The sequence below is a fragment of the Hydrogenophaga aquatica genome (assembly GCF_054780915.1).
This window is the reverse complement of record NZ_BAAGVK010000011.1, coordinates 733,178-788,086: the sequence shown is the minus strand read 5'-3', so window position 1 is coordinate 788,086 and position 54,909 is coordinate 733,178. Positions and strand designations below refer to the sequence as shown.

The 54,909-nt window shown below is 65.3% G+C and carries 53 protein-coding genes and 1 tRNA gene (2 of these 54 only partly in view); 27 read left to right on the top strand and 27 right to left on the bottom strand.

The window, feature by feature from the left end:
• Positions 1-493, top strand: partial view of an ACR3 family arsenite efflux transporter gene (gene arsB / locus ACYVHH_RS11135; protein ID WP_460565213.1) — the 3' portion only. Its footprint begins 530 nt before the window's first position; the window shows 493 of its 1,023 coding nt (coding positions 531-1,023); the start codon falls outside the window, past its left edge; it ends in the stop codon at positions 491-493.
• Positions 494-497: 4 nt separating this feature from the next.
• A complete protein-coding gene (gene arsC, locus ACYVHH_RS11130; protein WP_460565211.1) occupies positions 498-929 on the top strand; it encodes an arsenate reductase (glutaredoxin) in 432 nt (143 codons plus the stop codon).
• Positions 930-952: 23 nt separating this feature from the next.
• Here the strand turns inward: arsC and ACYVHH_RS11125 are convergent, their stop codons facing one another.
• The 6 genes from ACYVHH_RS11125 to thiO all read right to left on the bottom strand — a co-directional run bounded on the left by ACYVHH_RS11125 (position 953) and on the right by thiO (position 5,445).
• The gene (locus tag ACYVHH_RS11125) at positions 953-1,945 is read right to left on the bottom strand and encodes an MBL fold metallo-hydrolase (RefSeq protein ID WP_460565209.1); all 993 of its coding nucleotides are present in this window, start codon (positions 1,943-1,945) and stop codon (positions 953-955) included.
• A 221-nt stretch (positions 1,946-2,166) separates the two neighbouring features.
• Positions 2,167-2,242 (bottom strand) — tRNA-Asn (locus ACYVHH_RS11120).
• 45 nt (positions 2,243-2,287) lie between these two features.
• Positions 2,288-3,205 carry a thiamine phosphate synthase gene (locus ACYVHH_RS11115; protein ID WP_460565208.1) on the bottom strand — a complete coding sequence of 306 codons (918 nt, stop codon included), beginning with the start codon at positions 3,203-3,205 and terminating at the stop codon, positions 2,288-2,290.
• Between the two features lie 28 nt (positions 3,206-3,233).
• The gene (locus ACYVHH_RS11110; RefSeq protein ID WP_460565207.1) at positions 3,234-4,043 is read right to left on the bottom strand and encodes a thiazole synthase; all 810 of its coding nucleotides are present in this window, start codon (positions 4,041-4,043) and stop codon (positions 3,234-3,236) included.
• Positions 4,044-4,086: 43 nt separating this feature from the next.
• Positions 4,087-4,284: a sulfur carrier protein ThiS gene (gene thiS / locus ACYVHH_RS11105; RefSeq protein ID WP_460565206.1), complete on the bottom strand. Its 198-nt coding sequence runs from the start codon at positions 4,282-4,284 to the stop codon at positions 4,087-4,089.
• A 15-nt stretch (positions 4,285-4,299) separates the two neighbouring features.
• Entirely contained in the window at positions 4,300-5,445 is a 1,146-nt protein-coding gene (gene thiO, locus ACYVHH_RS11100) for a glycine oxidase ThiO (protein WP_460565205.1), read from the bottom strand.
• Between the two features lie 74 nt (positions 5,446-5,519).
• On the opposite strand from thiO, the gene thiD reads away from it, so the two are divergent.
• A complete protein-coding gene (thiD, locus tag ACYVHH_RS11095; protein WP_460565204.1) occupies positions 5,520-6,380 on the top strand; it encodes a bifunctional hydroxymethylpyrimidine kinase/phosphomethylpyrimidine kinase in 861 nt (286 codons plus the stop codon).
• Here the strand turns inward: thiD and ACYVHH_RS11090 are convergent.
• From ACYVHH_RS11090 to ACYVHH_RS11055, 8 genes are all read right to left on the bottom strand, one after another.
• Positions 6,361-7,428: an NAD(P)/FAD-dependent oxidoreductase gene (locus tag ACYVHH_RS11090; RefSeq protein WP_460565203.1), complete on the bottom strand. Its 1,068-nt coding sequence runs from the start codon at positions 7,426-7,428 to the stop codon at positions 6,361-6,363. The two genes, thiD and ACYVHH_RS11090, sit on opposite strands and share 20 nt — an antisense overlap.
• A 14-nt stretch (positions 7,429-7,442) precedes the next feature.
• On the bottom strand, positions 7,443-7,772 hold the full coding sequence (gene fdxA / locus ACYVHH_RS11085; protein WP_460565202.1) for a ferredoxin FdxA: 330 nt from the start codon (positions 7,770-7,772) through the stop codon (positions 7,443-7,445).
• 135 nt (positions 7,773-7,907) lie between these two features.
• Positions 7,908-9,215, bottom strand: a complete 1,308-nt coding sequence (locus tag ACYVHH_RS11080) for a sulfate adenylyltransferase subunit 1 (RefSeq protein WP_460565201.1) — start codon at positions 9,213-9,215, stop codon at positions 7,908-7,910.
• Positions 9,215-10,168 (bottom strand): sulfate adenylyltransferase subunit CysD, encoded by a 954-nt coding sequence (gene cysD / locus ACYVHH_RS11075; protein WP_460565200.1) that lies wholly within the window; start codon positions 10,166-10,168, stop codon positions 9,215-9,217. Before cysD ends, ACYVHH_RS11080 begins: the two co-directional genes overlap by 1 nt.
• Positions 10,165-10,950: a phosphoadenylyl-sulfate reductase gene (locus ACYVHH_RS11070; protein WP_460565199.1), complete on the bottom strand. Its 786-nt coding sequence runs from the start codon at positions 10,948-10,950 to the stop codon at positions 10,165-10,167. Before ACYVHH_RS11070 ends, cysD begins: the two co-directional genes overlap by 4 nt.
• Positions 10,951-10,970: 20 nt before the next feature.
• Entirely contained in the window at positions 10,971-11,345 is a 375-nt protein-coding gene (locus ACYVHH_RS11065; RefSeq protein ID WP_460565198.1) for a DUF934 domain-containing protein, read from the bottom strand.
• A gap of 23 nt (positions 11,346-11,368) precedes the next feature.
• On the bottom strand, positions 11,369-13,201 hold the full coding sequence (locus ACYVHH_RS11060) for a nitrite/sulfite reductase (RefSeq protein ID WP_460565197.1): 1,833 nt from the start codon (positions 13,199-13,201) through the stop codon (positions 11,369-11,371).
• Between the two features lie 26 nt (positions 13,202-13,227).
• The gene (locus ACYVHH_RS11055; RefSeq protein WP_460565196.1) at positions 13,228-14,037 is read right to left on the bottom strand and encodes a sulfite exporter TauE/SafE family protein; all 810 of its coding nucleotides are present in this window, start codon (positions 14,035-14,037) and stop codon (positions 13,228-13,230) included.
• Positions 14,038-14,172: 135 nt separating this feature from the next.
• Between ACYVHH_RS11055 and ACYVHH_RS11050 the strand changes: the two genes are divergently transcribed.
• Entirely contained in the window at positions 14,173-16,029 is a 1,857-nt protein-coding gene (locus tag ACYVHH_RS11050) for a PHA/PHB synthase family protein (protein ID WP_460565195.1), read from the top strand.
• Here ACYVHH_RS11050 and mnmC read toward each other — a convergent pair.
• Complete coding sequence (gene mnmC / locus ACYVHH_RS11045) at positions 16,017-17,927, bottom strand: bifunctional tRNA (5-methylaminomethyl-2-thiouridine)(34)-methyltransferase MnmC2/FAD-dependent 5-carboxymethylaminomethyl-2-thiouridine(34) oxidoreductase MnmC1 (protein ID WP_460565194.1); 1,911 nt, start codon at positions 17,925-17,927, stop codon at positions 16,017-16,019. The genes ACYVHH_RS11050 and mnmC overlap by 13 nt on opposite strands.
• A 23-nt stretch (positions 17,928-17,950) precedes the next feature.
• Complete coding sequence (locus ACYVHH_RS11040; RefSeq protein WP_460565193.1) at positions 17,951-18,229, bottom strand: oxidative damage protection protein; 279 nt, start codon at positions 18,227-18,229, stop codon at positions 17,951-17,953.
• Positions 18,230-18,453: 224 nt separating this feature from the next.
• On the opposite strand from ACYVHH_RS11040, the gene ACYVHH_RS11035 reads away from it, so the two are divergent.
• The 5 genes from ACYVHH_RS11035 (at position 18,454) to ACYVHH_RS11015 (ending at position 23,543) form a co-directional block, all read left to right on the top strand.
• Complete coding sequence (locus ACYVHH_RS11035) at positions 18,454-19,233, top strand: ferredoxin--NADP reductase (protein WP_460565192.1); 780 nt, start codon at positions 18,454-18,456, stop codon at positions 19,231-19,233.
• Between the two features lie 68 nt (positions 19,234-19,301).
• Positions 19,302-19,802 carry a disulfide bond formation protein B gene (locus tag ACYVHH_RS11030; RefSeq protein WP_460565281.1) on the top strand — a complete coding sequence of 167 codons (501 nt, stop codon included), beginning with the start codon at positions 19,302-19,304 and terminating at the stop codon, positions 19,800-19,802.
• A complete protein-coding gene (locus tag ACYVHH_RS11025; RefSeq protein ID WP_460565280.1) occupies positions 19,799-20,929 on the top strand; it encodes an NAD(P)/FAD-dependent oxidoreductase in 1,131 nt (376 codons plus the stop codon). The genes ACYVHH_RS11030 and ACYVHH_RS11025 overlap by 4 nt, the downstream gene beginning before the upstream one ends.
• Positions 20,930-20,970: 41 nt before the next feature.
• A complete protein-coding gene (locus ACYVHH_RS11020; protein WP_460565191.1) occupies positions 20,971-22,653 on the top strand; it encodes a cation:proton antiporter in 1,683 nt (560 codons plus the stop codon).
• On the top strand, positions 22,650-23,543 hold the full coding sequence (locus ACYVHH_RS11015) for a universal stress protein (protein ID WP_460565190.1): 894 nt from the start codon (positions 22,650-22,652) through the stop codon (positions 23,541-23,543). The genes ACYVHH_RS11020 and ACYVHH_RS11015 overlap by 4 nt, the downstream gene beginning before the upstream one ends.
• A gap of 9 nt (positions 23,544-23,552) precedes the next feature.
• Here ACYVHH_RS11015 and ACYVHH_RS11010 read toward each other — a convergent pair whose 3' ends face one another.
• Both ACYVHH_RS11010 and ACYVHH_RS11005 read right to left on the bottom strand, forming a co-directional pair.
• Positions 23,553-24,179: a LysE family translocator gene (locus ACYVHH_RS11010; protein ID WP_460565189.1), complete on the bottom strand. Its 627-nt coding sequence runs from the start codon at positions 24,177-24,179 to the stop codon at positions 23,553-23,555.
• 3 nt (positions 24,180-24,182) lie between these two features.
• On the bottom strand, positions 24,183-25,241 hold the full coding sequence (locus ACYVHH_RS11005) for a quinone-dependent dihydroorotate dehydrogenase (RefSeq protein WP_460565188.1): 1,059 nt from the start codon (positions 25,239-25,241) through the stop codon (positions 24,183-24,185).
• 69 nt (positions 25,242-25,310) lie between these two features.
• Here ACYVHH_RS11005 and rpiA point away from each other — a divergent pair, with 69 nt between their 5' ends.
• Positions 25,311-26,009, top strand: coding sequence for a ribose-5-phosphate isomerase RpiA (gene rpiA / locus ACYVHH_RS11000; RefSeq protein ID WP_460565187.1), 699 nt, complete (start codon positions 25,311-25,313; stop codon positions 26,007-26,009).
• Here the strand turns inward: rpiA and ACYVHH_RS10995 are convergent, their stop codons facing one another.
• Both ACYVHH_RS10995 and ACYVHH_RS10990 read right to left on the bottom strand, forming a co-directional pair.
• On the bottom strand, positions 26,010-28,124 hold the full coding sequence (locus ACYVHH_RS10995; protein ID WP_460565186.1) for a M3 family metallopeptidase: 2,115 nt from the start codon (positions 28,122-28,124) through the stop codon (positions 26,010-26,012).
• Between the two features lie 94 nt (positions 28,125-28,218).
• Entirely contained in the window at positions 28,219-28,695 is a 477-nt protein-coding gene (locus ACYVHH_RS10990) for a YhbY family RNA-binding protein (RefSeq protein WP_460565185.1), read from the bottom strand.
• Between the two features lie 54 nt (positions 28,696-28,749).
• On the opposite strand from ACYVHH_RS10990, the gene ACYVHH_RS10985 reads away from it, so the two are divergent.
• The 6 genes from ACYVHH_RS10985 (at position 28,750) to ACYVHH_RS10960 (ending at position 35,499) form a co-directional block, all read left to right on the top strand.
• Positions 28,750-29,928: an MFS transporter gene (locus ACYVHH_RS10985; protein ID WP_460565184.1), complete on the top strand. Its 1,179-nt coding sequence runs from the start codon at positions 28,750-28,752 to the stop codon at positions 29,926-29,928.
• 40 nt (positions 29,929-29,968) lie between these two features.
• Positions 29,969-30,634 carry an RlmE family RNA methyltransferase gene (locus ACYVHH_RS10980; protein WP_460565183.1) on the top strand — a complete coding sequence of 222 codons (666 nt, stop codon included), beginning with the start codon at positions 29,969-29,971 and terminating at the stop codon, positions 30,632-30,634.
• Between the two features lie 123 nt (positions 30,635-30,757).
• Positions 30,758-32,674 (top strand): ATP-dependent zinc metalloprotease FtsH, encoded by a 1,917-nt coding sequence (ftsH, locus tag ACYVHH_RS10975; protein ID WP_460565182.1) that lies wholly within the window; start codon positions 30,758-30,760, stop codon positions 32,672-32,674.
• A gap of 69 nt (positions 32,675-32,743) precedes the next feature.
• Positions 32,744-33,613 (top strand): dihydropteroate synthase, encoded by an 870-nt coding sequence (folP, locus tag ACYVHH_RS10970; RefSeq protein WP_460565180.1) that lies wholly within the window; start codon positions 32,744-32,746, stop codon positions 33,611-33,613.
• A 37-nt stretch (positions 33,614-33,650) separates the two neighbouring features.
• Positions 33,651-34,988 (top strand): phosphoglucosamine mutase, encoded by a 1,338-nt coding sequence (glmM, locus tag ACYVHH_RS10965; RefSeq protein WP_460565179.1) that lies wholly within the window; start codon positions 33,651-33,653, stop codon positions 34,986-34,988.
• A 13-nt stretch (positions 34,989-35,001) separates the two neighbouring features.
• Positions 35,002-35,499 carry a GNAT family N-acetyltransferase gene (locus tag ACYVHH_RS10960; RefSeq protein ID WP_460565178.1) on the top strand — a complete coding sequence of 166 codons (498 nt, stop codon included), beginning with the start codon at positions 35,002-35,004 and terminating at the stop codon, positions 35,497-35,499.
• Here ACYVHH_RS10960 and ACYVHH_RS10955 read toward each other — a convergent pair.
• The 3 genes from ACYVHH_RS10955 to asd are packed head-to-tail and all read right to left on the bottom strand — an operon-like array spanning position 35,477 to position 37,859.
• The gene (locus ACYVHH_RS10955; protein WP_460565177.1) at positions 35,477-35,998 is read right to left on the bottom strand and encodes an arsenate reductase ArsC; all 522 of its coding nucleotides are present in this window, start codon (positions 35,996-35,998) and stop codon (positions 35,477-35,479) included. The genes ACYVHH_RS10960 and ACYVHH_RS10955 overlap by 23 nt on opposite strands.
• Before the next feature lie 14 nt (positions 35,999-36,012).
• Positions 36,013-36,921, bottom strand: a complete 909-nt coding sequence (ppk2, locus tag ACYVHH_RS10950) for a polyphosphate kinase 2 (RefSeq protein WP_460565176.1) — start codon at positions 36,919-36,921, stop codon at positions 36,013-36,015.
• 44 nt (positions 36,922-36,965) lie between these two features.
• The gene (asd, locus tag ACYVHH_RS10945) at positions 36,966-37,859 is read right to left on the bottom strand and encodes an archaetidylserine decarboxylase (RefSeq protein ID WP_460565175.1); all 894 of its coding nucleotides are present in this window, start codon (positions 37,857-37,859) and stop codon (positions 36,966-36,968) included.
• Between the two features lie 68 nt (positions 37,860-37,927).
• On the opposite strand from asd, the gene ACYVHH_RS10940 reads away from it, so the two are divergent.
• Positions 37,928-39,595 carry an aminotransferase class III-fold pyridoxal phosphate-dependent enzyme gene (locus ACYVHH_RS10940; protein WP_460565174.1) on the top strand — a complete coding sequence of 556 codons (1,668 nt, stop codon included), beginning with the start codon at positions 37,928-37,930 and terminating at the stop codon, positions 39,593-39,595.
• 13 nt (positions 39,596-39,608) lie between these two features.
• On the opposite strand, the gene ACYVHH_RS10935 is transcribed toward ACYVHH_RS10940, so the two are convergent.
• On the bottom strand, positions 39,609-40,211 hold the full coding sequence (locus tag ACYVHH_RS10935; RefSeq protein WP_460565173.1) for a hypothetical protein: 603 nt from the start codon (positions 40,209-40,211) through the stop codon (positions 39,609-39,611).
• Between the two features lie 180 nt (positions 40,212-40,391).
• On the opposite strand from ACYVHH_RS10935, the gene ACYVHH_RS10930 reads away from it, so the two are divergent.
• Positions 40,392-41,582 carry a glycosyltransferase family 4 protein gene (locus ACYVHH_RS10930; RefSeq protein WP_460565172.1) on the top strand — a complete coding sequence of 397 codons (1,191 nt, stop codon included), beginning with the start codon at positions 40,392-40,394 and terminating at the stop codon, positions 41,580-41,582.
• Here ACYVHH_RS10930 and lplT read toward each other — a convergent pair.
• On the bottom strand, positions 41,571-42,782 hold the full coding sequence (gene lplT / locus ACYVHH_RS10925; RefSeq protein WP_460565171.1) for a lysophospholipid transporter LplT: 1,212 nt from the start codon (positions 42,780-42,782) through the stop codon (positions 41,571-41,573). The two genes, ACYVHH_RS10930 and lplT, sit on opposite strands and share 12 nt — an antisense overlap.
• A gap of 8 nt (positions 42,783-42,790) precedes the next feature.
• Positions 42,791-44,257 (bottom strand): UDP-glucose dehydrogenase family protein, encoded by a 1,467-nt coding sequence (locus ACYVHH_RS10920; RefSeq protein WP_460565170.1) that lies wholly within the window; start codon positions 44,255-44,257, stop codon positions 42,791-42,793.
• 165 nt (positions 44,258-44,422) lie between these two features.
• Between ACYVHH_RS10920 and ACYVHH_RS10915 the strand changes: the two genes are divergently transcribed.
• The 4 genes from ACYVHH_RS10915 to ACYVHH_RS10900 are packed head-to-tail and all read left to right on the top strand — an operon-like array spanning position 44,423 to position 48,757.
• Positions 44,423-45,271 (top strand): GNAT family N-acetyltransferase, encoded by an 849-nt coding sequence (locus ACYVHH_RS10915; RefSeq protein ID WP_460565169.1) that lies wholly within the window; start codon positions 44,423-44,425, stop codon positions 45,269-45,271.
• Between the two features lie 5 nt (positions 45,272-45,276).
• On the top strand, positions 45,277-46,158 hold the full coding sequence (locus ACYVHH_RS10910; protein WP_460565168.1) for a UDP-2,3-diacylglucosamine diphosphatase: 882 nt from the start codon (positions 45,277-45,279) through the stop codon (positions 46,156-46,158).
• A gap of 47 nt (positions 46,159-46,205) precedes the next feature.
• Positions 46,206-48,281, top strand: a complete 2,076-nt coding sequence (gene ppk1 / locus ACYVHH_RS10905) for a polyphosphate kinase 1 (RefSeq protein ID WP_460565167.1) — start codon at positions 46,206-46,208, stop codon at positions 48,279-48,281.
• 2 nt (positions 48,282-48,283) lie between these two features.
• Positions 48,284-48,757: a SixA phosphatase family protein gene (locus tag ACYVHH_RS10900; RefSeq protein WP_460565166.1), complete on the top strand. Its 474-nt coding sequence runs from the start codon at positions 48,284-48,286 to the stop codon at positions 48,755-48,757.
• A 43-nt stretch (positions 48,758-48,800) separates the two neighbouring features.
• Here ACYVHH_RS10900 and ACYVHH_RS10895 read toward each other — a convergent pair whose 3' ends face one another.
• Positions 48,801-50,285: a Ppx/GppA phosphatase family protein gene (locus ACYVHH_RS10895; RefSeq protein WP_460565165.1), complete on the bottom strand. Its 1,485-nt coding sequence runs from the start codon at positions 50,283-50,285 to the stop codon at positions 48,801-48,803.
• Between the two features lie 158 nt (positions 50,286-50,443).
• On the opposite strand from ACYVHH_RS10895, the gene pstS reads away from it, so the two are divergent.
• The 5 genes from pstS to phoU form a co-directional block, all read left to right on the top strand.
• On the top strand, positions 50,444-51,481 hold the full coding sequence (gene pstS, locus ACYVHH_RS10890; protein ID WP_460565164.1) for a phosphate ABC transporter substrate-binding protein PstS: 1,038 nt from the start codon (positions 50,444-50,446) through the stop codon (positions 51,479-51,481).
• 86 nt (positions 51,482-51,567) lie between these two features.
• Entirely contained in the window at positions 51,568-52,566 is a 999-nt protein-coding gene (gene pstC / locus ACYVHH_RS10885; RefSeq protein ID WP_460565163.1) for a phosphate ABC transporter permease subunit PstC, read from the top strand.
• A 1-nt stretch (position 52,567) separates the two neighbouring features.
• Complete coding sequence (gene pstA, locus ACYVHH_RS10880; protein ID WP_460565162.1) at positions 52,568-53,422, top strand: phosphate ABC transporter permease PstA; 855 nt, start codon at positions 52,568-52,570, stop codon at positions 53,420-53,422.
• 56 nt (positions 53,423-53,478) lie between these two features.
• A complete protein-coding gene (pstB, locus tag ACYVHH_RS10875; protein ID WP_460565161.1) occupies positions 53,479-54,255 on the top strand; it encodes a phosphate ABC transporter ATP-binding protein PstB in 777 nt (258 codons plus the stop codon).
• Positions 54,256-54,257: 2 nt separating this feature from the next.
• On the top strand, positions 54,258-54,909 hold the 5' portion of the coding sequence (gene phoU, locus ACYVHH_RS10870) for a phosphate signaling complex protein PhoU (RefSeq protein WP_460565160.1). Its footprint extends 50 nt past the window's final position; the window shows 652 of its 702 coding nt (coding positions 1-652); it begins with the start codon at positions 54,258-54,260; its stop codon lies beyond the right edge, outside the window.

The window sequence follows — 54,909 nt, the reverse complement described above, 5'->3', positions numbered from 1 at the left end:
AACGCTGGTGCTGTCCACCGTGTTGTACGTGGTACTGCCGTTGGCTGCGGGCATGCTCACCCGCCATCTGCTGCTCAGGGGTTCGCAGCAGGCCTTGACGGCTTACGTGGCTGCGCTCAAGCCCTGGTCCGTCGTGGGCCTGATTGCCACCGTGGTGCTGCTGTTCGGCTTCCAGGCCACGACCATCGTGGCGCGGCCCGGTGTCATCGGGCTGATCGCCGTGCCGTTGGTTCTACAGACTTATGGCATCTTCTTCATCGGCTGGTGGGGGGCAAGGATGCTGAAGCTGCCGCACAACGTGGCGGGCCCGGCCTGCCTCATCGGCACGTCCAACTTCTTCGAGCTGGCGGTGGCCGTGGCCATCTCTCTGTTCGGCCTGAACTCCGGTGCGGCGTTGGCCACCGTGGTGGGCGTGCTGGTGGAGGTGCCGGTAATGCTGTCACTGGTGGCCATCGTCAACGCCCGGCGCCCGCAGCCACTGACCAATGGGTGAAAACATGAGCATCATCATTTATCACAACCCGAAATGCGGCACGTCGCGAAACGTGCTGGCCATGATCCGCAACAGCGGCGTCGAACCCGAGGTGGTCGAATACCTGAAAACGCCGCCCAGCAAAGAAGAGCTTGTGGCGTTGCTGGCGCGAATGGGCAGTGGTGTGCGCGACGTGCTGCGCCAGAAGGGCACGCCCTACGACGAGCTGGACCTGGGCAATCCGAAGTGGAGTGACGGCGAGTTGCTGGATTTCATCGGCCAGCACCCCGTTTTGCTGAACCGCCCGATCGTTGTCACGCCCTTGGGTGTTCGGCTCTGCCGGCCCTCAGAGGCCGTGCTCGACATCCTGCCCAGCCCCCAGCAAGGCCCCTTCACCAAGGAGGACGGCGAGGTGGTGATCGATGAGTCGGGGCGCCGCGTGCCAGCCCGTGGGTGAACCTCGGGGTGGAGCAGGGTAGTTCATTCCTGTTCCATCTCCAGGTAGGTGCGGTTGGCCAGCTGCGGCAACCACACGTCGACATGCTTGAGGTGTTTGTAAGGGCCGGCGTCGAATGACTTGACGGCCGTGGCCAGGTCCGTGCCAGCTTCTATCGCCTGACCCATGTGGGCCCGCAAGGCCTTGAGCAGGGCGCCCGTGTCACGCTGCGCCTGCGCCAGCGTGGTCACCCTGCCATGGCCAGGCACCACCACTTTCGGGTGCAGCGTTTCCAGCGCCTCGAACGACTGCAGCCAGGTCCGGGTCCTGCTCACCGGGTGCAAGCCCAGGATGCGGTCCACATAGACCACATCGCCGGTAAACACCACGCCGGTCTGCGGCAGCCACACCATGCTGTCACCAGGTGTGTGGCCCCCTTGGCGATGCACCACACGCACGTCCACCCCGCCCAGGTCCAGCTGGGTGTCAGCGTCTGTCAGCCACCGGGTGGGCAACACCACCTCGGTGCCGTCCAGCCGTTCCTTGAGCACCGGAGCGTTGGCGCGCAGTTGTTCCAGCCCCCGGGCTTTCATGTCGGCTTGGCCATTGCCGTGGGCCATGATCTCGGCTCCCTGCGCCTTGAAATAACCGTTGCCCAGCCAGCGGTGGTCCTGCCCGCCCGTGTTGATGACCCAACGGATGGGTTGCGCTGTGACCTTGCGGGCGGCGTTGGCGATCTTCTGGCCGCCCTGGAAACTCGCGCCACTGTCGATCAGCAGCGCACCTGCCGATGTGACGACCAACCCCAGGTTGGCGTTGATGGCCTCGTTCTCGTAGGTGCGGCCTTCGGTGTCGCCCACGTAGGCGTAGACGTTGGGTGCCACCTGTTCAAAGACGATTTCCACCGCGTGCGCCATGTGCGGGCCCGCCAGTCCGGCCAGGGCGACGACCAGATGGGTAGCCAGCCTGGTAACCAGTTGCCAGGGCTTCTGGTGCGACTTGCGGTTCAGGCCGCGCGAGTGGAGGCGAAAGGGCATGCTGGGTCTCCTGATGATTGAATATAAGTTATTACTTATTCATTCTGCAGCATGGCGAAGGCTGTGCCAAGCCCGTCGAAGGGAATGGACCGGTCAACCTGGGTCCGGGTCAGACGCTAGAGGGTGTTTGTGTTTACGCTGGCCGCGTAGCCAGCAGGCACGGGTGGCGTACCCGGAAAAGCAAAAAGCCCACTGAAAGTGGGCTAAGTGCTTGTTTTGTCTGGCTCCCCGACCTGGGCTCGAACCAGGGACCTACGGATTAACAGTCCGGCGCTCTACCGACTGAGCTATCGGGGAATAGCTTTCCATTATAGCTGTATTTTTGTGGTTTTGAATAGCCGGTCAAAGTTTTTGACGGTTCTGCTCTTCAGCCCACTGCGTCTGGAGTGCGCGCGCGGCAGCCTCGGGGTCTGCGGCTGCCGTGATGGCGCGCACCACGGCGAAAGAACCCACGCCAGTGGCAGCCACGGCACCCAGGTGTTCGGCGGCAATGCCCCCAATCGCCACCAGCGGGCGGTGGCGCAGCAGCCGGGCGTAGGCGCCCAGGCGGCCCAGGCCTTGCGGTGGCGTGGGCATGGCCTTGAGCGTGGTGGGAAACACGGCGCCCAGCGCCACGTAGCTGGGGCCCACGGCTTCGGCACGCAGCATTTCGGCGTAGCCATGGGTGCTCAGACCCAGCCGCAGCCCGGCATCGCGAATGCGCGCCAGGTCTTCGGGTTTCAAGGTGTCCAGGTCTTCCTGGCCCAGGTGCACGCCGTAGGCGCCTGCTGCAATGGCTTCCTGCCAGTGGTCGTTGATGTACAGGTGCGCGCCCGTGCCTGCCACGGCATCAATGGCTGCCCGTATTTCCTCGCGAACGGCCTGTGCGTCAGCGGACTTGAACCGCAACTGCAGCGTCGTCAGGCCTGCGCGCGCCATGCGGCCCACCCATTCGGCGCTGGGCAGCACGGCATATACACCCAGTGCCATCGGGGCGGCAGGAAAGCCTTGCGGGTTGGCACTGGTGCGCAGGCCGAAGTCGATGGCTTCGGTGGGCCAGGTGTCCACGTCGAAATGCCCCGTGCGTTCGGTCTGGCGCTGCCAGGCCTGCGCCACGCATTCGGCGTCGGCAGGGATGAAGCCCAGCCTGCGCGCAGCGGCGTAGGCCATGGCGTGGGGCGTGTCGTTGGTAGGCGTGGCCTGGGCGTCGGTGTTGCTGGGCAGGCCCAGCGCCTGATGGCGTTCGACGATGGCCAGGGTGGCTTGCAGAGCGTTGGACATGGCTGGTGGCAGGGTGGCTTGGCGGGCTTCAGGCGTGGTGCCAGAAGGGGGTGCCCAGCACAGGTGTGCTGGGTTGGGCGCTGTCCTGCGGCGTCATGGCGCCCGCCAGGAAGGCGCTGCGGCCTGCCCGCACGGCATCGGCAAACGCGCCTGCCATGGCCACCGGGTCTTGCGAAAGTGCCACAGCGGTGTTCAGCAGCACGGCATCAAAGCCCCACTCCATCACCTGGCAGGCGTGCGACGGCAGGCCCAGCCCCGCGTCCACAATGAGAGGCACGTTCAGTCGCTCGCGCAGCGTGCGCAGGGCATAGGGGTTGATGGGGCCCTTGCCGGTGCCAATCGGTGCCGCCCAGGGCATGACGGCCTGGCAGCCCACGTCCACCAGGCGCTGGCACAGCACCAGGTCGTCGGTGGTGTAGGGCAGCACCTTGAAGCCGCTCTTGACGAGCTGTTCGGCGGCGCTCACCAGGTTCAGCGTATCGGGCTGCAGCGTGTAGTCGTCGCCAATCAATTCCAGCTTGATCCACGGTGTGTTGAAAACCTCGCGCGCCATTTCGGCGGTGGTGATGGCTTCTTGCAGGCTGTGGCACCCGGCGGTGTTGGGCAGCACGGGCACCTGCATTTTCTGCAGCAGGGGCCAGATGCCTTGCGAAGGGTCCAGCCCGCCCGCGCCCTGGCGCCGCAGCGAGGCCGTGAGCATGCAGGGCTGGGCGCGTGTGACGGCGTTTTCCAGCACCTGGGGCGACGGGTAGCGGGCGGTGCCCAGCAGCAGCCGGCTGGCAAAGGTCTCGCCGTAGAGGACGAGGGCGTCGTGGGAAGCGGCGGCGGTGGCGTTCATGGCAAGCTGTGGTGGCGCAAGGCGCGTTTCGGCAAAATGGGGTTCAGCCCCCCGTCACGGGCGCGATGATCTCGATCTGGTCGCCTTCGGCCAGCGCGGTCTGGGTGTACTGGGTGCGGGGCACGAAGCGCAGGTTCACGGCCGCGGCGAAGGGGCCGCTGGCCTGGATGGCCTGCACCGCGTCGGCGAGCGTGGCGCCGTCGGGCAGGTCGTGCGGTTGCTGGTTGATGAGGACTCGCATGGCTGTTTCAGGAGCTCACACCGTCAGCGCGGCGTGGGCTTGTTCTTGGGCGCGCTCGAAGCGCAGCGACAGGCGCTCTGCCAACGAAGTGCTGCCTTGGTGCATGTGTTCCAGCACGGCGTCGGCCACGGCGGGCGAGATCATGAAGCCGTGGCGGTACAGGCCGTTGATCTGCAGCACCTGGGGCGCCACCTCGCGCACGGCGGGCAGGTTGTCGGGCAGGGTGGGGCGGCACTGGGTGCACAGTTCCAGAATGCGCGCCTCGCCAAAACCGGGGTGCACGGCGTAGGCGGCGCTCAGCAGTTCCAGCACCGACCGCACGCTGGCAGGCGACATGTCGTTCGACTCGATCTCGGTCGCGCCGATGACGAAGACGTGCTCTTCCTTGGGCGCGATGTAGATGGGGTAGCGGGGGTGCAGCAGCCGGGTGGGGCGCTGCAGCGTCACGTCGGGCGCGTGCAGACGGGCCACTTCACCACGCACACCGCGCAGCGCCGTCCAGTCGGGTTGCGCGCCCAGACCACGGCAGTCCAGCACCCATCCACCATGCTGGCGCTGGTGCGCCAGGGCTTGTTCGTCGGTCCAGGCACTGTGCCACTCGATGTTCACGCCCAGGCTGGCCAGGGTGGCCGTCAACGCCTGCAGCAGCTGACGGTTGTCCAGCTGACCTTCTTCGGGCAGGTACAGTCCTTGGTGGAAGCGTTGCGCCAGAGCGGGCTCCAGTTCGGCCACTCGTGAGGCGTCCAGCGCCTCGGGCACAGGCAGGCTGGGCAGGGCGCGGCCAGTGGCCGCCAGCAAGGCGCTGAAGCGTTGCGCCTCGTGCGCATCTTGCCTGTGCCACAGGATGAGCGTGCCGTTTTGCTGGAAGTACACGGGCTGGTTCAGGCTGGCCAGCAGCTTGGGCCAGCGCCCCAGGGCGTACTGGCCCATGGCCACCACGCTGGGTTCGGTGATGGCGGACTCGGCCAGTGGCGCCAGCATGGCCGCAGCGACGCGTGCGGCAGAACCTTGGCCGTCCGGGCCGGACGCATCAACCAGGCGCACGGGGTGGCCTGCCTGCGCCAGTTGCACGGCTAGCAGACGGCCCATCAGGCCTGCGCCCAGCACCAGCACCGGCTCGGCGCTGCGAAGGGGAGAGGAAGAAACAGAAGTTGGCGACATGATGGTCAACGTCAAATTACATCACACGCCAAGATTACGCCCGGGCGATGGGGGGATGCGGGATAATTTTTCACATGAATGCGTTCCCCGTCACAAACACCGCGCCGCTCCACTACCCCCGCGTGCTCACGATCGCTGGCAGCGATTCGGGCGGTGGTGCGGGCATCCAGGCCGACCTCAAGACCTTTGCTGCGCTGGGCTGCTACGGCATGTCGGCCATCACGGCGCTGACGGCACAGAACACCCAGGGAGTACGCGGTATCCATGGCGTGCCCGCGGACTTCCTGAAGGAGCAGATCGCCGCCGTGGTGGAGGACATCGGGGTGGACGCCGTGAAGATCGGCATGCTCCACGCCCCCGAGATCGTGCACGCCGTGGCCTGGGCGATCGACACCTACCGGCTGGAGCGGGTGGTGCTGGACCCGGTGATGGTGGCCACGAGCGGCGACGCGTTGATTGAGAACGCCACCGTGGCCGTGCTGGTGGCGGAGCTGTTTCCGCGCGCCACGGTCATCACGCCGAACCTGGACGAGGCAGCGCTGCTGCTGGGCCGCCCGGTGCGCGAAGTGGACGAACTGGACGGCGCCTGCGCCGACCTGCTGGCCAAGGGCGCAAAGGCTGTGCTGCTCAAGGGCGGGCACCTGGGCGGTGACATGCTGACCGACGTGCTGGCCATTGCCGGTGAACCCGCCGCCTACTGGCAGCGCCTGAGCGGCCCGCGCATTCCCAGCCGCAATGTGCACGGCACAGGCTGCACCTTGTCGTCGGCCGTTGCTGCGCATCTGGCATTGGGCCATACGCTGGAAGAGGCGGTGCAGGCCGGTCACGGTTACATCCGGGGAGCCATCGAGGCAGGGGCCGCCGTGGTGACAGGCCAGGGCAACGGCCCGCTCAACCACGGTTACGCGCCGCTGCCTATGCGCGTGTTGGGTTGACGCCCAGCAGTTCGTGCAGGCGCGGGCTGGTGGTGGTGTACTGCAACAGCAAACGCTTCTCCGGGTGCACCAGAGGTGCGGCGGCGAAGGCCGCCAGCGTGGCCTCGTGGAAGCCGCACAGGATGAGCTTGCGCTTGCCGGGGTAGGTGTTGACGTCGCCCACGGCGAAGATGCCGGGTTCGCTGGTGGCGTAGCCTTCGGTGTCCACCACGAGCTGCTTGCGCTCCATGGCCAGCCCCCAGTCGGCGATGGGGCCCAGCTTGGGGCTGAGCCCCAGGCGCGGCAGAAAGCTGTCCAGCGGCAGGGCCACCGTTTCGCCGTCCGCGCATGCTGGCGTGGCAAGGCGCAAGGCGCGCAGGCGCGGCCCTTCGCAGGTGTCGTCGCTTTCCATGGCCACGGGCTGGCCGACCACCAGCCTTAGCGTGCCCTGGGTGACGGCGTCACGCACCGCCTGTTCCAGGCCGGGCTCCGCCTTGAACTTGTCCACGCGGTGCAGAAGGGTGACACTGGCGCAGTGGCCGTCCTGGGTCAACTGCAACGCGGTTTCCAGCGCGGCGTCCTCGCCGCCCATCACCACCACGTCCTGCCCGGCCAACTGCCTGGGGGCCACACCGTGGTATCGCACCTGGGGCTGTTCGCCCTGCTCGAACGCCTCCAAGCCTTCCACGGCCACCTTGCGTGGCACGAAGGCGCCCACGCCAGCGGCGATGAACACCGTGCGCGCGAGCAGCTGCAAGCCGCTCGAGGTTTCCACAAGCAGGCGGCCATCGGCCTGGCGTTGCAGGGCCTGGACCTGCTGGCCGAGGTGCATGGGGGTGCTGAAGGGGGCTATCTGCTGCAGCAGGCGCGCCGTGAGTTCACGGCCGCTGCAAACGGGAATGCCCGGGATGTCGTAGATGGGTTTGTCGGGGTACAGCTCGGCGCACTGGCCGCCGGGGTGGGGCAGCGCATCGATCAGGTGCGCGCGGATTTCCTGCAGCCCGAGCTGGAAGACCTGGAAGAGGCCTACCGGCCCGGCGCCGATGACGACGGCATCGGTCTCGATCATCCGCGCGGCCTTGTTCAGCGCTGCAGCAGCGGCAGCTTGCCGGTCTGGTCCTTGTACTGCTCGTGGTCGGGCAGCGGCGCCTTGCGCTTGGTGATGCTCTTCCAGCCAGGCAGTGCAGCCAGTTCGGCGTTGATCTTGATCATGTGCTGCTGGTCCTTGGGCACGTCTTCCTCGGCGTAGATCGCGCTCACCGGGCATTCGGGGATGCAGACGGCGCAGTCGATGCACTCGTCGGGGTCGATGGTGAGGAAGTTGGGGCCTTCGCGGAAGCAGTCGACGGGGCAAACGTCCACACAGTCGGTGTATTTGCAGGCGATGCAGGCTTCGGTAACAACGTGGGTCATGGCGGGGGCGCTGCGCTGTGCAGCAGGTTTGTCAATGAGAAAGCCGGCCGGCGCGACAGAGGTGTCTGGCGGGGCGGCCGGTCGGGCTCAAAGGTTCGATTTTATGGGCAAGGAGTGGTGTGGCCTTGATTTGTGTCAGTTCACCAGCACCGCGCCCGAGGTCTTGTGGCTGGCGGTGTCCACCAGGATGAGGGCGCCCAGCGCGCGCGAACGCTCGAAGGGCACAGCCGGTACTGGTTCCTGCAACAGCAGTTCCACGTGGCCGATGGCGTTGGGGTCGAGGTGGTCGGAGTCCTGTTCGGCCAGGGTGTTGATGTCGAGCTTGTGCACCACGCGCCGCACCTTGGCCTTGACCCAGCGGTGGCCATGCAGCGCCCAGTAGACGCGGCCAGCCACCAGGGGCTCGTCGTCCATCCAGGCGATGGTGGTGGACAGCTCCTTGGTGCCCGGGTAGGGGCTGACAGCGGCGGGGGTGTCGAAATCGTCGTCGGCCACCACGGCGGCCGCTGGCGCAGCCAGAATCCAGTCGCCACGCGAGACGTCCACCTCGCGGTCCAGCACGATGCCCGCGCTGCGGCCAGCTTCGATGGTCTTGGGGGCGCGGGCATGGTCCAGCACCTGGGCCACCACGGCCTTCTGGCCGCTGGGGAACACCTGCACCTCGGTGCCGGGTTGTACCGTGCCAGCAGACACGCGGCCCCAGAAAATGCGGCGGCCCTGGTGGGTCACGTTGCTGTCGTGCAGCTTTTCCACCCACTGCACCGGGAAGGCCACGGGGGCGGTGGTGTCTTGCGGCGTGGTGGGCAGTTTTTCCAGGATTTCCAGCAGCGTGGGGCCCTGGTAGTTGCACCAGCCCGGGTTCTCGTGGCCAAAGTCCACCACGTTCCAGCCCTTGAGGGCCGAAATGGGCACGATGGCCTGTACCGGGATGCCCGCTTCGGTGGCGTAGGTGCGCAGCGCGTCGCCAATGTGCTTGAAGGCCACGGCAGCGTCGGCCACCGCGTCGAGCTTGTTGACGGCGAAGACGATGCTGGGCACGCGCAGCAGGCGGCACAGCAAGGAGTGGCGGCGCGTCTGCGGCAGCAGCTGCAGGGCAGGGTTGGCCCAGTCCAGCTTGGTGGCATCCACCAGCACCACGGCGGCGTCGGCGCTGGAGGCGGCCGTCACCATGTTGCGGGTGTACTGCTCGTGGCCGGGCGCATCACCAATGATGAACTTGCGGTCTTCGGTGCTGAAGTAGCGGTAGGCCACGTCGATGGTGATGCCTTGCTCGCGCTCGGCGCTCAGGCCATCGGTCAGCAGGGCCAGGTCGGTCTCGCCGCCGCGCGTCACGCCGGCCAGGTGGTCTTGCAACACGGCCTTGCTGTCCACCAGCAGGCGGCCGATCAGCGTGCTCTTGCCGTCGTCGACCGAGCCGCAGGTGATGAATTTCAGGGCGTCCATCAGAAATATCCTTCGCGCTTGCGTTTTTCCATCGAGGCGTCGCTGGTCTTGTCGTCCATGCGGGTGGCGCCGCGCTCACTCAGGTCGGCGGCCAGGGTCTCGATCACGATGTCACCAGGGGTGGCGGCGGTGCTGGGCACGGGGCAGGTGCAGGTGATGTCACCCACGGTGCGGAAGCGCACGTCGCGCACCACCACTTCTTCGCCGTCCTTCGGGGGTGTCAGTTCGGTCACGGGCACGAGCAGGCCCTTGCGCTCCACCACCTCACGCTTGTGGGTGTAGTACAGGCTGGGCAGGGCGATGTTCTCGCGCTCGATGTACTGCCACACGTCCATCTCGGTCCAGTTGGAGATGGGGAACACGCGGAAGTGCTCGCCCGGTTGCAGTCGGGTGTTGAAGAGCGTCCACAGCTCGGGGCGCTGGGCCTTGGGCTGCCACTGGCCGAAGTTGTCGCGGTGGGAGAAGATGCGCTCCTTGGCACGGGCCTTTTCCTCGTCGCGGCGGGCGCCGCCCATCAGGGCGTCGAAGCGGAATTCCTCGATGGCTTCCAGCAGCGTGACGGACTGGTGCGCGTTGCGGCTCTCGCCCGGGTGGCTCAGGCGCACGGTGCCGCGCGCCATGGAGTCTTCCACGCTGCGCACGATCAACTCGGCTCCCAGCTCCTTGGCGCGGAAGTCGCGGAAATCGGTCACTTCAGGGAAGTTGTGACCGGTGTCGATCATAAGCAGCGGGTAGGGAATGCGGCCAACGCCGAAGGCCTTTTCGGCGCACTTGAGCATGACCAGCGAGTCCTTTCCGCCAGAAAACAGCAGGGCGGGGCGCTCGAAGGCGGCGGCCACCTCGCGCAGGATGAAGATGGTTTCTTCCTCCAGAGCGTCGAGGTGCGAGTTGGCGAGTTGGTGGCTCATGTTCTTGTCTTGGGTGAGCAGTTCGTTGTCGATGCGGGCGTTCATGCGGCCTCCGGCTTCTTGACGTGCAGGCCGCATTCCTTGGCGGATTCATCCTCCCACCACCAGCGGCCGGCGCGGAAGTCCTCGCCCAGGCTGATGGCACGGGTGCATGGTGCGCAGCCGATGCTGGGGTAGAACTGGTCGTGCAGCGGGTTGTAGTCCACGCCGCGCGTGGCGATGTAGTGCCACACGTCGCCCCAGGTCCAGTTGGCCAGCGGGTTGAACTTGGTCAGGTTCTTGGCGGCCACTTCGGACGTGTCGATCAGCGGCACGTCGGCGCGGGCGTTGGACTGTTCGCGGCGCAGGCCGGTGATCCAGGCCTTCTTGCCCTGCAGGGCACGGCCCAGCGGCTCCATCTTGCGGATGCCGCAGCAGGCCTTGCGCAGTTCAATGCTGCGGTACATGGCGTCAGCACCCTCGCGGGCCACGAAGCGCACCACCGCCTCCTGCACCGGGCGATAGACGTTGACGGGCGCACTGGACGTTTGCGCGGTGCGCTCCAGCAGGGCCAGCGTCTCAGGGTGCAGGGCGCCGGTTTCCAGCACGAACACGGGAATGTCCAGCGCCAGCGCGTTGATCAGGTGGGTGATGACGACATCTTCCGCCCCCAGACTGGAGGCCTGGGTCACGGGCTGGAAGTCGTCGGCGGCCCGGCGAAGCAGGGCTTCGGTCTCGGCCAGTTTGGCGTCGAAGGTGGCAGACGGCTTGGCGTGCAGCTGGGTGGCTGGCAGCGGCTTGGGCGTGAAGGCCGAAACGCCGGAGATGTCGGATACGTTGTCGCTCATGGCGGCTTCCTCGGCTCGGCTCACGCAGCGCGGGCGAACAGCGGGCGGGGCTGCTGCAGGTCGCCCTGGTAGAAGCCGCTGAAGTGGCGCAGCAACGCTTCGCCATGGGCCAGGTCCTGGTCCTCGCGCAGCACGGCTTCGCTGAAGCCGCAGCGCTGCATCTGCACCAGCTGGTCGATCAGCACGTCGCCCGTGGCGCGGATGGTGCCCTTGAAGCCCAGGCGGCGGCGCAGCAGCACGGCCTGGCTGAACGCGCGGCCATCGGCAAACTTTGGGAAATGCAGGTCGATGCGCTGCACGCCTTCCAGGGACAGTGCCAGCACGTCGGCGGCGTTGTCCACGGCCAGCACGCCTTCGGTGCTGGTGTTGGCTTGGCTTTGGGTGAGCAGTTTCATGGTCGGTTCAATGCGTTCGGTGTTCAGGCGTTCACGGCTTCTTCGCGGGGGGCGGTGCGGGCTGTGGTCACGCGCACCGCGTTGGCGGCCGCCTTGAACGGGTCATGGCCCACGCGCTTGAGCGTGTCGATGAAGCGCTCGCCTTCCAGCCGCTGTGCGCGGTAGGTGTCGATCACGGCCTCCACCGCTTCGGTGATTTCGTTGGCCGAGAAGGACGGGCCCACCACCTTGCCCGCCACGGGCGTGCCGCTGAGGGCGGAGCCGTCCGAGCCTGCCAGGGTGAGCTGGTACCACTCCTGGCCGTCTTTGTCCACGCCCAGGATGCCGATGTGCCCGCTGTGGTGGTGGCCGCAGCTGTTGATGCAGCCGCTGATGTGCAGGTCGATCTCGCCCAGGTCGTGCAGTTCGTCCAGGTCCTGGTAACGCTCGGTGATGGCCTCGGCCACGGTGATGGAACGGGCATTGGCCAGGTCGCAGAAATCGCCGCCGGGGCAGGCGATCATGTCGGTCAGCAGGCGGATGTTGGGGCGCGCCAGGCCCAGGCGGCGCGCCTCGCGCCACAGTTCGGGCAGGGCGTCGCAGCGCACCCAGGGCAGCACCAGGTTCTGATCGTGCGTCACGCGCACTTCGCCCGCGCTGTACTGGTCAGCCAGTTCGGCCACGGCGTCCAGCTGGTCGGCGGTGGCATCACCCGGGGCTTGGCCCAGGCGCTTGAACGACAGCGTTACGGCACGCAGGTCCGGGTTCTTGTGCGGTTGCACGTTCTGCTGGATCCAGCGGCTGAATTCCACGTCGTCGTCAGCGGCGGCACGCAGGATGCGGGCGACTTTCTCGTCGGTGCAGTGAGCCGATGCGCTGGCCGGTGGAGCGGCAAAGAAGCTGCTCACACGCTCCAGTTCGGCGGCGGTGATGGTGTGCGGTGCGCCGTCCTGCTCCACGATGCGGCGGTACTCGGCCTCCACCTCGTCGATGTAGCGCTGGCCTTCGGCCTTCACCAGGATCTTGATGCGGGCCTTGTAGATGTTGTCGCGGCGGCCCCAGGCGTTGTAAACGCGCACCAGGGCTTCCAGGTAGTTGAGGATCTGGTCGCAGGGCAGGAACTCGCGCATCACCGTGGCGATGGTGGGGGTGCGGCCCATGCCGCCACCAGCCAGCACCTTGAAGCCGAGCTGCCCCGCTTCGTTGCGCACCATCTGCAGGCCCACGTCGTGCCAGTAGGTGGCGGCGCGGTCTTCGCGTGCGCCGGTGATGGCGATCTTGAACTTGCGCGGCAGGAAGGCGAACTCGGGGTGCAGCGTGCTCCACTGGCGCATGATTTCGGCGAAGGGGCGCGGGTCGGCCACTTCGTCCACGGCAATGCCTGCCAGTTCGTCGGTGGTGATGTTGCGGATGCAGTTGCCGCTGGTCTGGATGCCGTGCATGTCCACGCTGGCCAGCAGGTCCATCACGTCGGCGGCCTGGTGCAGCGGAATCCAGTTGTACTGCACGTTCTGGCGCGTGGTGAAGTGGGCGTAGCCCGTGGGCAGGCGGCTGGCAATGGCCTTGCCGTCGCGCAGCTGGATGCTGCCGAGCTTGTTCTGCGCGGCCACGGCGCCCTGGAATACTTCGTGGCTGGGCTGGTCGTATTCGCGGGCAATGCGGGCCAGCACGCGCACCTGGCGGCTGGAGAGTTCGCCGTACGGCACAGCCACGCGCAGCATGGGGGCATGGCGCTGGATGTACCAGCCGTTCTGCAGGCGCAGCGGCTTGAACTCGTCGCCGCCCAGGGTTCCGGCCTGGAAGCGTTCCAACTGGTCGCGGAACTGGGCGGCACGCTGGCGGACGAACTGGCGGTCGAAATCGGTGTACTGGTACATGGCAGAGCGTTGGAAACGAAAGGGGGTCAGATCGCGATCAGCTTGAAGCCTGCGTAGGCCAGCAGCGCGGAGAGCATGGAGCGCACGACGCGCTCCGGTGTCTTGTGGATGAGGCGCGAGCCCAGCCAGATGCCGGGCAGGGAACCGGCCAGCAGCTTGGCCAGCAGCGGCCAATCCACCGAGCCCAGCGAGGCATGGCCCAGGCCAGCCACGAGAGTCAGCGGCACCGCGTAGGCGATGTCGGCTGCGACGATGCGGGTCAGCGGCAGCAACGGGAACAGGATCAGCAGCACGGTCACGCCAATGGCACCGGCGCCCACCGAGGTGAGCGTGACCAGCGTGCCGATGAGTGCGCCGAACAGCACGGGCAGGCTCCAGTGGCGGGCGCGGGTGGCTTGCTCGACACTCGCGTGGCGGCCCTGGGCGGCCAGCGATAGCGCCAAGCCGGGCTGGCGGCTGCGCAGGGCCTTGTAGAGGGTGGCGGCTGCAGTCAGCAGCAACGCCACGCCCAGCGTGCTGGTCATCACACTTTGCACGGCGGGTGTGGCGGGGCCTACGGTGTGGAGCACGTACAGCGTGGCCAGCGCCGCCGGGATGCTGCCCGAGCAAAGCTGGCCCACCACGCGCCAGGGCACCAGTCTCTGGCGCATCAGGCTCAGGGTACCGCCAGCCTTGGTGAAGGCCGCGAACAGCAGATCTGTACCCACGGCCAGGTACGGTTTCACACCGAAGAAGAAGATCAGGATGGGCGTCATGAGCGAGCCCCCGCCCACGCCGGTCAAGCCGACCACGAGGCCCACAAAGAAACCGGCAAAGACAAAGGCAAGATCATGCATGGGCGGGACTTTAGGCGCGCTCTACATGAATGCAAACTACATTTTTCTTCTTTCTTAATATTTCGAAGGAATATGTAATATCCAGGCTGACTTGGGCGCACGACAAAAACATCAGCTCCTGCTAATGTGTGAACTATGCGACCACTGATTGCCTACTCCGCACGTCTTTCGCCGTCAGCCACGGCGGCTTCTCCGCATCACCGCGCCGAAGACAGCGCCCACGCTCTGGACAGCCAGGCCAACGCCGCCATGGCGAGCTTGTGGAACGGCATTTCCCCGATTTCGCTGGCGCTGGCCTACACCGATTGGATGCTGCACCTGTGGAGTTCACCCGGTTCGCAGTCCCGTCTGGCCCGGCAGGCCGCGGAACATGGCGTGGAATGGCTCGCGGACACCGCCCGCACAGCCTGGCCGCTGCCCGGGGCGAAGGGCACAAACCGGGCCATCCCTTCAGGTTTCCTGCCCCAGGCTGTCGAGCAGGATCCGCGCTTCAGCTCACCCGCCTGGCAGCAGTGGCCCTGGCGCGGCCTGGCCACCGCCAGCAAGGCCTGGGAAGCCTGGTGGCAGGAGGCCAGCAGCCTGCGCGGCATGCAAGATCACAGCCGCGAACAGATGCGCTTCTATGGTCGCCAGATGCTGGACATGTGGTCACCCAGCAACTGGCTGTGGACCAATCCGCAAGCCTTGCAGGCGGCCTGGTCCTCTGGGGGGCAGACCTTGCTCAAGGGCCTGGGGCAAGCTGTGGCCGACGTGCGCCAGCACCAGAACCTGGAGCCCCTGGGCGGATCCGGCGTCGACATCGGCCCAGGCAAGGGGTTGGCCATGACGCCGGGACGGGTCGTCATGCGCAACAGCCTGGTGGAGCTGATCCAGTACGAGCCCACGACCCCGAGGGTGCAGGCCGAGCCGGTGCTGATCATCCCGTCTTGCATCATGAAGTACTACATCCTGGACCTGTCGCCGCACAACTCGCTGGTGCGCTGGCTGGTGGGGCAGGGGCACACGGTGTTCATCGTGTCGTGGCGCAACCCCGACGAGAGTGATGCCTTGCTGGGCATGGATGACTACGTGCGCGACGGTGTGCTGGCCACGCTGGACCACGTGCACTGCGCGACGCGCCAGCCGGTGCACCTGATGGGTTATTGCCTGGGCGGCACCTTCGCCGCTATCGCCGTGGCCGCACTCGGCGGTGGCGATGCCCAAGGCTGCGTGCCCGATGGCGTGGTGCATGGGGAGCACGGCCCGCTGGCAACGCTCAGCCTGCTGGCGGCAGAGACCGACTTCACCGAGCCGGGCGAGATGGGCGTGCTCATCGACGAGGCGCAGGTGCGGCTGCTGGAAGACATGATGGCCGCCAAAGGCTTCCTGACGGGCAAGCAGATGGCGGGCTCTTTCCAGTTCCTGCATTCGCGCGAGCTGGTCTGGTCCAGCCGCACGCGGCGCTGGCTGTTGGGTGAGGAGGAGGTGCCCAACGACCTGATGATGTGGAACGCCGACGTCACACGGCTGCCTGCGGTGATGCACAGCCAGTACCTGCGCAGCTGCTTTCTGAACAACGATCTCGCCGAAGGGCGTTACCTGTTCGAGGGGCAACCCATTTCCCTGCGTGACATCCGTGTCCCGGTGTTTGGCGTGGGGACCGTCAAGGACCATGTGGCGCCCTGGCGCTCCGTCTACAAGATTCACCGCCTGGTCTCGGCGGAGGTCACGTTCGCGTTGACCAATGGCGGGCACAACGCCGGGATCGTCTCCGAGCCTGGTCACGCAGGGCGGTTCTACCAACTGAAGACGACACCGCCGCGCGAACCCTGGAGCACGCCGGAAGAGTGGCAGGCCGCCGCGCCGCGCCGCGAAGGCAGCTGGTGGCTGGCGTGGAGCGACTGGCTCAAGGCCCATGGCAGCGGCAAGCTGGTGGCAGCCCGCAAACCTGCGGCCCATTCAGGACTGGGGCCGGCGCCGGGGCAGTACGTGCTGGTGCGTTACGGCGACTGAGCCGCCTTGCGCTCGAAACGCTCGGCAAGCAGGGCCTGTGCCAGCTTGCGCTCGGTGGGCCAGGGCTCGCCGTGCATAAGCGCCGCCAGCAGTTCACCACACAGCACCGACAAGGTCAGCCCTCGGGCACCCAGCCCGGTGCAGATGTGCAACCCCGGCAGGCGTTGAGGTGCCAATGGGCCCACGGCGGGTACACGGTCGGGAAGGGTGCAACGCACGCCAGCCCAATCATGCGCCTGATCGAAAGCGGGGGCCATCACTTGCGCCAGTTGGGGCAGCAGCCCCTGCAGCTTGACCAGGTTTGCCTGCCTGTCCTGTGGCCGGAGGATGGCCTCGGTGATACCCCTGTCGAAAGTGGAGCCAACAAACCAGCCCGGTCTGCCGTCGGGGCCCGCCATGCCGTGTGCCAGCGCACCGTGACCATTCACGGGGAAGGGGGGCAGCAAAGCCAGCGCGGCGGCAGGCAGCGATGCCATGGCCCCCCAGCTGATCTGCCCGCGCAGCGGGTGCAGAGGCAGGCCATGCTCGCCCAATCCCTGCAAAAGCCCCAGGGTAGGCCAGGCGCTGGCCAGCACCACGTGGGCTGCTTCGGCCAGCACGCCGCCAGCCGGGTCAAGCAGCCGCCAGCCGCTTTCCAGCCGTTGCAGCGCCGCCACCTGGCAGCCGCCTTGCCAGCGGATGCCAGGGGGCTGCAACTGTGCGCGCACCAGCTGCGCAGGGCGTATCCACCCTGCGTTGACGTGCCACAAGGCCTCGGCGTCGTCCGGCAGGTGCGCCGCTTGGCGCTGTTGCGGGCTGGCCTCGACGCTCCAGTCCACGCCCCATTGCTGCCACGCTTCGCCGCGCGGCAGGCCGCGCTTGCCTTCCACGCGGTGTTCCAGAACGCCCGTGGGCGCCCAGTCGGTGCCCTGCTCCAGCAATTCGCGGGCGCGTTGCAGCGTCAGGCGCACGCCGCTGCGGCTCAACCTGGACAACAGGGCGTCGTCTGGAGACACATGGGGCGCCACCATGCCCGCAGGCAAGGCCGACGCACCCGAGGCAGGCTGCTCTGCACGGTCCAGCACGGTAACGTCCCAGCCGCGCAGGGCCAGGCTGTACGCCACGGCCGAACCGGCCAGGCCGCCACCCACCACCACGGCTGTGCGTGCGGCGTCATGTGCAGCCTGCGGTTGGCGGGTGGCTGCGCGCACGGGCCAGCGTGGGGCATACCGTGCGCGCAGGCAGTGATGTTTGGGTGGCAGGCCTGGCGCCTTTGTCACCTCAAAACCCGCGTTGACCAGGTTGTCCCGCACGGCATGCGCCACGGACCAGGTGGCCAGCCGCGTGCCTGGGTGGCACAGGCGTGCCACCGCCTTCATCAGCGGGGCCGACCACATGTCAGGGTTCACTTCGGGGTCGAAGCCGTCCAAGAAAACGCTGTCCACGCTCGCATCCAGGGCGGGAAGAATGTCTTGCGCCAGGCCGATGTGCAAGGTCAGCTGCACCCTCCCGCCTTCAAACACCAGCCGGTGCACACCAGGCAGCAGGCCCCGCCACTGGCCGGCCAGTTCGCTAGCCAGTTCTGCGAGTTCAGGGAACGCGGCCGCACTGCGCAGGATATCGCCTGCAGAGACGGGCCATCCTTCCAACGAGCTGAAATGCAGTCTTTCCGGCCGGCGGGGGGCGCTGCGCCAGGCATGCCAGGCAGCCAGAAAGTTCAGGCCCAGGCCAAAACCGGCCTCAAGGATGTGCCAGGCCGGTTGGTCCGCCCAGGGGGCTGCATCACCGTCCAGCAGGCCGCATCCGGCCAGGAACACATGACGGGCTTGCGCGAGGCTGCCCGTGCCGCCGGAGCCTGCGCTGCGGTAGACGTCATCGAAGTGGGTGCTGCGCGGCGTGCCGTCCGGCAGCCACGTCACCGGAAGCTGCATTCGAAGGCGATTCAGCCGTTCTGCGAGGGGGGGACGTAACCGGCGGCCTGGTCGGCGCCTTCACCGAAGAAGTGTTTCTCCATCTGGCGGGCCAGGTATTGGCGCGCACGTGCGTCGGCCAGGTTCAGGCGGTTCTCGTTCACCAGCATGGTCTGGTGCTTCAGCCAGTCGGCCCACGCCTGTTTGCTGACGCTGCTGTAGATACGCTTGCCCAGTTCACCAGGGTAGGGGGGGAAATCCAGGCCTTCGGCTTCGATGCCGAGCTTGATGCATTGAACCATGCGTGCCATGGGGAAAGTCCTTTTAATACTTAAAAAGTTATGAAGACATGAAATCTTGTTGTTTCTGGTTTTCAGAAACGGCGGTCACAATGTGGCCCGCAGACATGCACAGGACTGTACCAAGCTTTACCCGCCTGTATGGCGAGTGGGGTTGCGCCAGATCAAGGGCCGGTACGGGCCTGCCGCTACACTAGCGGCCCAGTGGCGTGATCGCCTTTCCCTATACATTGAAAATGAGCGCATTCAACGAAGAGCGTGTACTGACCGTGCACCACTGGACCGATCGGCTGTTCAGTTTCACCACCACCCGCGACCAAGCCTTCCGTTTTTCCAACGGGCACTTCACCATGATCGGCCTGAAGCAGGAAAACGGCAAACCCCTGCTGCGCGCCTACAGCATTGCCAGCCCCAACTACGAGGAACACCTGGAGTTCCTGAGCATCAAGGTGCCCGACGGCCCCCTGACCAGCCGCCTGCAGCACATCCAGCCGGGCGACAAGATCATCGTCGGCCGCAAGCCCACTGGCACGCTGTTGATCGACTACCTGCTGCCCGGCAAACGCCTGTACCTGCTGGGCACCGGCACCGGTCTGGCACCGTGGATGAGCGTCATTCGTGACCCGGCCACCTACGAGAAGTTCGAGCAGGTCATCCTGGTGCATGGCGTGCGCCAGGTCAACGAGCTGGCCTACTACGAATACATCACGGTCGATCTGCCCAAGCACGAGTTCCTGGGCGAGATCGTCACCAACCAGCTCAAGTACTACCCCACCGTCACCCGTGAGCCGTTCAAGAACCGCGGCCGCATCACCAATCTGCTGGAAACCGGCAAGCTGGAAGACGACCTGGGCTTGCCGCGCCTGAATCCGGCCGAAGACCGCGTGATGATCTGCGGCAGCCCCGAAATGCTGCGCGACCTCAAGCACATGATGGAAGCGCGTCAGTTCGTCGAGGGCAACACCAGCACGCCGGGCGACTTCGTCATCGAGCGTGCATTCGCCGAATCCACCTGACCGGTGGAACTGCGCGGCGGCCAAGGCATCAGACCCAGGTCTTTTTCTGATGGACTGGAATTGAATTGATCTGGAACTTCGATACCCTGGCCGCGCATCCGCGCAAGGTGTTTGCCGCGATGGCGGCGTTGTGCACGGGGCTGCTCGCCTTTGGCTTGTATCTGCAGCACGTGGTGGGCCTGGAGCCGTGCCCCATGTGCATCGTGCAGCGGTATGCGCTGCTGGCCGTGGCGCTTTTCTCTTTGCTGGGCGCGTTCGTGCCTGGGCGGGCAGCCGCGGTCGTGCTCGCAGCCCTGACGTTGCTGATGTCGGGGTTCGGTGCCTTCGTGGCTGCGCGCCAGAGCTGGCTGCAGTGGAACCCGCCCGAGGTGCTGACCTGTGGGCGTGACTTCTACGGCATGATCGAGTCCTTTCCGCTCAAGCGCGCCGTTCCCATGATCTTTCGCGGCAGCGGCGACTGCACGGCCATCGATTGGACCTTCCTTGGCCTGACGATTGCCAACTGGTCTTTCCTGAACTTCCTGTTGCTGGGTGCCCTGGCACTGTTGCTGCTGCTGCGTTCCCGCTGATGGATGCTGTCGATTGCGTGGTGGTCGGTGCTGGGGTGGTCGGCCTTGCCGTGGCACGTTCACTCGCCGCCACCGGCCGTGAAGTGGTGGTGCTGGAGCGCGAGAACGCCATTGGCACCGGGGTCAGCTCGCGCAACAGCGAGGTCATCCACGCAGGCCTGTACTACACACCAGGTTCCGCAAAGGCGCGTCTGTGCGTTCTGGGCAAAGAGCTGCTCTACCGTTTCTGCGAGTCGCACGGCGTGCAGCACCGCCGCTGTGGCAAGCTGGTGGTTGCCACCGAAGATGCTCAACTGCCCGCTTTGCGGCAACTGGCTGAGCGTGCCGAAGCCAATGGGGTGCCGGTGCGCATGCTGGGCGCCGAAGAGGCGCGCGCGCTGGAGCCCGCGCTGCGCTGCAAGGCGGCGCTGTTCTCTCCAAGCACCGGGATCGTCGACAGCCATGGCCTGATGCTGGCTTTGCAGGGCGACCTGGAAGCGGCTGGCGGTGCGGTGGCATTGGGTTCAAGGCTGGTGTCGGCCCGCCAGCAACCGGGTGGCTGGCACCTGAGTGTGCAGATGGACGACGGCGGCGAAATGGAACTGCTGGCGCGTGCCTGGGTGAATGCCGCAGGCCTGCATGCCTGTTCGGTGGCGCAGGCCACCGAGGGCCTGGCGCCGTCATTCCAGCCTGTGCCGCATTACGCCAAGGGCAGTTATTACGCGCTGTCTGGCCGCGCGCCCTTTTCGCACCTGATCTACCCTGCGCCGCAGGATGCCTGGCTGGGTGTGCACCTCACGCTGGACCTGGGTGGTCAGGCCCGCTTCGGGCCTGACCACGAGTGGCTCGACGTTGGCGACCCTGCCGCCATTGATTACCGCGTGGACCCCCGCCGTGCCGATGGCTTCTACGCCGAGGTGCGTCGCTATTGGCCAGACCTGCCGGATGGAGCCCTGCAGCCCGCCTACAGTGGTGTTCGGCCCAAGATACACGGCCCCGGCGAGCCCGCGCCGGACTTCCGCATCGACGGTCCTGCGCAGCACGGCCTGCCCGGATTGGTCAACCTGCTGGGCATCGAGTCACCGGGCCTGACCAGTGCCCTGGCCATCGGCGAACACGTCGCCAGCCTGCTCGGTTCGGCCGCCTGAGCTGACGTAAAACCATGCATCACGGCCGATAGAATGGCCAGATGCATGCAACCCCTTTCACCGAATTCGCGTTGCTTCTGCTGGTGGCCGCTTTGGCGGGGGCGGTGTTCGTCCGCCTGCGTCAGCCAGTCCTCATCGCTTACATCGTTGTTGGTATCTCGCTGGGGCCGGCCGGTTTCGGCTTGGTCAGTGCTCATGACCAGATCAACCTGCTGGCGCAAATCGGTGTGTCCGTCCTGTTGTTCATTGTCGGGCTCAAGCTAGACCTGCACCACATCCGTCACATTGGCCCTGTGGCGCTGGCCACGGGCCTGGGGCAGCTGGCCTTCACTATTGTCATTGGTTTCGGCCTTATCCTCGCCCTGGGCAAGGACCTGATGACGGCGCTGTACGTGGCGGTGGCGCTCACGTTTTCCAGCACCATCATCATCGTCAAGCTGCTGTCCGACAAGCGGGAGCTTGATTCACTGCACGGCCGCATCGCGGTGGGCTTCCTCATCGTGCAGGACTTGGCGGTGGTGTTGGCCATGATGGCCATGAGTGCCTTGCGTACCACCCCGGAGGCGGATGTCGAGCCAGTATGGTGGCAGGTGGCGCTGTCCCTGGGGTGGCGGATGCTTGCCGCCGCTGCGGTCATTTTTGTTTTCATGCGCTATGTGCTGCCTCGGCTGGTCGCGGCGATGGCCCGTTCGCAGGAGCTGTTGCTGATCTTTGCCCTCTCGTGGGCCGTGGCGCTGGCAGCCACCGGGGCCTGGGCCGGGTTCAGCATGGAGGCGGGGGCGTTCATTGCAGGCTTCACCCTGGCTTCTACCCACTACCGCGAGGCGATCAACGCCAGGCTGGGTGGCATCCGTGATTTCCTGCTGCTGTTTTTCTTCATCCATCTGGGCGCCGAGCTGGATTTCTCCACATTGGGGCAAGAGGCCGTGCCCGCGTTGCTGTTGTCGGTTTTTGTCCTCATTGGGAATCCGCTGATCGTGATGGCCATCATGGGCTACATGGGCTACCGCAGCCGCACGGGTTTTCTCGCCGGGTTGACGGTGGCACAGATCAGCGAGTTCTCCATCGTGTTCGTGGCCATGGGCATCACGCTGGGCCATGTCGACGTGCAGGCCCTGGGCCTGACGACACTGGTCGGGTTGATTACCATCACCCTGTCCACCTACATGATCCTGTATTCCCACGCGCTCTACGACAAACTGGCGCCCTGGCTGGGCGTGTTCGAACGTGAAAAGCCCTTCCGTGAGCTGGCGGTCGAGCGCAAGCCGGTCAAGGCCGATGACGTTGACGTGATGATCTTCGGTCTGGGGCGCTACGGCAGCCGCCTGCTGCGTGAGCTGCACGACGCCGGAGTCAAGGTGGTGGGCATCGACTTTGATCCCGAGGCCGTGCGGGAACTCAAGCGCAAGCGCCTGCCAGTGCAGTATGGTGACGGTGAGAACCCCGACTTTCTGGAGTCGTTGCCGCTGGCCCGTACCCGCTGGGTGGTGAGCACGCTGCCATTGATGGACGCCAACCGCGCGCTTCTGCACGCGCTCAGGGGTGCAGGGTTCAAAGGCGATGTGGCCATGACGGTGCGCGATGATCTGGCCGGCAAGGAGTTACCGCTGACCGGCGTGAAGCGCTTGTTCATGCCTTTTGAGGATGCGGCTTGTCACGCCTCGGACCAGCTGAAGGCGGAACTGGGCATGGGCGGCATCAACAGGGAAGGAGTACGCACATGAGTTTGCCCGACGCGCCTCTGGTGGTGGCTGCCACCGATTTTTCCGACCCCGCTCAGCAGGCGGTTGACCGTGCCGCACGCCTGGCCGCGCAGCAGGGCGGGAGGGTCACCCTGCTGCATGTGGTCAACCATGACTGGCTGGATGCCGTGAAGGACTTGCTGGCTGGCGATGGTTCCTGGAACCAGCGGTTGCTGCAGGAGGCACATGTGCAATTGCAACGGACGGCTGAGGAGACTTCAGCCTCGCATGGTGTGGATGTCTCCTCCCAGCTGCTGGATGGTCAGCCGGTTTCCGCCATCGAGCAGGCCGTCCGCGAGGCCGCAGGTGACTTGCTGGTGTTGGGGGTGCGGGGACGAACGCCTGTGCACCAGTTGCTGGTCGGCACCACCGCTGAAAGGCTGCTGCGCAAGGCGTCTTGCCCCATACTCATGGTGCGGCGGGCGGCCCAGGGCCCCTACCGCAGGGTGCTTGTGCCCGTCGATTTCTCTGGCTGGTCTGGTGCCGCCGTTGCGCTGGCCCGTTCGGTGGCACCGAGCGCAGAGCTGGTTCTCATGCACACGTACACGGTACCGTTTGAGGAGAAGCTGCGCTTTGCCGGGGTCGATCCCGCGACCATCGACATTTACCGAGACAAGGCGCGGCGGCAGTCGCTGGAGGGGTTGCAGTCGCTTGCCATGCAACACGGGCTGGCCCCCGAAAGCTACAGCCTGTGCATTCGCGAAGGCGACGCGGCACCTCGTCTGGTGAGCGAAGTGGCCGACCGTGGCTGCGATCTGGTGGTCATCGGCAAGCATGGGCGACACGCGGCCGAAGAGCTGCTGCTCGGCAGTGTCACCAAGCACGTGGTGGAGGAGTCGCCGTGCGACGTCCTGGTGTCCACCGAACGCTGAACGGGAGGTTCAGCGTTCGCTAAGGGCCAGCCGCAGCGCCAGGCCTGCAAACACCACAGCGGCCAGCCGGTTGAGCACCTGCTGCGCCCGCGCGGAGCTGCGCAGCCAGCCGCCGATGAGCGAGGCAAACCAGGCAAAGCCGCCAAACACCAGCAACGTGGCTACGATGAACAGCAGGCCCAGCCACGCCACCTGCGCCGCCACTGGGCCGGCGCCGGGCTGCACAAACTGCGGCAGAAAGGCCAGGAAAAAGATGCCTACCTTCGGGTTGCTCAGGTTCATCAGCACGCCACGCAAGTACATGCGCCCGGGCTGCATGGGTGCCAACGTGTCGCCGCTGATGGCGCCAACGGGTGCGTGCCAGGCGCCCCAGGCCAGGTACAGCAGGTAAGCTGCGCCGGCGAGCTTGAGCGCGGTGAACGCGGTGGCTGACGCTGCCAGCACGGCGGCCAGCCCCAGGGCCACTGCAGCCGTGTGGCCCAGCAGGCCGGTGCACAGGCCCAGCGTCACCATCAGGCCCGCGCGGCGCCCATGCGTGGCCGACTGCATCAGCACGAACACGTTGTCAGGCCCGGGGCTTACGCCCAGCAGCAGCGCCACGCCCAGGAAGGTAAGGCTTTCGCCAAGAGGCAGCAAAGCTCAGCCCCGCTTGTGGGCCTGCAGCGCTCTGGCTGCCTCGGACACCAGCGCGGGCCCCTTGTAGATCAGACCGCTGTAGATCTGCACCACGTCAGCGCCGGCTTTGATCTTGCTCACGGCATCCGCACCGCTCAGGATGCCGCCCACCCCGATGATGGGGTAGCCCGCGCCAAGCCGCGCGCGCAACTGGCGGATCACCGCGTTGCTGGCCTCCAGTACCGGCGCGCCAGACAGGCCGCCTGCTTCCTCGGCATGGGGCAGACCCTTGACTGCCTCGCGGGACAGCGTGGTGTTGGTGGCGATCACGCCGTCCATCCCGTGACGGCGAAGCGTGTCGGCAATCACAGCTACCTGGGCTTCATCCAGGTCGGGTGCGATCTTCACGAAGATGGGCTTGCGGGCGCCGTGCCTGTCCGCCAGCACCTCGCGTTCTTGCGCCAGGGTACCCAGCAGTTGGTCCAGCGCCTCGTCGCTTTGCAGCGCGCGCAGGTTCTTGGTGTTGGGGCTGGAGATATTGACCGTCACGTAGTCGGCGTGCGGGTACACACCGCGCAGACCGATGAGGTAGTCGTCGGTGGCGCGCTCGATGGGGGTGGCCGCGTTCTTGCCAATGTTCAGGCCCAGCAGCATGCCGCCTGGCTGCGGCGCACGGCGCAGGCGCGACTGCTGCACGTTGCGCACAAAGGCGTCCAGCCCGTCGTTATTGAAGCCTAGGCGGTTGATGAGCGCGTTGGCCTGAGGCAGGCGGAACATGCGCGGCTTGGGGTTGCCTGGCTGGCCCAGCGGCGTGACGGTGCCCACCTCCACAAAGCCGAAGCCCATGGCGCCCCAGGCGTCGATGCAGCGGGCGTTCTTGTCCAGGCCCGCAGCCAGGCCCACGCGGTTGGGGAAGGTCAGCCCAGCCAGTGTCACCGGGTCGCTCACGCGGGTTTGCGAAGCCAGGCACATCAGCGGCGTGTTCTGGATGCGCTCCAGGTTGTTCAGCGTCAGTTCGTGCGCGGCCTCCGGGTCCATGTTGAACAGGAAGGGGCGGGCAAAGGAGTAGGGCAGCAGGGACATTGGATAATGACAGTCTCAAGAGGGCCGCGCGCGGCCGAAACACCCCGGATTGTCCCAGATCGCACCACCATGACCGCTTCCTCTGCCACTCCCGCTCTGTCCCAGGACGAACTCAAGACCCTGGTCGGCCAGGCCGCGCTGCAATACGTGCAGACCGGCGAGATCGTCGGCGTGGGCACCGGCTCCACCGTCAACAAGTTCATCGACGCGCTGGCCACCATCAAGGACCGCATTACCGGCGCGGTGTCCAGCTCTGTGGCGTCCACCGAGCGGCTGCGCGCGCTGGGCATCACGGTGTTCGACGCCAACGAAGTGGGCGAGCTGTCCGTCTATGTGGACGGCGCGGACGAGATCGACCCGCGCGGCTACATGATCAAGGGCGGCGGCGCGGCGCTCACGCGCGAGAAGATCGTGGCGGCGCAGTCGCGCCGTTTCGTCTGCATTGCCGACGAGTCAAAGTTGGTGCAGACGCTGGGGCGTTACCCGCTGCCTGTGGAAGTCATTCCCATGGCGGCCAAGCGCGTGGCGCGCCAGTTCCAGGCCATGGGCGGCGAGGCCACCTTGCGCCTGAAGGATGGCCAGCCGCTGGTCACCGACAACGGTCAGCACATTCTGGATGTAACGGGCCTGCGCATCACCGAGCCGCTGGCGTTCGAGTCCGAAGTGAACCAGTGGCCCGGCGTGGTGACCGTTGGCGTGTTCGCGTACCAGAAGGCCAGCGTGTGTCTGCTGGGCACGGCCGCTGGCGTCAAGACCGTGGTGTTCTGATCAGGCAGCCATGCCCTGGTGGCGCAGTAGCGCGTCAATAGACGGCTCGCGCCCCCGGAAAGCCTTGAACGACTCCATGGCCGGGCGGCTGCCGCCCGCTTCCAAAATGGCCTGGCGGTAGCGGCGGCCTGTGGCCACGTCCAGCGTGGTGCCTGCGGTTTGCGACGCTTCTTCGAAGGCGGCGTAGGCGTCGGCGCTCAGCACTTCAGCCCATTTGTAGCTGTAGTACCCCGCCGCGTAGCCCCCCGCGAAGATGTGGCTGAAGGTGTGGGCCATGCGGTTGTAGGCGGGCGGCTGGATCACCGCCACCTCGTCACGCACCTGCTGGAGCAGGCCCATGAAATCCACGCCCTCAGCGTTCTTCGGGGCATCCTGGCTGTGCAGCAGCATGTCGAACAGCGCGAATTCGATCTGGCGCAGGGTTTGCAGGCCGCTCTGGTAGTTCTTGGCGGCCAGCATCTTGTCGAACAGCGCGCGGGGCAGGGGCTCACCGGTGTCCACGTGGGCCGTCATGTGCTTGAGCACGTCCCACTCCCAGCAGAAGTTCTCCATGAACTGGCTGGGCAGTTCCACTGCATCCCATTCCACGCCGCTGATGCCGCTCACGTCACGCTCATTGACCTGCGTGAGCATGTGGTGCAGCCCGTGGCCGAACTCGTGGAAGAGGGTGATCACGTCGTCGTGGGTGAGCAGCGGCGGCTTCCCGCCTACGCCTTCGGCGAAGTTGCACACCAGGTGGGCCACCGGGGTCTGCAGGGCGGCGTTGTCAGGGCGCAGCCAGCGGGCGCGCACGTCGTCCATCCAGGCACCACCACGCTTGCCGTTCCGTGCGCCGGGGTCCAGGTAGAACTGGCCGACGAGCTGGGGTGAGCCATTGCCGGTGGCTCGTTCGATTCGGAAGAACTGCACGCCGGGGTGCCACACTGGGGCCGTGTCGGGGCGGATGCTCACCTCGAACAATGTCTCGACGATGTGGAACAGGCCCTGCAGCACCTTGGGTGCGGTGAAATAGGGCTTCACGTCCTGTTCGCTGTAGGCGTAACGAGCTTGGCGCAGTTGTTCGCCCACATAGGTCCAGTCCCAGGATTGCGGGTCATGCAGGCCCAGTTGCTCGGCAGCGAAGGCACGCATGTCGGCCAGGTCCTGCTCCGCATAGGGGCGGGCCTTGGCGGCCAGTTCTCGCAGGAAGCTCACGACTTGCTCCGGGGTGTCCGCCATCTTGGGTACCAGGGACACGGTGGCAAAGTCTGGGTAGCCCAGCAGTTCGGCCTCTTCCTGGCGCAGCGCCAGGATCTCGCGGATGAGGGCCGTGTTGTCGAACTTGACGCCATCGGGCACTTCTGCGCAGTTGGCCTGGTCGCTGGCGCGCGTTCCGTAGGCGCGGTACAGGCGCTCGCGCAGCGCGCGGTTGCGCCCGAACTGCATCACGGGCAGGTAGCAGGGCAGCTTCAGGGTGATCTTGTGGCCGCTTTTGCCTTCGGCCTCGGCGGCGGCGCGGGTGGCAGCCAGCACATCTTCGGGCAGGCCGTCCAGTTCTTCGGTGGTGGCGTAGTAGGTGTAGGCGTCGGTCGCGTCCAGGGCGTTTTCGCTGAACTTCTGGCTCAGTTCGGCTTGGCGTTCCTGGATGGCCGCGAAGCGTTCCTTGGCCGCGCCTTGCAGTTCGGCACCACCCAGAACGAAACCGCGCATGGCGTTCTTGTGGGCCTGTGCCTGCTCGGGGGTCAGGCGGGCCGGGTCCATGGCCTTGTACTTGGCGTACAGGCGCTCGTCCGCGCCCAGGCGGGTGAAGAATTCGGTCACCTTGGGCAGGGCCGCGTTGTAGGCGGCGCGCAGCTCGGGCGTGTCGGCCACGGCGTTGAGGTGCCCGACGGCACCCCACGCGCGCCCGAAGCGTTCGGTAGCCACATCCAACACCTGCGCCATGCGCTCCCATTCGGCAGGGAAGTCCCCTGCCGTCACAGCCTCCAGCGCCTCATCGGCAGCCTTCAGCAATTCATCGATTGCTGGCGCCACATGCTCGGGGCGAATGGCGTCGAAGCGCGGCAGGTCGGAGAAGTCGAGCAGGGGGTTGGTGCCCTGCAGGGCGGACGTTTCGGTGGCTGTGGTGGCGTTCATCTGGGGCACTTGGGGCTGGTGTGTTCGGTTTGCAAGGCTAGCGCGTGCAAAGGAACCCCGCGGCCTGCAGGGCCAGGCCACAGGGCCGCACAGGTCACTTCTGGGTGGTCTTCTTCACGCTTTTTTGCGTGGGTTTCTTGGCGCGCTTGATCAAGCCGCCAGGTGTCAGACGTTCGTTGCCAAGCACACGCACCATCTTCACCTCGGGGCGCTGGCCGCCCTTCTTGCTGTACTTCAGGATCTTGACGTCGCGCGGACCCGGCATGCGGTCTTCGTCAACGTTCTTTTCCTTTTCGGGGATGGGGCGCCAGAGCACCAGCAGCTTGCCGATGTGCTGGATCGGCGCGGCGCCGAGTTCGTCGGCGAGTGTCTGCAGGTAGCTTTCGCGCTCGGTACGGTCGTCGGAAAAGACGCGCACCTTGATCAGACCGTGGGCCTTCAGGGCTGCGTCCACTTCTTTCTTGACGGCGGGGGTCAGGCCGTCGCCGCCGATGAGAACGACGGGATCGAGGTGATGCGCTTCGGCACGGTGGACCTTGCGCTGGGCGGGGGTGAGTTCAATTTGAGGCATGACCCGATTATCCGGCATACCCCCGTTTTGGTGGGGCTGCGCTACATTGCCGGGATGGATGCCGCTGTTCCCCGTCACGTGCTGCCCGTGCTGGTGTTTGCCCAGTTCGCGGGCACTTCGCTGTGGTTTGCCGTCAATGCGGTGATGCCGGACCTGCAACGTGAACTGGGCTGGCCCGCCACCTTGGTGGGCACGCTAACGTCGGCCTTGCAGTTTGGCTTCATTGCTGGCACGCTGGTTTTTGCCCTGCTGGCGGTCGCGGACCGGTTCGCGCCGCGCAAAGTGTTTCTGGTGTGTGCCCTGGCTGGCGCCGCCTGCACCCTGGGCGCCTGGGCCATGGTTCGGGACCAGCAGGCACTGATCGTCTGGCGGTTCCTTACCGGCTTTTGCCTGGCGGGCATCTACCCGGTAGGCATGAAGATCGCCTCGCAGTGGTACTCGCGCGGTCTGGGGGCGGCACTGGGCTTGCTGATCGGCGCGCTGGTGCTCGGGTCGGCCAGTGCCCACGCCTTGCGCGCGATGGGTGATGCCTTGCCCTGGGACTGGCTGATGCTTGGCGTGGCCGCTCTGGCCGCCCTGGGGGGCGTGGTGCTCTATGGCTGGCTGGGCGATCCACCGAACGTCACGCCCCGGTTGCAGCGCCTCGACTGGCGCGCTTTGGCCACGATCTGGACTGACCGGCGTGTGCGCAGCTCCGTGCTGGGCTACTTCGGACACATGTGGGAGCTCTACACCATGTGGGTGATGGTGCCGCTGGTGCTGGCCACGCGCATGCAGGGGGTGGCGCTGTCCTGGGCCGCGTTCCTGGTGCTGGGCGCGGGCGTGCTGGGTTGCGTGCTTGGCGGGTGGCTGGCGCAGCGCGTGGGCAGTGCCCGGGTGGCGAGTTTTCAGCTGGCCGTGAGCGGGCTGTGCTGCCTGCTGGCCCCGTGGGCCCTCCAGGCACCGGACGCGCTGTTTTTCGCTTGGCTGCTGACCTGGGGGGTGACCGTCTCCGGGGACTCGCCGCAGTTTTCCACCCTGACCGCGCGCAATGCTCCGCCGTCTGTGGTGGGCAGTGTGTTGACAATGAGCAACAGTATTGGATTTGGCATTTCCATCATCAGCATCATGCTGTTTGTCGAGCTGTCACGTTCGGTGGCGCTCGGCATGTTGCTGCCCTGGCTGGCAGTGGGTCCGGTGCTGGGCTTGCTTGCCATGCGCACGTTGTTGCGCGAGGAGGCACGGCGGGCCTGAGCGGTCTGGCGGCGGGATTCGCGCTTATAGTCAGGGCCGCATGAAGGTCAAAACACAGAGCAAGAAGGTCAACAAGGCTTGGCTGAACCAGCACGTCAACGATCCGTGGGTCAAACTGGCCCAGAAGGAAGGCTACCGTGCGCGTGCCGCATACAAGCTCAAGGAGATTGACGAGACCTTTCACCTGATCCGCCCCGGCCAGTGCGTGGTGGACCTGGGTTGCGCGCCAGGGGCCTGGAGCCAGTACCTGCGCCGCCGCCTGTCGCCCGGCGGGGCGGCCACCGGCGAGCTCAACGGCATCATCATCGGTTTGGACCTTCTGCCCATGGAGTCCATCGAGGGGGTGCAGTACCTCCAGGGCGACTTCCGCGAGGAGTCCGTGCTTGCCCAGTTGCAGGACAAGCTCAAGGCGGGCGACGGTTACCGCGAGGTGGACGTGGTGGTGTCCGACATGGCGCCCAACCTGTCGGGTGTGGAGTCGGTGGACGCCGCGCGCATTTCCCACCTGGTGGAGCTGGCGGTGGATTTCGCAAAACAGCACCTCAAGCGCGACGGCGCGCTGGTGGTCAAGCTGTTCCACGGCAGTGGGTACAACGAACTGGTCAAACTCTTTCGCGACACGTTCAAGGTGGTCAAGCCGCTCAAGCCCAAGGCGTCCCGCGACAAATCCTCGGAAACCTTTTTGGTTGGCATGGGTCTCAAATAAGCCGTTTTTGGCTTTTACTATCCGCGCGACACACAGGGTTACCGTGGAGAAAAGGGTTTTGCACCCTTGAAAGACCTAAAATGGTCCCGAAATGGACAGGTACAGATTCAGCAGGAGCCCTTCTTGAATAACCAGTGGTTTTCCAAAGTTGCCGTGTGGATGGTCATCGCCATGGTGCTGTTCACCGTCTTCAAGCAATTTGACGGACGCACCACGGCGGGCGCCGGTTACATGGGCTATTCCGAGTTCCTCAACGAGGTGAAGGCCCAGCGCATCAAGAGCGCCACGATCCAGGAAGGCGGCAACGGTACCGAGATCGTGGCCGTCACCACCGACGACCGCCGCGTGCGCACCAACGCCACCTACCTTGACCGCGGCCTGGTAGGCGACCTCATCGCCAACGACGTGAAGTTCGACGTCAAGCCGCGCGAGGAAGGCTCCCTCCTCATGACCCTGCTGGTCAGCTGGGGTCCGATGCTGCTGCTGATTGGCGTGTGGGTCTACTTCATGCGACAGATGCAGGGCGGTGGCAAGGGCGGGGCTTTCAGCTTCGGCAAGAGCAAGGCCCGCATGCTCGACGAGAACGCCAACACTGTCACCTTTGCCGACGTGGCTGGCTGCGACGAGGCCAAGGAAGAGGTCAAGGAGGTCGTGGACTTCCTGAAGGACCCTGCCAAGTTCCAGAAACTGGGCGGCCGCATTCCGCGTGGCCTGTTGCTGGTGGGCCCCCCGGGTACTGGCAAGACGCTGCTGGCCAAGTCCATTGCTGGCGAGGCCAAGGTGCCGTTCTTCAGCATCTCGGGCTCCGACTTCGTGGAAATGTTCGTGGGTGTGGGTGCCGCCCGCGTGCGCGACATGTTCGAGCAGGCCAAGAAGAACGCCCCCTGCATCATCTTCATCGACGAGATTGACGCCGTGGGCCGTCAACGTGGTGCAGGCCTGGGCGGCGGCAACGACGAGCGCGAGCAGACCCTCAACCAGATGCTGGTGGAGATGGACGGCTTCGAGACCAACCTCGGCGTGATCGTGATTGCCGCGACCAACCGCCCCGACATCCTGGACGCCGCGCTGCTGCGCCCGGGCCGTTTCGACCGTCAGGTCTACGTGACACTGCCTGACATTCGCGGCCGTGAGCAGATCCTTAACGTGCACATGCGCAAGGTCCCTATCGGCAGCGACGTGAGTGCCGAGATCATCGCGCGCGGCACGCCCGGCATGAGCGGTGCCGACCTGGCCAACCTTTGCAACGAAGCTGCGCTGATGGCTGCCCGCCGCAACGCCCGTGTGGTCGAAATGCAGGACTTCGAGAAGGCCAAGGACAAAATCCTCATGGGCCCCGAGCGCAAGAGCATGGTCATGCCCGAGGAAGAGCGCCGCAACACGGCCTACCACGAGGCGGGTCACGCACTCATCGGCAAGCTGTTGCCCAAGTGCGACCCTGTGCACAAGGTCACCATCATCCCGCGCGGCCGCGCGCTGGGTGTGACCATGAGCCTGCCCGAAAAGGACCGCTACAGCTACGACAAGGAATACATGCTGAACCAGATCAGCATGCTGTTCGGCGGCCGCATCGCGGAAGAGGTGTTCATGAACCAGATGACCACCGGCGCCAGCAACGACTTCGAGCGTGCCACGCACATTGCCCGCGACATGGTCATGCGCTACGGCATGAGTGACGCCCTGGGCCCCATGGTCTACGCCGAGAATGAAGGTGAGGTGTTTCTGGGCCGTTCGGTGACCAAGACCACCCACATGAGCGAAGAAACCATGCGCAAGGTGGATCTGGAAGTCCGCCGCATCATCGACGAGCAGTACGCCCTGGCGCGCCGCCTGATCGAGGAGCACAGCGACAAGATGCACGCGATGGCCAAGGCCTTGCTCGAGTGGGAAACCATCGAGGCGGAGCAGATTGACGACATCATGGCTGGCAAACCGCCGCGCCCGCCCAAGGACTTCACGCCGCGCAATCCGCCCGCTGGCGGTGGCGACAGCGGCGGCTCTCCCGCGGTGAAGCACGACCCGACGCCGACCGCCGCCTGAGGCGGAGGCCGAAGCACAGCCGGGGCCCTTGGGCCCCGGTTTTCTTTTGTGTAGCTAACATTTCCCCTGATGAAACCTACTCCCAACTCCTCCTGGCAGACCAGCCGCTTTCTCATCGATCTGAGCCGACCGCAGGTGATGGGTATCGTCAACGTGACGCCCGATTCCTTTTCCGATGGCGGTGCGCACGCCGACTTTTCTGCGGCGGTGAAGCATGCCGAGGGGTTGCTGGCCCAGGGTGCCCACATCCTGGATGTGGGCGGGGAGTCCACCCGTCCCGGCGCACCGCCCGTGCTCCTGGCCGAGGAACTGGCCCGCGTGGTACCCGTGGTGCGCGAACTGGTCAAGCTGGGTGTGCCGGTGTCCATCGACACTTACAAGCCCGAGGTGATGCAGGCCTGCCTGGACCTGGGTGCTGACATCGTGAACGATGTCTGGGCTTTGCAGCGGCCCGGCGAGCAGGGTTTGAGTGGCGTGGACGTGGTGGCCCGGCACCCCAGTTGCGGCGTGTGCCTGATGCACATGCACCTGGAGCCGCAGCGCATGCAGATTGCCCCCATGGAGGGCGACGCCGTGCCGCAGGTGGCGGCGTTCCTGCAGAAACACGCGCAGGGGCTGCGCGACGCTGGGGTGGCGGCTGAGCGCATCGTGCTGGACTACGGCATTGGCTTTGGCAAGACGGTGGAGCAGAACTTCGCATTGCTGGCGCGCCAGGCGGAGGTGCTGGCGCTGGGTTACCCGCTGCTGGCGGGCTGGTCGCGCAAATCGTCCCTGGGGCGTGTCACGGGGCAGGACGTCGCCCGCGAGCGGGTGGCTGCCAGTGTGGCCGCCGCCGTGCTGGCGGTGGAGCGGGGCGCGCGCATCGTGCGTGTGCACGACGTGCGCGAGACCGCCGACGCCCTGAAGGTATGGCAGGCCATGGCGGCGCAGGACCGATAATTCCCACTGTCACAACACAGGCAGAAGAAGAAACCACATGACCCGCAAGCATTTCGGCACCGACGGTATTCGAGGCACCGTCGGCACCTATCCCATCACCCCGGATTTCGTCCTCAAGCTGGCCCACGCGGTGGGGCGCGTGCTCAAACGCACCGAGGCGCACCCCACGGTGCTCATCGGCAAGGACACGCGCATTTCGGGCTACATGCTGGAGTCGGCGCTGGAGTCCGGTTTCAACTCGGCGGGGGTGGACGTGGTGCTGCTGGGCCCGGTGCCCACGCCCGCTGTGGCCTACCTGACCCGCGCCCAGCGCGCCAGCCTGGGTGTGGTCATCTCTGCCAGCCACAACCCGTTTGCCGACAACGGCATCAAGTTCTTCAGCGCACAAGGCACCAAGCTGCCTGACGACTGGGAACTGGCGGTGGAAGCTGCGCTGGACGAACCCCCCGTGTGGGCCGATTCCGCCAGCCTGGGCAAGACGCGCAGGCTGGACGATGCGGCAGGCCGCTATATCGAATTCTGCAAGAGCACCTTTGGCAACGACCTCACCCTCAAGGGGATGAAGATCGTCGTGGATGGCGCGCATGGCGCGGCTTACCACATTGCGCCCAAGGTGTTCCACGAACTGGGTGCCGAGGTGTTCACCATCGGCTGCAGCCCGGATGGCCTCAACATCAACCAGGGCTGCGGTGCCACCCACCCCGATGCGCTGGTGGAAGCCGTGCGCAAGCACCGGGCCGATGTGGGCATTGCTCTGGACGGTGATGCCGACCGCCTGCAGATGGTCGACGCCAGCGGCAGGCTGTACAACGGCGACGAACTGCTTTACCTGCTGGCAGACGACCGCCTGGGGCGGGACGAGGTGGTGCCCGGTGTGGTGGGCACGCTCATGACCAACATGGCGGTGGAAGTGGCGCTGAAGGCCAAGGGCGTGCAGTTCGTGCGGGCCAAGGTGGGTGACCGTTACGTCCTGGAGGAGTTGCACCGCCACCACTGGCTGTTGGGTGGAGAAGGTTCTGGCCATCTGTTGGTGTTGGACAAGCAGACCACGGGCGACGGGCTGGTTTCCGCGTTGCAGGTGTTGCAGGCCTGCGCGCGCAGCCAGCGCAGCATGGCCGAACTGCTGGCCGGTGTGACGCTGTTCCCGCAGACGCTGATCAACGTGCGCCTGCAGCCCGGGCAGGACTGGAAGAGCAACACCCGGCTGAGTGATGCCATTCGCGCCGCCGAGACGGAACTGGGTGATACGGGGCGCGTGCTGATCCGCGCCAGCGGCACCGAACCGCTGCTGCGGGTGATGGTGGAGGCGCGCGATGCCGGTCAGGCGCAAACCCTGGCGCAGCGCATGGCCGACGCAGCCCGTGAAGTTGCTTGAGGTGGTGCACGCGATGAACACGGAAAACAGCCTTCGCGTGGTGCGCGCCGACTACACCAACCCCGAACACGCCGCTGCCGTGGTGCGCCTGCTCGACGCTTACGCCAGTGATCCGGCTGGTGGTGCAGAGCCGCTGAGCGATGACGCCAAGGCGAGGTTGGTGCCCGAACTCGCCCGCCGCCCACATGCCTTCAGTGTGCTGGCCTACGACGGCAGCGAGGCCGTGGGGCTGGTCAACGCCATCGAGGGTTTTTCCACCTTCAAATGCCAGCCGCTGGTGAACGTGCACGACGTAGCCGTGCTGGCCAGCCACCGGGGCCGCCGCGTGGCGGAGCAGATGCTGGCGCTGGTCGAGCAGATCGCACGCGAGCGCGGCGCCTGCAAGCTCACGCTGGAAGTGCTGGAGGGCAACGCCCCTGCAGTGAAGCTTTACCGCCGCATCGGCTTCGCGGGTTACGAGCTGGACCCGGCGATGGGTCAGGCCCGTTTCATGCAGAAGTGGCTGGATTGATCTGCGCTAGGCGCCGCGCCTCAGTCTCCAGCATGAGTTTATCCAGCCGTGAAAGCGGCAGGCTCATGAGCAGTTCCATGCGCTGGTGAATGGCGTGCAGGACCAGGCGGAACGCGTGCAGCTGTTCTTCCTGCGGCCCCTGGGCAAGGGTAGGGTCCTCGTAGCCCCAGTGGGCCAGCGAAGGTTGTCCGGGCCATGACGGGCACGTCTCGCCCGCGGTCTGGTCGCACACGGTGATGACGAGGTCCATGTGCGGCGCGCCCGGCTGGGTGAATTCGTCCCAGCTCTTGCTGCGCAGCCCTTCGGTGGCTATTCCGGCATCGTGCAACACATGCAGAGCAAGAGGGTGAGGCTGGCCGTCCGCCCGTGGTGTGGCTCCCGCAGAAAAGGCTCGGAAGCGGTTGCTGCCAATATGGTTCAGGACGGCCTCGGCCAAGATGCTGCGTGCCGAGTTGTGTGCGCAAAGGAAAAGAACGTGAATCAGGTGGTTGTCGTTCATGGCGAAGCGTGATTTCAGTACACCTCGGGCACGATCATGGTGCCGGGTACTGGGTGGCGGATGTAGTCGGGATGGCGCACGCGCGCAGGAAGCTGCACTTCGGGCCGCTGGATTTCGTGGTAGTTGAACTGCCCAAGCAGGTGGTGGATGCAGTTCAGGCGGGCCTTCTTCTTGTCCACGGCCTGTACCACCCACCAGGGTGCCTCTGGGATGTGGGTGCGCTCCAGCATGTTTTCCTTGGCACGGGTGTAGTCCTCCCAACGGCGGCGCGATTCCAGATCCATGGGGCTGAGCTTCCACTGTTTGAGCGGGTCGTGGATGCGGCCCAGAAAGCGCAGGTGTTGTTCCTCGTCAGTGATGGAGAACCAGTACTTGATGAGCGTGATGCCAGAGCGGACCAGCATGCGTTCGAATTCGGGCACGGAGCGGAAGAACTCTTCCACGTCCTCATCGGTGCAAAAACCCATGACCTTTTCCACGCCCGCGCGGTTGTACCAGCTGCGGTCGAACAGCACCATTTCGCCAGCAGCAGGCAGGTGCGCGGCGTAGCGTTGGAAATACCATTGGGTGCGTTCGCGGTCGTTTGGGGCGGGCAGGGCCACCACGCGGCAGACGCGCGGATTGAGCCGTTGGGTGATGCGCTTGATCACGCCGCCCTTGCCCGCGGCATCCCGCCCTTCAAAAAGGATGACGACTTTCTGGCGGGTGTGTGCCACCCAATCCTGCAGCTTGACGAGCTCTCCCTGGAGCTTGAAGAGTTCTCGGAAATAGGCCAACCGTGCAGCCTTGTCCTCGTCGTTGGAGGGCGCCAGATCACTGACCCGGTCACGGTCTTCAATCTCAAGTTCCAGCTCTTCGTCGTAGCTGTCGAGCAGATCGCGCTCGATGCGGCGGACCATGTCTTCGTGGTGTTCAAATGCCATGTTCGGGCACTCCGGTGTGCGGGTACGGTGGCGTGCAGAGTAAGTCAGTTGTGTGACGGCTTTGTGTCGGTGCCCGGCCGCTGCAACAAGGCCTGCCCCGCACGAATGCGCTGCCCAGGGGCGATGCCTTCCGCCAGTTCCAGCTCCGCCGGTGCGAACACGATGATGGTGGAGCCATGCTCGAACCAGCCCATTTCCTCCCCTTTGTGGAGCGACGCGGCACAGGGGATGACGTTGGGTCCCCGGTAACGCAAGTGCAGCAGCACGTTGACGAAGTGCAGCCGGATGCTGGCCACCAGAATGGCGGCCACAGGTACCAGGGTGACGGGGACGTTGCCCTGTTGCAGCCGGGTTTCGATGACGGCGCGTTCGTTGCGGCAGAACAGCCGCTTCACCCGTTGCAGCGCGATGGGGTTGACGTTCCAGGTATCGCCGCTGATGTAGGTGACGCGGTTCACAGTGAGGTCGTGCGGCGCATGGAAGCGGTGGTACATGCTGGAAGTCAGCCGTAGCGTGATGTAGCGCCCGTTCGCATGTTGGTGTGCCAGCGCCTGGGAACCCATCAGTTCGCCCAGCGTGTAAGGCATGCCCTTGGCCTGCAGCACGGTGGTGCCCAGCACGTTGCCGCAAGCGCCGACGATGGCGTCGCAGGGGCTGGCGAGCACATGGGGGTTGGGGTCGAAAGTGCGTGCGCCGGGCTTGAGTTCGCGGGTGAAGCAGGCGTGCAGGCTGTTGAAGCGCTGTTCGAGGGCCTCGCTCAGGTCCAGGTCGGTGAAGAGCCGCCACACACCAATGGACAGCCGGGCCAGCCAGGGGCTGCGGATGCGGCTGAACCGGCCCATGAAGCGGGTGAGGGCGATGCGCGGCACCCGGTTGGTGAGCAGGAAGTTCAGGTCTTCTTGCAGCAGGATGCGGTCGCGCAGCGTCTTGAGGTTCATGGGGTTGTCACGGCTTGGTCAAAGGCGGGGAATACAACTGTCATCACATCTGTTGAAAGGTTGATGACATGCCCACCGAGATCGTGACCACCACGGCTGCCGTGGCCGGGCTGGCCGCCTTGCTGCCCTACCTGCGGCGGCGTTTGCAGCTTTCCAAGGCGAAGCACCCGTCTCTGGCGGGGCATTCGCGCATGGCCAAGCGCGTGGCCCGCCTGGTGCCGGGCTATGCCTTTGATGAGAGCCGGTTTTTTGCAGCCGATGGCGCCCCGCCCGACGTGCAAGCGCAACGCCGCGCCGGGTTTGATCGGCTGGCCACGGCATTGCGTGAGCGTACGCCGCAGACGCTGGCGCTGACCACACGGGTGCGTGAAGGGTTGTCGGACCTGCAACTGACGGGCCGCTACCGCGTGCCGTTCCAGTTCAGCCCTTACGTGCGCGAGCGCATGCCCATGGGCGCTTTCTGGCGCGCGGCCGAAGGGGTTGAGCTGGAGGACCTGGACGGCAACCGCTACATCGACCTCACGGGGTCATACGGCGTGAACGTGTTTGGCGTGGACTTTTACAAGGCTTGCATGGCCGAGGGCGCACGCCTGGGCGAAGCGCTGGGGCCGGTGCTGGGCGGCTACCACCCCTGCGTGGCCGGCAACGTGGAGCGCCTGCGCGAGATTTCGGGCTTGGACGAGGTGTCCTTTCACATGTCGGGCACCGAGGCGGTGATGCAAGCGGTGCGGCTGGCGCGCTACCACACGGGGCGCCACCACCTTGTGCGTTTCACCGGGGCCTACCACGGCTGGTGGGAGGACGTTCAGCCCGGCCCAGGCAACCCGCTGCCGCCGCGCGAGACCTACACCCTCAAGGACATGGACGAGGACACCCTGCGCGTTCTGCGCACGCGCAAGGACATTGCCTGCGTGCTGGTCAACCCCTTGCAGGCACTGCACCCCAACCGCAACGCCCCGGGCGATTCAACGCTGGTGGATGGCAGCCGCAGTGCGGGCTTTGACCGGGCCGCCTACACCGCGTGGCTGCAGCGCCTGCGGCAGGTGTGCAGCGAGCGTGGCATCGTGCTCATCTTTGATGAGGTGTTCGTGGGTTTCCGGCTGGCGCCGGGTGGCGCGCAAGAGTACTTCGGGGTGCGGGCCGACATGGTGTGCTACGGCAAGACGCTGGGGGGCGGGTTGCCCGTGGGCGTGGTTTGCGGGCGGGCGGACTTGATGAAACGCTTCAAGCCCCAGCGCCCGGCAGACCTGTGCTTTGCCCGTGGCACGTTCAACGCGCACCCCTATGTCATGGGGGCCATGCACGCATTCCTGCGGTGTCTGAACGAATCCGATATCCAAGCGCTCTACAACGGCCTGGACGAGCGCTGGCGCGAGCGCGAAAGCGAATTCAACCGTGTGCTGGAGGAGGCAGGCCTGCCGGTGCGGGTGGCGGCATTGTCATCCATCTGGACGGTGAACTACACCCAACCTTCGCGCTACCACTGGATGCTGCAGTTCTACCTGCGCGAGCAGGGCCTGGCCTTGAGCTGGGTGGGCACCGGGCGGTTCATCTTCAGCCTGAACTTCACCGACAACGACATGACTGAAGTGCGCGAACGTTTTGTTCGGGCCTGCCGCCACATGAAGCAAGACGGCTGGTGGTGGAGCAGCCCCGAACTGAGCCACCGGAGCATCCGCCGCCAGATCTTGCGGGAGATGCTGCAGGCGCGCCTGCGGGGCAGCAGCGCGCCTTGAAGTGGAGGAGGCATCAGCCCACGCGGTGGCCGGGGTCCATCAACTGGCCGCGCAGCAGGTACAGCGGGGCCTTGTGGTAGAGCATGATGTCGTGGAAGGGGTCGGTCACGATCTTGGTGACCCAGACCAGCCCGGTCTGCACGTCCTTGAGCACAAACAGCTGAACCATGCGGAACAGCAGACCGCCCACACCCACCGCCAGCCACATCAGGCCCACGTTGTGGATGAAGCCGCGCCAGTCGCCATGGGGTTCGATCAGCCCGAGCAGGTCCGGCTGCCACCACAGCAGCAGGGGCGACAGGGCCCAGACCGCCATCAGCACCACCTTGCGCTGCAGGTTGTAGCCCACCTTGATGGCTTCCTTGTGTTCATGCGTGGCCTGGTTGATTTCATCGTAGCCTTTGGGCTCGAAGAAGAAGTGCCCGGCCTGGCGGCTGACCATGGACACCAGCCAGGCCAGCAGCGCGGCCATGGCCGGGTCGCTGAACAGCAAGGCGTAGGCCACCAGGAAGCTCATGGCGCTGATGAGGTGCAGGCTCTGGTTGATGCGGCTGTGGTGGTAGTAGCGGTGGTCGTCCCAGCGCTGGATGCGCAGGGCGTGCAGAAAGTCTTTCACGTTCAAGTCCTCGGTTGGATGAAAGTCGGCGCGTCCCCTTGCATGTTGGGGTGTGCCAAGGCATCTTGGGCAAGGCTTGTGAAAACCGGGTGACAGAACAGCAGCGTTCATGCGCTTGTCGCGGTGCCGGGCATGCCTTCTGTCATACGCGTGTTATGAACGGCATTGACCATGGCCGGTATGGACATACCTTCACCCGAGACCTTGCTGGTCGAGAGCTTCCCGCCTTCTCAGCGGTCGCTGCGCGTCGCGCTTGTGACCGAAACCTATCCGCCCGAAGTCAACGGTGTGGCGCTGACCATCGACCAGCTGGTGCGTGGGTTGCAGTCCCGCAATCACGACATACAACTCGTGCGGCCACGCCAGACGCGGGCCGATCAGTCAGACAGCCAGGCAGGGTTCGAGCAGGTGTTGATGCGTGGTCTGCCCATTCCGCGTTATCCCCATTTGCGCATGGGCCTGCCAGCCAAGAAGGCCTTGCTTTCGAGGTGGTCCTTGCACCGGCCAGATGTGGTCCACATTGCCACGGAAGGCCCTTTGGGCTGGTCGGCGCTGCAGGCTGCGCGCAAGCTCAAACTGCCGGTGAGCACCGATTTCCGTACCAACTTCCACGCCTACAGCAGCCACTACGGCGTGGGCTGGCTGAAAAAGCCGATTGCGGCCTACCTGCGCAAGTTTCACAACCTGGCCCAGTGCACCATGGTGCCCACCCCCGGCTTGCAGGCGGAGTTGTCTGCCCTGGGCTTCGAGCGCCTGCTGGTGGTGGCGCGCGGGGTGGACACACAACGCTTTCACCTGAAGCACCGCAGCGATGCCCTGCGGGCGAGCTGGGGCGTGGCCCCCGGCGAGCAGGTGGTGTTGTGCGTGGGCCGGCTTGCGCCCGAGAAGAACCTTGACCTGCTGGCAAGTGCGTTCGATGCCATGTGTGCCGCGCAGCCAGGCTTGCGCCTGGTGGTTGTTGGTGACGGCCCGGAGCGCGAAGCTTTCCAGGCACGCTGCCCTGGCGCCATCATGGCTGGCGCGCGCAGCGGCATGGAACTGGCCGAACACTACGCCAGCGCCGACATCTTCCTGTTTCCCAGCTTGACGGAAACCTATGGCAACGTCACGCCAGAAGCCATGGCCAGCGGCCTGGCAGTGCTCGCCTTCGACTACGCCGCGGGTGCTGAACTGATCCGCCACGGTGACAACGGTCTGTTGGCCCCGTTTGGCGATGAGGATGCCTTTGTGCGCCGTGCCACCGATCTGGCCAGCCATCCCGCGCTTGTGGACCGCCTGCGTCGAGGAGCGAGGGAGTCCACGCTGGCGCTGGACTGGAGCAGCATCACCGGGCAGGTGGAGGCAGTCTGGTTGCAGCTTTTAAAGGCGTAAGGGGCGAGTGCGCCACCACAAGGCGGTCATGCTGGCCGCCAGCAACAGGCCGAAACCCACCATCAGTGGCACGATTGGCAGGCCCAATGCCAGCAGCAGGGCATACACAGCCAGCATCACCAGGATGCTGAGGTTTTCGTTGAAGCCTTGCACGGCAATCGAGCGGCCGGGGCTCAGCAGCCGGTGCCCACGGTACTGCAGCAAGGCATTCATGGGCACGACGAGCGCGCCGCCCACCGCGCCCGTGAGCAGCAACACCGGTAAAGCCCAGCCCCAGTGGGTGACCCAGGCTGCGGCGGGCACCAGCAGCCCCAACAGAACGCCCCAGGGCAGCAGCCTTGGGGCGCGTTGCAGTGCCACCCGGTGTGCCACCACGGCCGCTCCAGCCACCACGCCCACCGCCACGGTGGCCTGCAGGTAGGCCGCGCGGTCCAGCGGCAGGCCGAGCACGTCGATGGCCCAGCGCAGCACGGCAAACTGCATCACGGCGCTTGCCCCCCAGAACACGGTGGTCACGGCCAGGGACAGGCCGCCCAGCGGGTCGCGCCACAACCGGGCATTGGCATCGCGAAAGTCGCGCAACAGGTGGGGCAGCGATACGTCATTCCAGCGCAAGCGTGGCGGCCGCCCAGGGGCGCCAATATTCAGTACACCCGCCAGCACGTACAGGGCTAGCACCAGCCCCATGGCGCCAACCAGCCGGGTGGGCACCAGCAGGCTGTGCAAAGCGGCGGTGGAGGTGTCGAAGGCGCCGGAGACCAGCCATCCGCCCAACCCCACGCCCAGCAGTACCGACAGGACCACTGTGACCTCCAGCCAGCCATTTGCCGCCACCAGTCGGCTGGGCGGCACCGTCTCGGTCACCAGACCGTACTTGGCAGGCGCGTAGGCCGACGCGCCCAGCCCCACCAGGGCAAAAGCCAGCAGCGGGTGCGCACCCAGCAGCAAGCTGGCGGCACCGGCCAGTTTGACGGCGTTCATTCCGCCCATCAGCGCCTTCTTGCGCACCGCGTCGGCCCAGGTGCCCACCACCGGTGCCAGCAACACGTAGGCCCAGGTGAAGGCGAACTTCAACATGGGTGCCCACCAGGCCGCGTAGCCTTGTTCAAGCAGAAAGGCCAGCGCCACGATCAGCAGCGCGTTGTCGGCCAGCCCGGAGAAGAACTGCGCGGCGATCAGCCAGTAGAAACCCCGGGGCATGCTGGTGGTCAAAGTGCCAGCTGCTGGGCTTTGTCTCTGGCGGGCTGGCTTGCAGCGGGAACACCTGGCGTCATGCAGGCCAAGGCGTTGCGTCGGCCAATGCCCTGATAGACAAAGCCCAGTTCTTCCATTTGCATCGGGTCGTAAAGGTTGCGGCCATCCAATACCACCGGGTGGCGCATGCATGCGCGCATGGCGGGAAAGTCGGGGTTCTGGAAGCATTTCCACTCGGTCAGCACAAGCAGCGCATCCGCACCTTCAAGCGCTTGCATGGGGGTTTCTGCAAAGTGCAGGCGGTCCAGCGCGTTCACCGTGTCCCGCAGATCGGCACCCAGGGCGCGCCGCGCTTCTTCCATGGCCACCGGGTCGTGCACGGTGAGCTCGGCGCCACGCGCCAGCAGTTCGCGGATGACGGTGCGGCTCGGAGCCTCGCGCATGTCGTTGGTGTTGGGTTTGAAGGCCAGCCCCCAGATGGCAAAGCGCCGCCCGCGCAGATCGGTGCCAAAGCGCTGCAGCACATGCTGCACCAGGCGCAACTTCTGGGCACGGTTGACGTTTTCCACCGCTTCCACCACCTGCAGCTTCAAACCATGTTGGGCGGCGGTGTGCGCCAGTGCTCGCGTGTCCTTGGGAAAGCAGCTCCCGCCGTAGCCCGTGCCCGCGTACAGGAAGCTGTGGCCTATGCGCATGTCGGCCCCCACGCCACGGCGCACCGCGTCAATGTCGGCCCCTACGCGGTCAGCCAGGTTGGCCATCTCGTTCATGAACGAGATGCGTGTGGCCAGCATGGCGTTCGCGGCGTATTTGGTCAGTTCGGCACTGGGCACGTCCATCCAGACGGTGCGCTCGTGGTGACGGTTGAACGGCGCGTACAGCCGTGTCATCAGTACACGGGCCTGCTCACCCGCCGGATCGTCAGGGAGGCCCACCACGATACGGTCGGGCCGCATGAAGTCATCAATCGCAGCGCCTTCCTTCAGGAACTCCGGGTTGGACACCACCGCAAACGCCAGCGATTGCAGGCCGCGTTTGTTCAGTTCAGCCTCAATCGCCGCCTGCACTCGAATACCTGTACCCACCGGCACGGTGGACTTGTTGACCACCACTTTGAACCCGCGCATGTGCATGCCTATTTGCCGTGCCACGTCGAGCACATGCTGCAGGTCGGCCGAGCCATCTTCCTGCGGCGGTGTGCCCACGGCAATGAAGATCACGTCTGCCTGCGCCACGGCCTGCGGCATGCCCGTGGTGAAGCTCAGGCGCCCGGCCTGCAGGTTGCGCTGCACCAGTTCGTCCAGGCCAGGTTCGTAAATGGGCACGCCTGCGGCTTGCAGCAACGCCACGCGCACGTGGTCGTGGTCCACGCCTACCACCTGGTTGCCCAGTTCGGCCAGACAGGCCGCCGTCACCAGCCCCACATAACCTGCGCCTACCACGGTCACTTTCATGCTTGGTACTCCTGTGTTCCCTCGCATGCTGGGTTGCCGTCATGACGGTGAGGTGGCGCTGTCGTGAATCTCTTGTGACAGCCAGCGCAGGCTTGTTGTCATTGAAGCGTCACGCATGAGCCATGCCGGTGTCATGCGGCTTCCAAAAAATGAGCCCAAGGCCAAACGGCGCATGAACCCAAGGAGTGCAAGATGAAAGAACTGCCCACCCCAACGTTGAACCTGTCCCCCCTGTCTTTGCCCAGGGGGTTGCTTCATCCGGGGCAACTCGCGCCGCAAACGTTGGATGCCAGGCCTGCGGGAGGCGGAATCGATGTGGCGTGGGCACGCCATCTGGACGAGGTTCGTGAAGCGCAAAAGCTGAGGTATGACGTGTTTGCCGGAGAGATGGGCGCACGCCTGCCCAAGACCGTGCCCGGCCACGACGTGGACCTGTTCGACGATTACTGCGAGCACCTTCTGGTGCGCGACGCCGCAAGCCGCCAGGTGGTGGGGACCTACCGCGTGCTCACCCCGGCCCAGGCCAAGCGTGTGGGCGGCTTCTACAGCGACACCGAGTTCGACCTGACCCGCCTGCGCTTCCTGCGCAACAACATGGTGGAACTGGGCCGCAGTTGCGTGCACCCGGAACACCGCCACGGCGGCGTGATCATGGCACTGTGGGGGGCGTTGGCAGAGTTCATGGTGCGCAACCAGTTGGACACGATGATCGGTTGCGCCAGCATCCCCATGCAGCATGAAGGCCCGCACGGCATGGTGGGCGGCGGTCACGCAGCAGCCAGCATCTGGCGCCAGGTGCGCGAAAAGCACATGGCCTCCATCGAATACCACGTGCGCCCGCGCCTGCCGTTGCCGGTTGACGAGCTGGACGATTCTCTGCAAGTGGAGCCGCCAGCGCTCATCAAGGGCTACCTCCGCCTGGGCGCCAAGGTGCTGGGCGCACCCGCGTGGGACCCGGACTTCAACGCCGCCGACCTGCCGATGCTGATGCGCCTGGCAGACATGCCACCGCGCTACCGCAAGCACTTTCTGGGGAAGTGATGCGCATGCCCCTGGCACCCGATGGCCGCATGGCAGCCGATCTGGCTGGTGACGCCGACCTGGACGACGACGACATTCCCGAAAGGGGCAAGGAGCGCCTGCGAACGGTGTTCATCTCGGACGTACACCTGGGCACGCCCGGGTGCCAGGCCAAGGCGCTGTTGTCCTTTCTCAAGGCGCACCCCAGCGACAGGTTGTACCTGGTGGGTGACATCATCGATGGCTGGCAACTGCGCCGGCGCTGGTTCTGGCCACAGAGCCACAACGACGTGGTGCAAAAAATCCTGCGCCGTGCCCGCAAGGGCTGCAAGGTCATCTTCGTGCCGGGCAACCACGACGAATTTGCCCGTCACTTCATCGGCCACAAGTTCGGAGGGGTGGATGTGGTGGACGAGGCCGTGCACACGACGGCCGATGGCCGGCGCCTGTGGGTCATCCATGGGGATCATTTCGACGGTGTGATCCAGTACGCCAAGTGGCTGGCCTACCTGGGGGACAACCTCTACGAGCTCACGCTGCGGCTCAATACCCACCTCAACTCGCTGCGGGCGCGCCTGGGGTTGCCGTACTGGTCGCTTTCGCAGTACTTGAAGCACCGGGTCAAGTCGGCGCTCAACTACGTGTTGCAGTTTGAAGGTGCCGTGGCCGCCGAAGCCCGCAAGCGCGGCCTGGACGGCGTGGTGTGCGGGCACATCCACCGTGCCGAGATGCGCACCATCGACGGCACGCTCTACTGCAACGACGGCGATTGGGTCGAAAGCCTGACTGCGCTGGTCGAGCACCGGGATGGCCGTCTTGAGGTTTTGCACTGGCCGCACGAGTCACGGCCGCATGCGCATGTGACAGCTGGTCACGGGCATGTCACACAAATTTCATCTGGGTGCTGAATAATGTTGGTAACAAACACATAAGAAACACTGCTTTCCGGCCACCCATGAGTGTGAACTCCCTCAACGCAAAGACTGCGTTCCTTGACCGCGACCAAAGCATCCTGGCCTTCAACGAGCGCGTGCTGGACTGGGCGAGGAGGCCCGACGTACCGCTGCTGGAGCGGCTGCGCTACCTGGCCATCGTGTCGTCCAACCTGGACGAGTTCTTCGAGGTGCGCTTTGCCCCCCACCTGAGCGCCAAGCTCACCAACGAGCAGCGCGGCCCCATCACGGCACAGACGTTTGCCGATGTGTCGGCCAAGGTGCACGAGCTGGTGGCTCAGCAGTACGCCATCTACAACGATGAGCTCATGCCGCTGATGGAAAAGCGCGGCATCAAGATCCTCACGCACAGCGAGCGCAACGCGCGCCAGCGCCGCTGGGTCAAAGAGTACTTCACACAGGAAGTGCAGCCGCTGTTGCTGCCCATCGGCCTGGACCCTTCGCATCCCTTTCCGCAGGTGGCCAACAAGTCGCTGAACTTCATCGTCCGTCTCAGCGGCCGCGATGCCTTTGGGCGTGAGAACGAGGTCGCCATCGTCAAGGTGCCACGCGCGCTTCCGCGTTTCGCGCGCATTCCTGGTGTCAAGGGCTCGAAGCAGCTGCACTTCGCCTCCATCTCCAGCATCATCCGGTCACACCTGAACGACCTGTTCCCCGGGCGCACGGTGACGGAGTTCTCGCAGTTCCGCGTGACGCGGCACTCGGACCTGGCGGTGGACGAGGAAGAGGTGAAGAACCTGCGCACGGCTCTGCGGCTGGGCCTGCAGCAGCGGCATTACGGGCAGGCGTTGCGGCTGGAGGTGTCGGCAGGTTCGTCCGAGTTCCTCTCCGACTTCCTGTTGCAGCAGTTTGGCTTGCCGCCCGAGTCGCTTTACCGCGTGGCTGGCCCGGTGAACCTCGTGCGCCTGAACCAGCTCATCGACATGGTCGACGTGCCTGCGCTGCGGTTCGAGCGCTACCACCCCGGCTGGCCGGTCCAGCTCACCCCGGGGCAATCGTTCTTCGAGCGGCTCAAGCAGGGCGATGTCCTCATCCACCAGCCCTACGAAAGTTTCGACGCCGTGCTGGCTTTCCTGCGCGAGGCGGTCGAAGACCCCAACGTGCTGGCCATCAAGCAGACCATCTACCGCACCGGAAGCCGGGGCGAGATGGCCGATCTGCTGCGCGAGGCCGTGCGGCGCGGCAAGGAAGTGACGGCCGTGGTGGAACTGAAGGCACGCTTCGACGAAGAGGCCAACATCAACCACGCGGAACGGCTGGAGTCCGTGGGGGCGCAGGTGGTGTACGGCATCGTCGGCCTCAAGACGCACGCCAAGATGCTGCTCGTCACTCGGCGCGAAGAGGGCAGCATCCGGCGCTACGCCCATGTGTCCACGGGGAACTACAACCCCGGCACCGCCAAGCTCTACACCGATTTGAGCTACCTGACCGCGGACGACGCGCTGACGACCGATCTTGATCAGGTGTTCCTGCACCTGGCGAGCCAGAACCGCCTGCCCAAGCTGCATAAGGCAATGATTGCGCCGTTCCACCTGCACAAGGGCATGCTCGAGCGCATCGATGCTGCCGTGGCCGCCGTGCGCAAGGGCCAGGAGGCGCGCATCATCCTGAAGATGAATGCCCTTACCGATGAGCCACTGGCGCGGGCATTGGCCCAGGCATCCCAGCAAGGGGTGCAGATCGACGTCATCGTGCGTGGCGCCTGTATCCTGCCGGCCGGTGTGCCTGGCTACACCGACAACATCCGCATCCGCTCGATCATCGGGCGCTTGCTGGAGCATTCCAGGGTGTTCTATTTCAAGCGGGGCGACCACGAGGAACTCTGGCTCGCCAGTGCAGACTGGATGAACCGCAACATGCTGCGCCGCATCGAGCTGGCCTGGCCCGTCACCGACCCCGGTCTGCGCCAGCGTGTGATGGAAGAGTGCATAGAACAGTACCTGCAGGACACCCGTGACGCCTGGCTGCTGCAACCGGACGGCCACTACGTGCGTGCGGTGCAGACCCTTCCCAGGCACCGAGGCACGCTGCATTCGGCGCAGTCCACGCTGATGACGCGCTACGGCACCAAAGGATGACGATGGACCTGATTCTCTGGCGCCACGCTGAGGCAGAAGACCTGGACGAGACCGATGAGGGCGGGGGCGACGATCTCTCGCGGCGGCTGACGGCCAAGGGAGAGAAGCAGGCGGCACGCATGGCGGCCTGGCTTGACCGGCAATTGCCCGATGGGGTGCGTATATGGTGCAGCCCTGCCGTGCGCACCGAGCAGACCGTGCTGGCGCTGGGCAGGAAATACCGTGTACGCAACGAACTGCGCCCGGATGCCTCACTGGACGATCTGCTGCAGGTCGTGCAGTGGCCCGACGCCAGGCAGCCGATGCTGGTGGTCGGCCACCAGCCGACGCTCGGACGTGTCATCGCCCGGCTGCTTGGCCTGCAGGACGTGGAATGCTCCGTTCGCAAGGGGGCCGTCTGGTGGCTCAGGCAGCGCGAAAAGAACGGACGCACGCAGACGGTCGTCCTGACGGTGCAAACCCCTGAGCTGTTGTGAGGACCGGCCTGAGGGCCGGCTAGACTGCCGAAACGGGTTGCTGCTACCGCAGGTCAACCGTGAATCGCCAGTCGGACTTCTGCCACGCTTCCACTTCTTCCTCCAGCAGCCAGGCCGACTGCGGGTATTGCCGCGACCACCCCGGCACGGTGGTGAGCTTGAAACCGCGGGAGCGGTAACTCAGGCGCAAGGCGCCCACTTCCGGGTCCTTGCGGGCATGGCACAGCAGAACCGCCAGGCGCAGGCAGAGCAATTGCTTGGCGAACAGTTCATCACCCAGGTCTGCTTCCAGCTTGCGCAATTTGCCGCGCTGACCCAGCACCAGCTGGCTCATGCGGTGCAGCTCGGGCATGGAAAAACCTGGTGCATCCACGTGGTCCAGGATGTAGGCGCCGTGGCGGTGCGCGCTGGTATGCGAAATGTGGGTGCCGATTTCATGCAGGCGCGCGGCCCAGGCGAGCTTTTGCGAGTAGCGGCCGTTGAGCGGGTCGGCCGTGGCCACCTGCGCGAACAGTTGCGTTGCCACGGCGCTGACGCGCTGCGCCTGTCCCTTGTCCACCGAAAAGCGCTCCGTCAGCCAGCGCACGGTGCGTTCGCGCACGTCTGTCTCGTCCGTTTCCCGGTCTATCAGGTCGTACAGTGCGCCCTGGCGCAGGGCGCCTTCGGCCCGCTGCATCACGTTCAGTTCAAACAGGTCGAACAGCGCATGCAGCACGCTCACCCCACCGCCCAGCACCGGTCTGCGGTCCTCTTTCAGCCCCTCCAGCCGCAGTTCATCCGCGTTGCCCGCCCGAACCATGCGTTCCGAAAGCCAGGCCAGGCCGTCGCGGGTGATCACTCCTGCCGGGAAGCCGTTGGCCGCCAGGATGTCGGCCACGGCGCCCACGGTGCCCGACGACCCGTAGGCCACTGTCCATTCCTGGGCGGGAAAGGTGTCGAGCGCCTCGTCCAGCACGGCCTTGGCGGCAATCACCGCGGTCTGCAGCAGCGGGGCAGTGAACTGCCCACGCTGAAAATACCGGGTCGACCAGGCCACGCTGCCAAGCCGGTAAGACTCCATCCGGATGGGGGCGTAGCCTTGCCCCAGGATGATTTCCGTGGAGCGTCCGCCAATGTCGACGACCAGGCGGCGCTCGTCCGACTGGGGCAGAAGATGCGACACACCCTGGTAGATCAGGCGAGCTTCCTCGTGCCCCGACACCACGTCGATGGGAAAGCCCAGGATAGCCTGCGCTTTTCGCAGGAAGTCGTCCCGGTTGCGCGCATCGCGCAGGGTTTGCGTGGCAACGGCACGCACCTGGTTTTTCTTGAAACCGTGCAGGCGTTCCGCGAACCGGGCCAGGCACTCCCAGCCGCGTTCCATGGCGATCAGGCTCAGGTTCTTGTTTTCGTCCAGCCCGCTGCCCTGGCGTACCGTTTCCTTGAGGTACTCCACGCGTTCGATATGGCCGGAGTCGTACCGCCCGATTTCCAGGCGAAAACTGTTGGACCCGAGGTCCACCGCCGCCAGTAAGGTTCCGTTTTGCATGCCGTTCAATCTCTTGAAGGGCGCTCAGCATAACACCGTTCCCGGTGGTAACCCTGACGCCACCCCCGTGTGACAGAAATGGGGCTGGTGTCACATTACTGTCACAGAAGATTCCTAAAGTGCGTTCATCCCTTCCAACCTTCATCAAGAGGACTTCGATGAAACGCACATTCCTGAAAACCGTTGCCGCTGCTGCCGTCACCGTCGCCACCGTGGGCTTCAGCCCCCTGGCTCTGGCTGCCGACATCACAGGCGCCGGTGCGACCTTCCCCTTCCCGATCTACGCGAAGTGGGCCGAGGCCTACAAGAAGGAAACCGGCACGGGTCTGAACTACCAGTCCATCGGGTCTTCCGGCGGCATCCGCCAGATCCGGGCAAAGACCGTGGCCTTTGGCGCCACCGACGCGCCCGTGCCTGGTGCCGATCTGGACAAGGACGGCATGGTCCAGTTCCCGGCCATCATCGGCGGCACGGTGCCGGTGTTCAACCTGGAAGGCTTCGCCAAGGGTGAGCTGCGCGTGACCGGCCCGGTGCTGGCAGAAATGTTCATGGGCAAGATCAGCAAGTGGAATGACCCCAAGCTGGCCGCCTTGAACCCGGGCAAGAAGCTGCCTGACCAGACCATCACCATCGTGCACCGTGCCGACGGCTCTGGTACCACCTTCAACTGGACCGACTACCTGAGTTCCGTGAGCAAGGAGTGGGCCGACACCGTGGGCAAGGGTGCGGCCGTCAAGTGGCCGGCGCCGACGTCCGTGGGTGGCAAGGGCAACGAAGGCGTGGCCGCCAACGTGTCGCGCGTCAAGGGCTCGCTGGGTTACGTGGAATACGCCTACGCGAAGAAGAACAACATTCCCGTGATGCAACTGCAGAACAAGAACGGCAAGTTCGTGATGCCGGGCGATGACGCCTTCGCCGCCGCTGCAGCCAACGCTGACTGGTTCAGCGCACCGGGCATGGGCATTTCCCTGGTGAACCAGCCGGGCGACACCGCCTATCCCGTGGTCACGGCGTCGTTCATCCTGATGTACAAGGAACCTGGCAACAAGGCAGAAAGCGTGGAAGTTCTGAAGTTCTTCGACTGGGCCTTCAAGAATGGCAAAAAGATGGCCGAGGAACTCGACTACGTGCCGCTGCCCGACAGCCTGACCGCCCAGATCCGCTCCAAGGTCTGGTCCCAGATCAACAACAAGTAACCGGCTGGGATGAGACCGCCCGCTGGCGTTTCCCGATCGCCGGCGGGCGTTTGTGCTGAATGGATACCTCCCAAGCCGGAGTGAAAATGAACCTGGATACCACCATGAGTGCCCCACAAGCGCCGACAGAAACCGGCGGCCAACGCATGACGCAGATCGCCCGGCGGCAGCGGCTTGAGGACGCCCTGTTCCATCGTGTCACGCAGGCGTTTTCGTTGCTGGTGCTGCTGGCGCTGCTGGGCATCATCGTCTCGCTGCTCGTCAATGCCTGGCCGACCTTCCAGAAGTTCGGCCTTCGGTTCATCTGGTATGTCGAGTGGGACATCATCAACGAAGAATTCGGTGCCGCCATCGCGATCGTAGGCACCCTCATCAGTGCTGGCATTGCACTTTTCCTGGCAGTGCCCCTGGCGTTCGGGATTGCGCTTTTCCTCACCGAGACCTGCCCCGTCTGGCTGCGCCGCCCGCTGGGCACGGCCGTGGAACTGCTTGCCGCCGTGCCCTCCATCATCTATGGCATGTTCGGCCTGTTTGTCTTTGCCCCCATCTTTGCCGACTACATACAGATTCCGCTGCAGGACATTCTGGGCGGCATGCCGCTGGTCGGCTGGCTGTTCGGTGGCGCCACCACGGGCCTGGGCATTCTTGCCGCTGGCATCATCCTGGCGTTCATGGTGCTGCCGTTCATCGCGGCCGTCATGCGCGACGTGTTCGCGATCGTTCCCTCCATCCTTCGTGAATCGGCCTACGGTATTGGCTGCACCACCTGGGAGGTGGTGCGCCGCATCGTGCTGCCCTACACACAGAAGGGTGTGATTGGCGGTGTCATGCTGGGCCTGGGGCGCGCGCTGGGCGAAACCATGGCCGTGACTTTCGTGATCGGCAACGCCAACCGTCTGCCCACGTCGCTGTTCTCGCCTGGCACGTCCATCGCATCGACGCTGGCCAACGAATTCGCCGAGGCGGCCGATTTCCACCTGTCCACGCTTTTTGCGCTCGGCTTCCTGCTGTTCGTCATCACCTTCGTGGTGCTGGCATTGGCCAAGATCATGATCCTGCGCGCCGAGAAGGCCAAGGGGCTCTGACATGCAAATCAACGAATCCCTCTACCGCAAGCGCCGTGCTGCCAACGCCATCGGCCTGACCCTTTCCATGGGGGCCATGGCACTGGGGCTGACGGTGCTTCTGTGGATCCTGTATGTGCTCTTCTACAACGGCTTTGCTGGTGTCGACTGGGCAATCTTCACCCAGGACACACCCGCTCCGGGCACTGAGGGTGGTGGCCTGCGCAATGCCATCGTCGGCAGCCTGATGATGCTGGGGCTCACGGTGATCGTTTCCACGCCCGTGGGCATCCTGGCGGGTGTGTACCTGGCGGAATACGGCGACACCAGCAAGACTGCCGAGTTCACGCGCTTCGTGACCGACATCATGCTTTCCGCGCCTTCGATCGTGCTCGGCCTGTTCGTCTACGCCATCGCGGTGGCCACCGTGGGCAACTTCTCCGGCTACGCGGGCAGCCTTGCGCTGTCGCTGATCGCCATCCCGGTCGTAGTGCGAACCACCGAGAACATGCTGCGTCTGGTGCCCGGCAGCCTGCGTGAAGCGGCCTTTGCCCTGGGCGCGCCGCGCTGGAAGGTCGCAACGATGGTGACGCTGCGCGCCGCCAAGAGCGGCGTGATCACGGGCCTGCTGCTGGCAATTGCGCGCATCTCGGGCGAGACCGCCCCCCTGCTGTTCACCGCCCTGAACAACCAGTTCTTCAGCACCGACATGGGCAAGCCCATGGCCAACCTGCCCGTGGTGATCTTCCAGTTTGCCATGAGCCCCTACGACAACTGGATCCGCCTGGCCTGGGCGGGCGCACTCATCATCACCATGGCGGTGCTGGTGCTCAACATCCTGGCGCGCGTCGTGTTCCGCGAGAAGGTGCGCACCTGATCGCGCACCCGGACCCAGACGAGCCACATCCCGACACACCCATCCCGATCCGAACCATGAACGACACCACGATCCAGCAGAAGAATGCCCTGGAAGTGCGCAACCTGAACTTCTTCTACGGCAAGTTCCAGGGGCTCAAGAACATCAACATGGACATTGCCGAGCGCAAGGTCACGGCCTTCATCGGCCCGTCCGGTTGCGGCAAGTCCACCTTGCTGCGCACGCTCAACCGCATGTACAGCCTGTACCCCGGCCAGCGTGCCGAAGGGCAGATCAATTTCTATGGCCAGAACATCCTGGACGACAAGCAGGACCTGAACCTGCTGCGCGCGCGCATCGGCATGGTGTTTCAAAAGCCCACGCCGTTCCCCATGTCGATCTTCGACAACATCGCCTTTGGTGTGAAGCTTTACGAGAATCTGAGCAAGGGCGATATGGAAGACCGTGTCGAATGGGCGCTGACCAAGGCCGCCCTGTGGAACGAGGTGAAGGACAAGCTGCACCAGAGCGGGCTGAGCCTGTCAGGCGGGCAGCAACAGCGCCTGTGCATCGCCCGAAGCGTGGCGGTCAAACCCTCGGTGCTGCTGCTGGACGAACCCACTTCCGCGCTGGACCCCATATCCACCGGCAAAGTGGAAGAATTGGTGCATGAGCTCAAGAGCGACTACACCATCGCCATCGTGACCCACAACATGCAGCAGGCCGCCCGCTGCAGCGATTTCACCGCCTACATGTACCTGGGCGAACTGATCGAGTTCGGTGCCACCGAGCAGATCTTCTTCAAGCCCCAGCGTACCGAAACCGAAGACTACATCACAGGAAGGTTTGGCTGATCATGACGGACAAGCATCTCTCCAGCCAGTTCGATGCGGAACTGAGCAACATCTCCACCCGGGTTCTCGAAATGGGGGGGCTGGTCGAATCCCAGCTGCGCCAGGCCATCTATGCGCTGCACCAAGCCAGCATAGAAACGGCCGAGCAGGTCCTGGAGATCGAGAGCCGGGTGAACCGCCTGGAGATCGAGATCGACCACGACATCACCTCCACCATGAGCCGGCGCCAGCCCACGGCCCGCGACCTGCGTCTGCTCGTGGGCGTGTCCCGTGTGATCGTCAACCTGGAGCGCGCGGGCGACGAGGCGTCCCGCATCGCACGCATGACCAAGTCCTACCTGGAGGCGGGGGCGCCGCGCACGCTGCCCCTGCGCGACCTGGCCGACGGTGCGCAGCACGCGGCCGACGTCATGCACCGCACGCTGGACGCCTTCGCCCGGCTGGACGTGGCGGCGGCGCTGGCCATCATCAACGAGGATGACTCCATCGACGCGGAATACGAGGGCTACCTGCGCAAGCTCATCACTTATATGATGGAAGACCCGCGTACCATTTCGGCCAGCCTGAACCTGCTGTTTCTGGCCAAGGCCATTGAGCGCGTGGGTGACCACGCCAAGAACATCGCCGAAGCCACCGTGTACGTGGCCAAGGGGG

What these genes read in the sequence shown, in the direction of transcription:
- arsC (WP_460565211.1), top strand. Translation starts at nt 498, where the DNA reads ATGAGCATCATCATTTATCACAACCCGAAATGCGGCACGTCGCGAAAC.
- ACYVHH_RS11125 (WP_460565209.1), bottom strand. Translation starts at nt 1,945, where the DNA reads ATGCCCTTTCGCCTCCACTCGCGCGGCCTGAACCGCAAGTCGCACCAG.
- ACYVHH_RS11115 (WP_460565208.1), bottom strand. Translation starts at nt 3,205, where the DNA reads ATGTCCAACGCTCTGCAAGCCACCCTGGCCATCGTCGAACGCCATCAG.
- ACYVHH_RS11110 (WP_460565207.1), bottom strand. Translation starts at nt 4,043, where the DNA reads ATGAACGCCACCGCCGCCGCTTCCCACGACGCCCTCGTCCTCTACGGC.
- thiS (WP_460565206.1), bottom strand. Translation starts at nt 4,284, where the DNA reads ATGCGAGTCCTCATCAACCAGCAACCGCACGACCTGCCCGACGGCGCC.
- thiO (WP_460565205.1), bottom strand. Translation starts at nt 5,445, where the DNA reads ATGTCGCCAACTTCTGTTTCTTCCTCTCCCCTTCGCAGCGCCGAGCCG.
- thiD (WP_460565204.1), top strand. Translation starts at nt 5,520, where the DNA reads ATGAATGCGTTCCCCGTCACAAACACCGCGCCGCTCCACTACCCCCGC.
- ACYVHH_RS11090 (WP_460565203.1), bottom strand. Translation starts at nt 7,428, where the DNA reads ATGATCGAGACCGATGCCGTCGTCATCGGCGCCGGGCCGGTAGGCCTC.
- fdxA (WP_460565202.1), bottom strand. Translation starts at nt 7,772, where the DNA reads ATGACCCACGTTGTTACCGAAGCCTGCATCGCCTGCAAATACACCGAC.
- ACYVHH_RS11080 (WP_460565201.1), bottom strand. Translation starts at nt 9,215, where the DNA reads ATGGACGCCCTGAAATTCATCACCTGCGGCTCGGTCGACGACGGCAAG.
- cysD (WP_460565200.1), bottom strand. Translation starts at nt 10,168, where the DNA reads ATGAACGCCCGCATCGACAACGAACTGCTCACCCAAGACAAGAACATG.
- ACYVHH_RS11070 (WP_460565199.1), bottom strand. Translation starts at nt 10,950, where the DNA reads ATGAGCGACAACGTATCCGACATCTCCGGCGTTTCGGCCTTCACGCCC.
- ACYVHH_RS11065 (WP_460565198.1), bottom strand. Translation starts at nt 11,345, where the DNA reads ATGAAACTGCTCACCCAAAGCCAAGCCAACACCAGCACCGAAGGCGTG.
- ACYVHH_RS11060 (WP_460565197.1), bottom strand. Translation starts at nt 13,201, where the DNA reads ATGTACCAGTACACCGATTTCGACCGCCAGTTCGTCCGCCAGCGTGCC.
- ACYVHH_RS11055 (WP_460565196.1), bottom strand. Translation starts at nt 14,037, where the DNA reads ATGCATGATCTTGCCTTTGTCTTTGCCGGTTTCTTTGTGGGCCTCGTG.
- ACYVHH_RS11050 (WP_460565195.1), top strand. Translation starts at nt 14,173, where the DNA reads ATGCGACCACTGATTGCCTACTCCGCACGTCTTTCGCCGTCAGCCACG.
- ACYVHH_RS11040 (WP_460565193.1), bottom strand. Translation starts at nt 18,229, where the DNA reads ATGGCACGCATGGTTCAATGCATCAAGCTCGGCATCGAAGCCGAAGGC.
- ACYVHH_RS11035 (WP_460565192.1), top strand. Translation starts at nt 18,454, where the DNA reads ATGAGCGCATTCAACGAAGAGCGTGTACTGACCGTGCACCACTGGACC.
- ACYVHH_RS11020 (WP_460565191.1), top strand. Translation starts at nt 20,971, where the DNA reads ATGCATGCAACCCCTTTCACCGAATTCGCGTTGCTTCTGCTGGTGGCC.
- ACYVHH_RS11015 (WP_460565190.1), top strand. Translation starts at nt 22,650, where the DNA reads ATGAGTTTGCCCGACGCGCCTCTGGTGGTGGCTGCCACCGATTTTTCC.
- ACYVHH_RS11005 (WP_460565188.1), bottom strand. Translation starts at nt 25,241, where the DNA reads ATGTCCCTGCTGCCCTACTCCTTTGCCCGCCCCTTCCTGTTCAACATG.
- rpiA (WP_460565187.1), top strand. Translation starts at nt 25,311, where the DNA reads ATGACCGCTTCCTCTGCCACTCCCGCTCTGTCCCAGGACGAACTCAAG.
- ACYVHH_RS10995 (WP_460565186.1), bottom strand. Translation starts at nt 28,124, where the DNA reads ATGAACGCCACCACAGCCACCGAAACGTCCGCCCTGCAGGGCACCAAC.
- ACYVHH_RS10990 (WP_460565185.1), bottom strand. Translation starts at nt 28,695, where the DNA reads ATGCCTCAAATTGAACTCACCCCCGCCCAGCGCAAGGTCCACCGTGCC.
- ACYVHH_RS10985 (WP_460565184.1), top strand. Translation starts at nt 28,750, where the DNA reads ATGGATGCCGCTGTTCCCCGTCACGTGCTGCCCGTGCTGGTGTTTGCC.
- ACYVHH_RS10980 (WP_460565183.1), top strand. Translation starts at nt 29,969, where the DNA reads ATGAAGGTCAAAACACAGAGCAAGAAGGTCAACAAGGCTTGGCTGAAC.
- folP (WP_460565180.1), top strand. Translation starts at nt 32,744, where the DNA reads ATGAAACCTACTCCCAACTCCTCCTGGCAGACCAGCCGCTTTCTCATC.
- glmM (WP_460565179.1), top strand. Translation starts at nt 33,651, where the DNA reads ATGACCCGCAAGCATTTCGGCACCGACGGTATTCGAGGCACCGTCGGC.
- ACYVHH_RS10960 (WP_460565178.1), top strand. Translation starts at nt 35,002, where the DNA reads ATGAACACGGAAAACAGCCTTCGCGTGGTGCGCGCCGACTACACCAAC.
- ACYVHH_RS10955 (WP_460565177.1), bottom strand. Translation starts at nt 35,998, where the DNA reads ATGAACGACAACCACCTGATTCACGTTCTTTTCCTTTGCGCACACAAC.
- ppk2 (WP_460565176.1), bottom strand. Translation starts at nt 36,921, where the DNA reads ATGGCATTTGAACACCACGAAGACATGGTCCGCCGCATCGAGCGCGAT.
- asd (WP_460565175.1), bottom strand. Translation starts at nt 37,859, where the DNA reads ATGAACCTCAAGACGCTGCGCGACCGCATCCTGCTGCAAGAAGACCTG.
- ACYVHH_RS10940 (WP_460565174.1), top strand. Translation starts at nt 37,928, where the DNA reads ATGCCCACCGAGATCGTGACCACCACGGCTGCCGTGGCCGGGCTGGCC.
- ACYVHH_RS10930 (WP_460565172.1), top strand. Translation starts at nt 40,392, where the DNA reads ATGGACATACCTTCACCCGAGACCTTGCTGGTCGAGAGCTTCCCGCCT.
- lplT (WP_460565171.1), bottom strand. Translation starts at nt 42,782, where the DNA reads ATGCCCCGGGGTTTCTACTGGCTGATCGCCGCGCAGTTCTTCTCCGGG.
- ACYVHH_RS10920 (WP_460565170.1), bottom strand. Translation starts at nt 44,257, where the DNA reads ATGCGAGGGAACACAGGAGTACCAAGCATGAAAGTGACCGTGGTAGGC.
- ACYVHH_RS10915 (WP_460565169.1), top strand. Translation starts at nt 44,423, where the DNA reads ATGAAAGAACTGCCCACCCCAACGTTGAACCTGTCCCCCCTGTCTTTG.
- ACYVHH_RS10910 (WP_460565168.1), top strand. Translation starts at nt 45,277, where the DNA reads ATGCCCCTGGCACCCGATGGCCGCATGGCAGCCGATCTGGCTGGTGAC.
- ppk1 (WP_460565167.1), top strand. Translation starts at nt 46,206, where the DNA reads ATGAGTGTGAACTCCCTCAACGCAAAGACTGCGTTCCTTGACCGCGAC.
- ACYVHH_RS10900 (WP_460565166.1), top strand. Translation starts at nt 48,284, where the DNA reads ATGGACCTGATTCTCTGGCGCCACGCTGAGGCAGAAGACCTGGACGAG.
- ACYVHH_RS10895 (WP_460565165.1), bottom strand. Translation starts at nt 50,285, where the DNA reads ATGCAAAACGGAACCTTACTGGCGGCGGTGGACCTCGGGTCCAACAGT.
- pstS (WP_460565164.1), top strand. Translation starts at nt 50,444, where the DNA reads ATGAAACGCACATTCCTGAAAACCGTTGCCGCTGCTGCCGTCACCGTC.
- pstC (WP_460565163.1), top strand. Translation starts at nt 51,568, where the DNA reads ATGAACCTGGATACCACCATGAGTGCCCCACAAGCGCCGACAGAAACC.
- pstA (WP_460565162.1), top strand. Translation starts at nt 52,568, where the DNA reads ATGCAAATCAACGAATCCCTCTACCGCAAGCGCCGTGCTGCCAACGCC.
- pstB (WP_460565161.1), top strand. Translation starts at nt 53,479, where the DNA reads ATGAACGACACCACGATCCAGCAGAAGAATGCCCTGGAAGTGCGCAAC.